Source organism: Peptoniphilus grossensis ph5, assembly GCF_000311825.1.
GTDB classification, from domain to species: domain Bacteria; phylum Bacillota; class Clostridia; order Tissierellales; family Peptoniphilaceae; genus Peptoniphilus_A; species Peptoniphilus_A hominis.
This window is the reverse complement of record NZ_HE978566.1, coordinates 318,754-363,656: the sequence shown is the minus strand read 5'-3', so window position 1 is coordinate 363,656 and position 44,903 is coordinate 318,754. Positions and strand designations below refer to the sequence as shown.

Below are 44,903 nucleotides of genomic sequence, written 5' to 3'. Positions count from 1 at the left end.
CTCCAAACTTTTCCTGTAAATCTTTACTTATACTAATATACTTATTTAGAAGCTCATAGTCAACATCAATTTTAACATCGCTAGAGTCTAAGTATTCAAAATTTATAAAGACATCAACCTTGCCTCTTTTGATCTTACTTTTTATAAAAGATTTTACAGATTCTTCAGCATACATAATAGATGATGGCATCCTAACATTTATGTCAAGGTATCTATTGTTAACTGATTTCATCTCTACCTTTATATAAAAATCCTCGCTTCTCTTTTCAAAAAGGCCGTAGCCAGTCATGCTATTCATAAAAACTCCTCATAAAGAACGAAAAGCACTATAAAGTGCTTTTCAATTTTATTTTACAACTATATTTACAATCTTATTTGGAATATAAATTTTCTTTACAACTTTCTTTCCTTCAGTGTTTTTTGCAAAAAGTTCATCCTTTTCTGCAACTTCAAAGACTTCTTCTTGTGATGCATCTCTATTAATTTTAATTGTATATCTAACCTTGCCATTAAATTGAACTGGGATTTCAATTTCATCATCAATAGTCATTTTTTCGTCGTACTTAGGCCAAACTTGTTCAGAAAGAATTCCACCCAAGTCGCAGGCTTGCCACAATTCTTCTGTTATATGTGGAGCAACTGGATTTAATAAAATTAAGAAAGTTCTAAAATCTTCTTTTGTGATTTTTCCAGCAGAACTAAATTCATTTGAAAGTGTCATAAGTTGTGCAATGGCTGTATTTGCCTTTAAGTTTCCATAATCTTCAGTGACTTTTTTAATAGTCTTGTGAATTTCAGATGCTAAATCTTCTGTGTATTCATTGCCATCAACAACTAGGCTTTGTAAATTCCAAACTCTTTCTAAGAATCTTCTACAGCCCTTAACGCCGTTTTCTGACCATGGAACTGGCTTTTCAAAGTCACCAATAAACATTTCATAGCATCTTAATGTATCGGCACCATAGTCTCTTACAATGTCATCTGGATTTACAACATTTCCTCTTGATTTAGACATTTTTTCGTTGTTGCCACCAAGGATCATACCATGAGAAGTCCTCTTTTGATAAGGTTCTTTAGTTGGAACAACTCCAATGTCATACAAGAATTTGTGCCAAAATCTTGAATATAATAAGTGAAGTGTAGTATGTTCCATTCCACCATTGTACCAGTCTACTGGAGTCCAATATTCAAGGGCTTCTTTACTTGCAAGCTCTTTATCATTGTGTGGATCAGTGTATCTCAAGAAGTACCAAGATGAACCAGCCCATTGTGGCATTGTATCAGTTTCCCTTTTTGCAGGTCCACCACACTTTGGACAAGTTGTATTAACCCAATCAGTCATCTTAGCAAGTGGTGATTCACCAGAATCTGTTGGCTCATAGTTTTCAACTTCTGGAAGTAAAAGTGGAAGTTCTTCTTCTGGAAGAGCAACATAACCACATTTTTCGCAGTGAACTATAGGTATTGGTTCTCCCCAATATCTTTGTCTTGAGAATACCCAGTCCCTTAATTTATAATTTATCTTTCTGTCGCCAAGCTTATTTTCTTCAAGATAGTCAATCATCTTAGCAATGGCATCCTTAACTTCAAGTCCATTTAAAATTCCAGAATTTATCATTTTGCCTGTGGAAGTTTCAGTGTTTGCATGTTCACTAACATCTGAACCTTCAATTACTGGAATAATTTCTAAACCAAACTTCTTTGCAAAGTCGTAGTCACGGTCGTCATGAGCAGGAACTGCCATGATTGCACCAGTTCCGTAAGTCATAAGAACATAGTCTGAGATCCAAATTGGTATTTCTTTATTTGTAAGAGGATTTATTGCCTTAATTCCCTTAATTTCTACACCAGTTTTGTCTTTTTCCAGTTCAGTTCTTTCGAATTCACTTTTCTTAGCGCATTCTTCTTTATAGGCATTTATTTCATCTAAGTTTTCAATTTTATCTGCGTGATTTTCAATTAATGGATGTTCAGGAGCAATTACCATATAAGTTGCACCGTAAATTGTATCTGGTCTAGTAGTGAAAACTTCAAGCTTTTCGTCATAATCCTTTAGTGAGAAGTTTATGCTCGCCCCTTCACTTCTTCCAATCCAATTTTTTTGTTGTGTGACAACTCTTTCGATGAAGTCTAAATCGTCAAGGTCATTAATAAGTCTATCTGCATATTCAGTGATTTTTAACATCCATTGGCTCTTAACTCTTCTTACAACTTCTTCGCCACATCTTTCACATTTGCCACCTACAACTTCTTCGTTAGAAAGTCCAACTTTACAAGATGGACACCAGTTTATTGGCATTTCTTTTTTGTAGGCAAGTCCATGTTTATATAATTGTAAGAAAATCCATTGTGTCCACTTATAATATTCTGGGTCAGTTGTGTTAATTTCCCTTGACCAGTCAAAGGAAAATCCAATTGATTTTAACTGTTCCTTAAAGTGGGCAATGTTATTTTTTGTAACTATAGCTGGGTGAATCTTATTTTTTATTGCATAGTTTTCAGTTGGAAGACCAAAGGCATCCCAACCCATTGGGAAAAGTACATTATATCCTTGCATTCTCTTCATTCTTGAAACAATATCAAGAGCAGTGTAAGGTCTTGGATGTCCTACGTGAAGTCCTTGTCCAGATGGATAAGGAAACTCTACAAGGGCGTAGAATTTTTCTTTGTCAGAATTATTTTCGCAGACAAAGGATTCATGTTCATCCCAAAAGTCTTGCCATTTTTTTTCTATTTCACTTGGTGTATATTTATTCATATTATCTCCTAAAATTCAGCATTTCCAACAGTTCTTGGGAATGGAATTACATCTCTAATATTCTTCATTCCAGTTATATACATTACAGCTCTTTCAAAGCCTAGTCCATAGCCTGAGTGGACTACAGATCCATATCTTCTAAGATCAAGATACCAGTCGTAAGTATCCATATTCATGCCAATATTTTTCATTTTTTCTTCAAGGACATCAAGTCTGTGTTCCCTTTGGCTTCCTCCAATGATTTCACCAACTCCAGGTACTAGAAGGTCCATTGCTGCTACAGTTTTTTTATCTTCATTTTCATACATATAGAAGGCTTTGATTTCCTTTGGATAATCTGTTACAAAAACTGGTTTTTTGAAAACTTCTTCTGTTATATATCTTTCGTGTTCAGTTTGAAGGTCAATCCCCCAACTTACTGGATAGTTAAATTCTCTGTCAGCTTTTTCAAGAATTTCAATAGCTTCTGTGTAAGTTATTCTTGCAAATTCATTTTCAACTACATTGTGAAGTCTTTCTAGTAGACCCTTGTCGATGAAGTTGTTAAAGAATTCCATTTCTTGTGGTGCATTTTCAAGTACATATGAAATGATGTACTTTAACATTTCTTCTGAAATGTCCATGTTTACATTTAAGTCTGCAAAGGCCATTTCTGGTTCAATCATCCAAAATTCAGCAGCGTGTCTTTGCGTATTTGAATTCTCTGCCCTAAAAGTAGGTCCAAAAGTGTAGACATTTTTGAAGGCTTCTGCAAAGGCTTCAGCTTCAAGTTGACCTGATACAGTTAGGTGAGTCATTTTGTTGAAGAAGTCCTTAGAATAGTCAACTTCTGTTGGATTTGCCTTTGCTATGCTAGCTATGTCAAGAGTTGTAACTTGGAACATTTCTCCTGCGCCTTCAGCATCAGATGTTGTAATTATTGGAGCGTGAACATAAACAAATCCCCTTTCTTGGAAAAATTTGTGAATTGCATAGGCAATTAGTGACCTAACTCTGAAAACAGCATTAAAGGTGTTTGCTCTTGGACGAAGATGGGCTATTGTCCTCAAATATTCCATTGTATGTCTCTTCTTTTGAAGAGGATAAGATGGGTCAGATGAACAAATGGCAACAATTTTATTTGCTTGTAGTTCAAAGGATTGATTTTTCCCTGGTGACTTAACAATCTTTCCAGTAACTTCCAGTGATGAAGAAATTGGATATTTTTCAATTTCATCAAAATTTGAAAGTTCCTTACCATAAACTACTTGAATTGGTTTAAAAGCTGTTCCATCTGTGAGCTCAATAAAGCCAAAATTTTTTGAAGCTCTGCTTGTCTTTATCCAACCACTTAATACTATTTCTTTATCTAAAAAATCTTCTGGATTTTTAAAAATATCTCTAATGCTAATTGACATAATTCCTCCTAATTTGTATTCCTTACATGATGTTTAAGTATATAATTAAATCCTACATTTGTCAATTTTACTCACTTCAAAGTGTCAAGGTAGGTCTTAATAATTTTTTCGTAGCCAATATCTTTTGGTTCATAATATTTTTTGCCAAGAAAATTATCTGGTATGTACTTTTGGTCTACATAAGAGCCTTCATAATTGTGGGGATATAAATATTTTTCATCAGTTTCATTTTGCGGGTTGTGCTTATCTCTAATGTTCTTTGGTATATTTATATTATTTTCATTTTTCACATCTTCCAGAGCCTTATTTATTCCAAGATAGGACGCATTTGATTTTTCTGAAGATGCAAGGTAAGTTACCATTTGTGCCAAAATTATTCTCGCTTCTGGCATTCCAACTGCATTAATGCTGTTAAAGCAAGCTGAAGCCATGACCATTGCCTGAGGATTTGCATTACCCACATCTTCTGATGCAAAAATCATGAGCCTTCTTGCTATAAATTTTATGTCTTCTCCACCTTCAAGCATCTTGGCAAGATATATTAGGGCTGCATCAGGATCAGACCCCCTCATAGACTTTATAAAGGCAGAGATTGTGTCGTAATGCTCGTTATTATCCTTGTCGTACTTTATATTTTTAATCAAAAGCGAATTTGCGATTACATTTTCGTCTACAAAAATTTTTCCACCAACTTCATCAGTGGATAAAATTGCAATTTCTAAACTGTTTAATAAATACCTTCCATCTCCATTGGAATTTTTGATGAGAATTTTTTTGGCAAGATCTGTAATCTCTACATTTTTATTGCCAAAGCCTCTTTCCTTGTCACTCAATGCCATGTCAAGCATTTTATAGAGGTCCTTATCTTCCAGTGGCAGTAAATTTATAATTTGCATCCTAGATAAGAGGGCTCTATTGACTTCAAAGTAGGGATTTTCTGTTGTGGCTCCAATTAAAGTTATGACTCCTCTTTCCACAAAGGGCAACAGGGCATCTTGCTGAGTCTTATTAAACCTGTGAATTTCGTCAATAAAAACAATAGTGGAGATGTTGTGAAACTTCATTGAGTCTTCAGCATTTTTCAAAACTTCACGAAGCTCTTTTAAGTTTGAAGTGACAGCAGAAAGTTTTATAAAATTTTTATTTGTGGTCTTTGCAATTATTTCTGCCAAAGTTGTCTTTCCAACTCCAGGCGGTCCATAAAATAAAATAGAAGAAAGTCTGTCGCTCTTTATAAGCCTTGACAAGTATTTCCCCTGACCAATTACATGGTCTTGGCCAACAAATTCATCTAAATTTCTCGGTCTCATCCTGTCGGCAAGGGGCGCCTCTCTCCTTAAATTTTTTTGCATGCTAAATTCGAATAAATCCATTTTAATTCTTCTTTTTTACAAAATTTTCAAGCTCGTCTACAAAGGATTGAAGATCTTTAAATTCCCTGTAAACTGATGCAAATCTAACATAGGAAACTTCATCTAAGTCCTTTAGCTCGTCCATTACCATTTCCCCAATTTCAAGAGAAGTTATTTCTCTTCTCATGGAGTTTTCTATTTTCTTTTCAATGTTGTTAACTGCTTCTTCAATTTCATCAGCAGACACAGGTCTTTTTTCGCAGGACTTTATCATTCCTCTAACGATCTTGTCGCGATCAAAGGCTTGCCTGTTGCCGTCTTTTTTTATAACCATAACTGGAGATTGTTCAATTTTTTCATAAGTAGTAAATCTTTTTTGGCATTTTAAACACTCACGCCTTCTTCTTATTGTATAACCTTCATCAGTAGGTCTAGTGTCTAAAACTTTTGAATCATCATATCCGCAGAAGGGACATTTCATAGTCTTCACCTCATTTAAATAAGGTCCCTTGGACCCTTTGAATTAATAATATCACTTAAAAATCTTTTAATCAATTAATCATAGAAAAGCTTTGCAATAAAAAAAACCGAACACAGGGTGCTCGGTCTAAAAAATTCATTTTTATGAAATACTTTGTGCAATATTTAAGAAAATTGTGATAAAAATTGAATTTGTAATATCAATTGCAAAAGCACCTACCATTGGTAGAATGAAGTAGGCTTTTGGTGATGGACCAAACCTTTCTGTGATTGAGTCCATGTTAGCAAGGGCGTTATAAGTTGCACCCATACCAAATCCACAAATACCACCAGAGAGTACTGCTGCGTCATAATTTTTACCCATAGCCCAATAAGTTACAAAGTAAGCAAAAAAATGCCATAAATAAAGTTTGTGCAAATAAAATTATAAGCATGTGTCCTGCAACATCTTTTAAGTCAAGTAAGTTGATGTCAATTAATGCCATTACCAAGAATACATTTAGTCCAACATCTCCGCAAATTGAATTGGCTCTTTGGTTAACCATTAAAGGTCCCTTTTTACCAATAGTGTTTACGAAAATACCTGCAATAATCATTGATGTTACATAAGCTGGTAAGTTTAATTCCTTGCCCAATATAGATACATGAGTTCTAATAAATTCTTGTAAGATAGCTCCTAGACCAACAGATACAAAAATTAATCCAAGAACTTTTATGAAGTCACCTGCTTGAAGAGGAACTACTCTTTCATAGCCTTCTCCTGCATTGTTTTCTTCAAGATGTTCTAGCACATCGTCAAGATTTGACACGTCGCTTTTATCTCCAGATAGATTGTGTTTTCTAATAAGAGTTGAACCTATAGGTCCACCAATTAGAGAACCCATAATTACACCAAATGTTGCAGCTGCAAGTGCAAAAGTCTTTCCATTTTCTAAACCTAGCTTAGCAAAAGTACCTCCCCAAGCACCTGCTGAACCATGTCCGCCTACCATTGTAACTGAACCACATACTAGTCCAAGTAATGGATTTTCTGAAAGAGCCTTAGCTAAAACAAGACCAATTGTATTTTGTCCTAAAACTAAAATTGCTGATATTAACCAGAAAATTAAGAATCCCTTTCCACCCTTTTTCAAAGTTTCAAGGTCTGCCCCAACACCTATTGCTGTAAAGAATACCATCATAAATGGGTTTTGTAGAGCTTGATCAAATTCAAAAGTTGCTATGCCACCAACTTGTAATAAAAATCTTATTATTGCAAATAAAAATCCGCCAATTACTGGTGCTGGCACACAAAACTTTTGAAAGAAACTAATCTTCTTTCTTAAAAACTTGCCTATGTAGTAAACTATTATAGCAAAGCCTACCGTTTGCATTAAATTAAATGTTATGTTCATCTTTAAAATATTCCTCCTTTTTTGCTAGCAGATTATATTATAACAAAAATTATTTAAATAAAAAGTAGTCTTGAAAATTTTTACTACTTGTTTAACTTTTATTTATTAATTTTAAAATATAAAGAAAAATTTATAATTTTTTGTATCAATTAGTAACTATTTTATCCTTCTAAATTGATGAAACAAATATTTCTCTTTCTTAATATTTTCAACAAAATTTATTTTTTATTTCTAAAAAATTTTTATAAAAACGATTTTCCTCAAGTCATTGCTGTAAACTTTTAAAGATATAAATTAAAAAAGGACATTGTCTCCAATGTCCAATTCGTTATATTATGAAATTACAAAATTATTTTCTGTTAATTCTCAAGAAAGAAGGAATTTTAAGTTCTCCATTGTCTTCTTCATCGTCTTCGCCAATTGTTCCAATAGGAGTTCCTGGCATTTCAACTTTCTTTTCTTTCTTTTCTTTCTTTTCGTCTTTATATTGATCAAATTCAGTTGCAATAACTGTGATCTTAACTTCATCCTTAAGTGATTCGTCAATTCCTGCACCAAAGATAATATTTGCATCTTCAGATACACAGTCTCTAATTAAATCAGCTGCTTCATTAACTTCAAATATACCAAGATCTGATCCTGCAGTGATATTTAATAGAACAGATTTTGCTCCTTCAATAGAAGTTTCTAGTAGAGGAGAATTAATTGCAAGTCTAGCTGCTTCTGTAGCTCTTTCATCACCTGATGCACGACCAATACCCATGTGAGCAACGCCCTTGTCATACATAATTGTCTTAACATCGGCAAAGTCAAGGTTAATTAAGTTTGGTACAGAAATTAAATCTGAAATACCTTGAATACCTTGTTTTAAAATGTCGTCTGCCATTTCAAAAGCTTGTGAGAAGCTAGTCTTCTTGTCTGAAATGCTTAGAAGTCTGTCATTTGGAATTATAACTAGAGTATCAACTTTTCCCTTTAGAGAATTTATTCCTATTTCGGCAGATTTTGCTCTTTTTCTACCTTCAAATGTAAATGGTTTTGTAACAACGCCAACTGTAAGTAGACCTAATTCTTTAGCAACATCAGCAATAACAGGAGCTGCACCAGTACCAGTACCTCCACCCATTCCTGCAGTGATAAATACCATATCGGCACCTTCAAGAGCTTCTCTAATTTCATCAATTGATTCTTCTGCTGCTTGTTCTCCTACTTCAGGATTTGCACCTGCTCCAAGACCCTTAGTAATTTTTTCACCAAGTTGAATTTTAGTTTCTGCAAGTGAATTTTTAAGTGCTTGCTTATCAGTGTTAAATACTAAAAATTCTACACCCTTTACACCAGCGCTAATCATTCTATTGACAGCATTATTTCCGCCGCCACCAACGCCAACTACTTTAATTTTGGCAAATTCGTCTTGGTCCATATCGAATTCCAACATAAACATCCTCCTCATATACTATTTGATTGTTTTTATATTCATTACTATTATTTTATAGAAATACTTGTAAATAGTCAATATATAAAGGTCATTTGCTGACTTTTATTTGCATTTTTACTAATTTTTTTCCTTTTCCCTATAACTTTTTTCCTTATTTTCAGAATTATTATCTTCTTTTTTGTTTTTATTATTATTTTTGTTTTTGCTTTCTTCGCCATCTGTTATTAAAATTGGGTTTTCACCCTTTTCCATTTGAATAATAATGGCATTTTTGTTGGTTTTCTTTATGTCATCTAAAATTAATGATAACATCCTTAACTTATAGGAAGTATTGCTATAGGAGCCAAACTCAATTTTTATTCCGCCAACTGTGGTAAAGGTAGCTATTGAGTCTAAAAGTTCAATATCTCTTATGTTTCCACGAAGAGAATATTCATCTTTTTTTAATTCAAGGAGAAGATCTCTCTTCTCTTCATCTTCTTTGTTAGTCAAAATATAATTTCCTGCCTTGGGGTCATCTACATTAAAGCCTGATAAATTAACTAAATTGTCAGATTTTTTCTTGGAATTTTTTATAATTCTAAAATCCTCATCTACAATTAGATAATCATTGGACTCAATTTGATAGTAGGGCGTTCTCTCAGTGACATTCACTTTCACATTTCCACTTATACTATAGGATATTTTGGCATCATTTATGTAAGGAATGGACTTTATTTTTTCTAGCCTATCCTTTTTTGAAATGACAAAATATTTGCCCCCCCTATTAAGACCTGAAACTTTTTTTATTGTGGCAGTAGATACATTTTTATTTCCATCAATTGTAACATTTTTTATTTTAAATAGATTAGAATTTTTTAGTGCAAAAATTAATAAAAAAATGAAGGAAAAAAATATAAAAAACCTAATAAAAATCCTAAAATATTTTCTTTTCTTATTCAGTTTTCTTTTTTTCTTTTCCAACTTTTTCATAAAATCACTTTAAAATTATATCAACTATTTTTTTAACGGCATCTGGACTTGCCAACTTCTTAGAGTTTTCTGCCATTAATTTTCTTTCCTCATCGTTATTTAATATTTTTTCTATTGCCTTTAATAGACTTTCTCCCTTTAGATTTTCTTCTTCAATAACTGAACTTGCACCCATATTGCTATAGCTCATGGCATTGTAGTATTGATGATTTCCTGCAGTGTAAGCCTTTGGTATTAGAATTGATGCTATACCAATCGCAGAAATCTCTGCCAAGGTCATGGCTGATGAAGATGCAATTACAAGGTCTGCACTAGAAAGATAGTCATAAACTTTATGGGTGTAATCTAAAATTTCTACACCTTCAGGAACTTCACCAAGTTTTTCCATAAAGTAATCATAGTGGTCTCTTCCAGTTACATGAGTGAGCTTAAAGGGAAGTTTTTCCTTTTTATTTAAAATTTCTAAAATTGCATCATTAGTGGATTCTTGTCCACCAGATCCGCCAAAGGAAAATACAAATTTCTCATCGTCACCTATCTTTAATTCATCTCTTGATTTTTTTCTGTCAAGATGAGAAAAAACATCTCTAATTGGATTTCCTGTAAAAACAATATTTTCGTTATTTAAATATTTTTTAGCTTCCATAAAATTTATAAAGACATAGTCTGCCTTTTTAGCCAAAATTTTATTAGTCTTTCCTGGATAAGCGTTTTGCTCTTGGATTGCCGTCTTAATCTTTTTTTGTTGTGCCTTAAAGACAATTGGAGCACAAACATAGCCACCAGTTCCAATTACAATATCTGGCTTAAAGTCATCTAAAATTTTTGTGCACTGTTTCAAACCCTTCATCAAATTGTAAAAAGTTATAACAGTGTCCTTATTTAGTTTTTTTCTTGGAAGTCCAGAAATATCAATTCCCTCAAAATCAAAATTATATTTCTTTGCAAGCTCTTCCTCTAGGGAATTTTTCTTGCCCACATATAAAATTTTTGCCTCTTTGTCTTGTTTTTTTATTTCTTCCCCAATGGCAAGGGCAGGATAAATGTGCCCTCCAGTTCCGCCACCAGATAAAATATATTTCATATAGTGCCTTCTTTCGAAATTTTAAGTAAAATTGCCGTAGATGCAATTGCCATTACCAGTGCAGTTCCCCCATAGGATATAAAGGGAAGCGTGATTCCCGTAACAGGAAGGAGTTTTGCACATACGCCCATGTTGAAAAATGCCTGTATGCCAATGTAGGTTGTCATGCCAATTGCTGTAAATTTATCAAAATAATTTGTCGCCTTATAGGCAATCATATAACCCCTATAAATGTAAATTATAAAAAGTAAAATAATTATAAAAGTTCCAATAAAACCAAATTCTTCTGCCATAACTGAAAAAATAAAGTCAGTGTATGCTTCAGGAAGGTTCGTGTATTTTTGACGAGACCTAAAAAGCCCAACGCCTGAATATCCTCCAAGGGCAAAGGCATAAAGTGATTGTCTAGCTTGGTATAAGTCTCTGGACTGATAATCTGTTGAGTCAGATACAAATCCCAAAATTCTCTTTATTCTAAATTCATTTTCTGGGTCCTTTAAAATTAAATATATAAAGATAATACCCAAGACCACCAGAAACAAAAACTGCTTCCTGTCTATTCCGGCAGCTAATAAGATGGCAAATAGAGACACTCCAATTACTACTGCAGTAGAAAAGTCCTTGATCATAATGGGTCCTACTGATACACCCATTATAGCAACGGCAGTGATAAAAGTCCTAGCTTCTTTAAGTGTGTAAATATTTTTGGATAGATATTTTGACAAAAATACAATTGAAGTTAATTTAAGTAGGTCTGAAGGTTGAAACTTTAAAGGAATAACTTTAAGGTCAATCCACCTAGCTTGCCCTTTTTTGGCTGAACCCAGTGGAGTCCAAAGTAATAACACTAATATAACACTTAAAATAAAAAGCCAAGTAATATTTTTATAAATTACAGACCTTGGCACCCTAATTATAAAGACCATGGCAATAATTCCCAGGATAAGGAATACTCCCTGCCTAATTAGATAGTGAAAACTATTTAAATTGTATTTTTTTGCAGTGGGAAAAGATGCTGATGTTACTGCTATTAAACCAATTACTATTAAAAGTATCATGGTAATTAAAAGCACTAAATCCACATCTTTCATGTCCCTTTTTAGTTTCATCTATACCAACTCTCTAACTAAATCCTTAAAGTGTCGTCCTCTCACTTCATAATCACTGTACATATCCCAGGATGCACATGCAGGAGATAGGAGTACATCATCTCCATCTTTTGACAATTTCTTTGCAAGTTCAACAGCCTTGTTTAAATCCTTTACAATATAAAATTCAACCTCTGATTTTTTGCAAGAATTTGAAAATTTTTCTGCAGTTTCACCAAATAAAATTACTGTTTTTAATTTATTTTTTGATTTTTCAATTAAATCATCAAAGCTTGCGCCCTTATCATAGCCACCAGCTATGAGAATTACATCCCCATCCATGGCTGCAACTGCAACTTCCGTTGAATCTGGATTAGTTCCCTTGGAGTCGTTGTAATATTTTACTCCATCTAATTCTCTTACAAATTCAATTCTGTGTTCAACGCCAGTAAAGGATATAATGCTCTTTCTTATAGTTTCTGTATCAATATTTAAAAGTTTACTTGCAATAATGGCAGCCATAATGTTTTTAATGTTATGATCTCCAGGGATTTTTATTTCCTTGACATCTAAAATTTCTTCTACCTTTTCGCCGTCATTAAAATAAATTTTTCCCTTATCAAGGAAGGCTCCTTTTTCAGAAATCTTGTGCATTGAAAAATAATATTTTTTGCCCTTTAAATTATAATTTTCAGCAAGTTCCTTATTTTCATAATTTAAAATTGCAAAGTCATCTTCATCTTGATTGGCAAAAATTTTAAATTTTGCGTCAACATAATTTTGAGTAGTCTTGTGCCAGTCTAGGTGGTCACTTGTAACATAAGTTAAAAGTGCAATATGTGGTTTAAATAATTTTGTGTGCTCCAATTGGAAGGATGAAGCTTCAATAACTACATAGTCATCACTTTTTGCTTCTTCAGTTATTTCTAAGATACCCTTACCTATATTGCCAACGACAAAGGTTTTTGACTTTCTTCTTAAAATATCGCCAATAATTGTAGTTGTTGTTGTTTTTCCATTTGTACCAGTAACTGCAACTACATTATTTGTTTTTAAATTTCTGTAGCTAAGCTCAATATCGGAAATAATTTCTATATTTTTTTCTCTAGCCTTTACTAAAAGTTCGTGGAAAGGATAAATTCCTGGACTTTTGACTATTAAATCAATTTTATCTAAATCTTCTTCCTTAAAAATTATAAAATCTTCATCCACATTTAACTTTTGAAGATCTAAATTGCTGTCGTAAATGTAAATTTTGCAAGGGAATTCCTTTAAAAATTTTAAAGTTGCCTTTCCCGTTACGCCAAAACCCATTATAAGAATATTTTTGTTTTCTAACATGTCTATCACCTAAAATAAAATTAAATATGAAATTATACAAAGTATAAATTCAACTAATGAAAATACTGCAACTACCTTTTTCTCATGCCAACCCTTTTGTTCAAAATGATGGTGAAGTGGTGACATGAGAAATACTCTCTTTCCCCTAGTCTTAAAGCTTACTACTTGGATGATTACTGAGAGAGTTTCTATAAAATATATTCCACCTGCTATAGGAAGAATTAGTGGCACATTTAAGAGAAGAGCAATTGCAGAAATTGCTCCACCCAGTGCCAGAGACCCTGTGTCTCCCATAAAAACCTTGGCTGGATACTTGTTGAAGATCAAAAATCCCATTAAGGCACCTGCAAGCGCCAAGCAGAAGGCTGCTATTTCGTATCTTTGAAACTTTATAGCAACTACATTAAAAAATAATAGACAAATTATTGTAACGCTAGTTGAAAGTCCATCTAAGCCATCAGTTAAATTTACTGAATTTACAGTTCCTACAATTACAAAAATTATAAAGGGAACATAAAAAACTCCAATAGATCTATAATCTTTTAAAAAGGGAATGTATAGGTCTGTCCCCATATTTTTAGAATTATATTGATAAATTATTAAGATCACTGCAGTAATAATTTGTAAGAGAAGTTTTTGGTAGGCACGAAGACCTAGATTTCTCTTCTTCACAACCTTTATATAATCGTCAATGAAGCCCACTGCTCCAAAGGCTAGTGTGGAGAAAAGTATCATTAAGACAGATACTTTAAAATTTCCAGTGACTAAAGTTGTGATTATTGCAGAAGCTAAAAATATAAGTCCACCAATAGTTGGTGTGCCACTTTTTTTCATGTGACTTTGGGGTCCATCTTCTCTTATACTTTGACCTGCGTGCAATCTTTTTAACATAGGAATAAAAATTCTTCCAAAAATCCGTGAGAAAATTAATCCCAACAATACATTTACTATATAATTCATATTACTTCCGTCCTAGTCCTTTTTTCTTTTTCCTTTATTTGAATTTTCATTATTATTTGATTCATTCTTTGTATCTTTATTATTTTTTAAAGATTTTTTCTTTTTACTAGAGCTTTCTTCCTTTAAGTTTTTATTATTTGTCTTGACACTATTATTAGCCTGAGAATTTTCTTCATCTAAAAGATCTTCATCCTTTATTTTTGTGTAATTAATAGTAATAGTCGCATCGCCACTAATTTTTTTGCCAGCTCTAGGACTTTGTGATATAAAGTCGCCATTTCCTCTGATATTATACTCTATATTCATAGAATTTAAAATAGATATAGCTTCTTTTCTAGTCTTTCTCGATAGGTCAGGCATGACTAATATACCGCTATCTCTATCATTAATAGCAAGATCCACTATGGAGTCTTTTAATACATAAGAAGATGGTGATGGATTTTGATTTAAGACCACAGAATAATTTTCCACTCCATGGGCATTGGTGTTAAACCTAAGTCCAGATTTAAGTAAAATTTTTCCTGCATCTTCTAAAAGTAACCCTTCTACATCGGGAACTGATACAAAGTCTTCCTTTTCATCAACTTCTTCAGTTTTTTGAATCTTCATATAATTTAAAGACTTGCTTAAAATTTCTTGAACAACTGGTGCAGCTACAGCTCCGCCTAGGATTCCCTCCTTAGGATTGTTTATAACTACAAGTACAGTTAGCCTTGGGTCATTAAGTGGTGCAACAGCCACGAAGGATGAATTGTAGGCATCTAAGTAGCCAGTAGTTGTGGCAATATTTGCAGTACCAGACTTGCCCCCTACTTGATAGCCAGGGACCTGGGCAAGCTTTCCTGTTCCATTATCCACAACTCTTTTCATCATGTATTTCATCTTGTCAGAAGTTTCTTCAGAAATTACTCTTCTTCTAAGTTCAGTTCTCTTCTTTTCAATAACATTTCCATTGGCATCAACTAATTCTTTTACTAGTGTTGGCTTATTTAAAAATCCACCATTGGAAATTGCACTTACTGCATTTATTAGTTGAAGTGGAGAAACTGCAATTGAGTGTCCATAGGACATTGTGGCAAGTTTTACCTTTCCTATGTCATCAGCAGATGCCGGTATAAGACCTAGGGACTCACCATAAAGTTCTATGCCAGTTTTTCTTCCAAAGCCAAAGGCCTTAATGTATTTTAAAAACTTTTCTGGACCTAAATCTTGACCAACTTGAATCATAGTCATATTACAGGACTCTTCTATTGCCTTGGCAAGACTTTTCATTCCCCTAGTATGACTTGTACAGGATAGTCTTCTGTCCCCTACCTTCATGACGCCTTGGCAAGAATATTGGGAATCAGGTTGAGCAGTGTTCTCTTCAATGGCAGCTGCTGCAGTTATAAGTTTAAAAGTAGAACCTGGCTCATACTGATCATTTACATTGAAGTCTCTCCAGTTGTCATACAAGTTCTCCATCTTCTCGTCATCGTCTAAATTCTTCCACTCCTTCTCCTGTTTTTCGTTAATAGGAGCTCTTGGGTCATTTAGATTATAGTCATCCTTAGTTGTCATTGCCAAAATTTCACCAGTCATAGTGTCTTGCACTATTACCGATACCTTGTCTGCCTTGTTCTCTTTCTTTGCATTTTCTGCAGCCGTTTCTGCAAACTGTTGAATATTTGAATCAATGGACAAAACTACAGAGTAGCCTTCCTTAGGTGCATAAGTTTCCTCATCAGTTAGTGGAATTTTATTTTGTGCATTGTCCTTTAAGGAAACATTTTTGCCTGAAATTCCTGCAAGTTCTTCATCGTAACTTGCTTCTATTCCATATTGTCCAATATTTTCATCATTTGTAAAGCCTATGATGTAAGAGGCGAGGTTGTTAAAGGGATAGAGCCTTCTTGTAACATCGTCAATGGAAATTGGCAACAAGTTATATTTTAAATTCCTCTTTTTGCCTTGATTTTCTTTAAGTGTTTCTGCTCTCAAATCCTTTAACTGCATGGCCTTAGTTCTGTCAATATTCGTGGCAAGTCTCACAACCTTGTCGCCATGCATAAGACCTCTTATTTCATCAAATTCTATGCCAGTTACCTCTGATATAGTCTCTGCATCTTCGTCATAAATTCTTTCTTTTCTATCTTTAAAGTCCTTATCACTTTCTTCTCTACCCTGCTTAAAATAATCCATGTTGTAAAAAACATTGCACTTAGTAATGTTTACAGCCATCTCTTTATTGTTTCTGTCATAAATTATTCCACGATTAGAGTTTATTACTTCAGTCCTAGTAAGTTGGTTTAAGGCAGCAATAGTTAATTCTTCTGATTGAACAATTTGTATGTACAAAAGCTTAGCTATTAGTACCACAAATAAAAAAGCTAGAAAGATAAAAAATATAAATATGAATCTATTGGCATGGTCAGTGTGCCTTGTAAATCCACCTTTCTTTTTCTTATCTCTAGCTTTAAATTTATTATTTTTCAATTATATCCTCCTAATCTCTTGTAAAGGATCTGAGGACTGAGACAATTGGACTTAAGAAAACATTGTAATTAATATCTCCAAGCTTCTTTTCTTCCCCGGAATCAATATAAACTATTTGGTCTTCAGAAGGATAGACCATGCCAAGTTTATACATAGCTTCTTCAGCAATTTGTGCTGAAGATTTTACAGCTTTTATCTCACCTACAAGAGTTATCTTAGTTTTATTCAATTCATCAATTTCAGCCTTTTGCTTTAAAATTTCTCTATCAAGTCCTGCTATTTGTGAATACAAAATCAAAATTGCAGCAAATATAATTATAACAATTGCCAAAGTAAAAATAAAAGGCTTATTATTTAAAAGTTGATTCTTATATCTATTATAACTTTTATTTGAAATTTTAGTTAATCTTTTTACCATTTTACACCTCTAATTTTTCGGCAATTCGCAGTTTTGCTGAGTGTGATCTATTATTTTCCTTTAATTCCTCTTCACTTGCAGTAATTGGTTTTCTCGTGATAATTTTTATTTCCCTCTTCTTATTGCAGGTGCATATTGGAGAAGTAGGTGGACATATACAGTCCTTTTCCAAATATTTAAAGGAATTTTTTACAATTCTATCTTCAAGGGAATGAAAAGTGATAATTGCAATTCTTCCACCAGGATTTAATCTGTGGACAAATTTATCAATGGAGTTCTTAAGAACATCAAGTTCCTTATTTACTTCAATCCTTAGGGCTTGGAAAGTTCTCTTGGCAGGATGAGGACCAGTTCTCCTCGCTCCAGCAGGAATAGCATTTTTTATTATTTCAACAAGCTCAAAAGTTGTATCAATTTTTTTATTTTTTCTCTCTTGGACAATAAATTTAGAAATTCTTGAAGCCCATTTTTCTTCGCCGTATTCCCTAATAATTTCTGTGATTTCATCTTCACTATATGTATTTACAATGTCCTTGGCAGAAATTTCTAGACTCTTATCCATTCTCATATCAAGTGGTGCGTCAAACCTATAGGAAAACCCTCTCTCCGGATTGTCAAATTGATAGGATGAAACCCCTATATCAAGTAGGACTCCGTCAATCTTTTCAATGCCAAGCTCATCTAATGCTTTTTCAAAGTCTATGTAATTTAAATTAAAGTATTCTACATTTTTAAATTCAGAAAGTTTCTCTCTTGCAGCCTTAAGTGCCTCTTGGTCTTGATCTATGCCAATTAAAAGTCCAGTGCCATCAAGTTTTTTTAGGATTTCGTAACTGTGGCCTGCTCCACCAAGAGTCCCGTCGAGATAAATTTTTCCCCTTCTAACATTTAATCCTTCAATTGTTTCCTTTAAAAGAACGCTTTTATGTGAAAAATCCATTATATTCCCAACTCCGACATCTTTTCAGCAAGTTCTTCATAAGAAAGTGCTTCCTCTTCATTGTATCTATTCCAATTTTCTTCAGACCAAACTTCTGCACGATTGGAAAGACCTATAATTACGCATTTATCTTCAAGATTTGCATAATCTCTTAAATTTTCTGCTATAAGCACCCTTCCCTGCTTGTCTAATACGCAATCTACTGCACCAGAGAAAAATGTTCTCACAAAGGAACGAACAGCTTTATTAGTCATTGGAAGCTCTTTTAATTTGTTTTCAATCTTCTCCCATTGGTCCTTTGGATATAAAAATAGGCAGTCGTCTAAACCCTTCGTCATTACAAATACAGAAAGGTCCTCTCTAAACTTTGATGGAATTGTAATTCTGCCCTTTGGGTCTAGGTTATGTCTAAATTCGCCTATTAACATTTTATTCTCCACTTTATTCCACTTATATGTTTTTTTATGCCACTTCGCTCCACTTAAGTTAATTCTACTACATAAAGTCGCCATTTTCTACTCTTTTAATTAGTTTTTTAAAATGAGGACTAATGGCACTAATTTTTATTTTATGTAGAAAATTGTTTTATTATAAAAACATTTTTCTTCTGCTTTAAAAATTTTTTTAGAATTTAATATTTAGAAAATAAAATAAAAATTTTCGCTTAAAATTTTATATTTTGAAAAAATTTTTCCAAAAATAATTTCTAAAATATTTTTCAAATTTTCTCTTATCCATGAAAAATAATTAAATAAAAATGACCATAAAAAAATCGACTATCTCTAGTCGATTCAAAAATTTATTTATTTTTTAACTATTTACTTCCAATAAAGTAAAAGTCTGAGCCTTCATTTATTTTTGAGTGAACGCCATACTCGTAGCCGTGAAGTTCCATTATGGTCTTCACAATATATAAGCCAAGACCTGTTCCAATCTCTGGCCTCGTGTGGTTGTTTCTCACCCTGTAAAACCTGTCCCAAATGCCCTTGATGTCCTCTTCCTCGATGCCTATTCCCCTGTCGATGCAGTGAAATTCAGTTTTTTCTTCATCGCCTCTAATTACTAGCTTGATTTCCTTATTTACTGGCGAATAATTTATGGCATTGTTAATTAAATTATAAATGACTTGATTTATTTTTGACCTGTCGCCTAAAATTCTCGTGTCACCCTGTGAATCAATTACAAAGCTGTAATCAGAATAATTTTTATTGATTTTAAACCTATCTAAGACTTCATGGACAGAATCCTCTAAGTCAAATTCTTCCTTTTTAATCTCTTCAAGATTAGATTCAATTTTTGAAAGATCCAGCAAATCATTTACCAGCGCAGTTAAATTGTCAGCCTCACTGATAATTGTCTCAAGGTGTTTGTTCCTCAAAGTTTCATTTGGACCAGATATGTCCCTAATCATTTCGCCATAGGACTTTATAACAGTAAGTGGTGTCTTTAAGTCGTGACTTACATTTGCCACTAAGTCCTTTCTCATTTCAATTGTCTTTGTAAGTTCATTTTTTGCATAGTTAAGAGTGTTGGAAAGGTCGTCGATTTCTGTGTATTCGCCCTTCCTAAACTGAACCTTATAATCTCCCTTGGCAAGTTCCTTGGCAGTGTTTGACATCCTTACAAGGGGTCTTGATAGTCTTCTTGAAACAAAATATGCAGTTATTGATGCAAAAATAAGGGCCAAGAAAGAAATAATTATTAAAATTCTTCTTATTACATCAACTGTTGCGTCCACCGGCTTTAAAACTGAATTTATGTAGAGATAATAATCTTCTCCATCAGTGTTTCCAAGGTAGCCTGCATAAATAATTGATGGGTCCTTTAAGTTTTCATACCTAACTGTATAAATTTTATAAGTCCTGTTGTCCCTTTTTAGTGAGCCAAAAAACTTGTCAAAATTTTCCCAAATCATTCTCGGTCTTTCAACAAATTCGTCAAACAACCTTAGAGGAAAAACCCAAGCGCCATTTTCGTCTAAGACTTTAATCTCAAGACCCTTTGTGTTGGCGTAATTGGAAAGTTTTGTCTCAAAATCCTCAGAATTATATTCACTTCTCAGTTCGTTGCCCACCTTTGTAACTTCACGAATTTTCATAGTTTCATAAAAGCTTGACAAGAAAACTGTTTGAAAAAGCCAAATAGAAATTAAAATTAGTCCAGCAAAAATTACAAAGGACTTCCACAACTTAAATAGGATGCTGTTTTTGTCAATTTTTACTCTCCTTATTTCTTTAATTTCTTGTATCAAATTTATATCCCACTCCTCTTACAGTAATAATAAATTTTCTGTATTCCTTAATTGAATTTCTAAGCATTTTTATGTGAGTGTCAACTGTTCTGTCTTCGCCATAAAAATCATAGCCCCAAACTTGGTTTAAAAGCTTGTCCCTTGAAAGGGCAATATTTTTATTCTTAACCATGTAGACTAAAAGGTCGTACTCCTTTGGAGTAAGCTCTACAATTTCGTCATCAACAAATACAACTCTTCCGTCTAAATCTATTTTTAGCCCTTCAAACTCCATAGTATTGTTTTCTTCAACCTTATTATTTCTATTTACAATTACATTTAACCTTGCCATGAGTTCCTTTGGAGAGAAGGGCTTAGTTACATAATCGTCAATTCCAATTTCAAAGCCAAATAATTTATCGTACTCCTCGCTTCTTGCTGAAAGCATCAAAACTGGAATGTCTTTAATCTTTTTTATTTCCTTGTAAGAAGAAAATCCGTCAAGCTTTGGCATCATAATATCCATAACTATTACATCAAAATCCTCTTCGCGAACTTTATCTATTGCTTCAAGGCCATCTCTCGCCTCGACAACTTCGTGACCTTCAAATTCAGCATAAGTTCTAATAACTTCTCTTATGCTCTTTTCATCATCAACAACTAATATCTTAAACATTTAATCACCTGCTTTATTATAATAAAAAATTGTGAATATTTAATGACAGCTTTGTTAAGGCTAATAACCACAAATTAAATTTATATTAACATGACATAATTATATCAATACTTTTAAAAATTTGTAAAAATCTTTTTATAAGTCCTGAAATTTTTAGGTAAATAAAAAAGGTGCCAAGCTGACACCTTAATCTAAATTATATAAATTATCTTTCCTTTAATTTTTTAACAAGCATTTCGTTGGCAATTTTTGGATTTGCCTTTCCTCTTGATTTTTTCATTACTTGTCCAACTAAAAAGCCAAGAGCTCTGTCCTTTCCTTCCTTGAAGTCGATGATTGACTGCTCATTTTCGTCTAGGACTTCATCAACAATTTTTTCAATTGCAGAAGTGTCTGTCATTTGAACAAGTCCAAGCTTATCAATAATTTCCTTTGCGCCCTCTCCTGTTTCAAACATTTGTCGAAGAACTTTCTTGCCAGCATTATTGCTGATTTTTTCGCTCTTAATTGAATTTAAAAGTTCAATAAATTCTTCATTGGCAAAAGGAAGTTTAAATTCTTCATCATCAGAAATTTCTACTCTTCTTAAAATTTCTGTTTGAATCCAGTTTGAAAGAAGTGTGTAGTCCTTAAAGTCACTTGCCACTGTCTCAAAGAACTTTGCAAGTTCTCTTGATGATGCAAGGACTCCTGCATCTTCTCTTGTTATGCCATAATCTTTTACAAATCTTTCAATCATTTGTCCTGGAAGCTCTGGCATTTTATCTACAATTTCTTTTATCTCTTCGTCAGTAATGTGAACTATTGGAAGATCTCCTTCAGGTGCAAATCTATAGTCGCTGGCTGTGTACTTCACTCTCATTAGGACAGTTTCATTTTTTGCATCGTCCCATCTTCTTGTAGTTCTAATTTCTTTTTCATGGTTTTCAAGAAGCTTAATGTGCCTTTCAACTTCAAAGTCTATTGCCTTCTCAACACCCCTAAAGGAGTTAAGGTTTTTAACTTCAGTTATGGCAGTTTTCTCACCTGTCTCCATGTCCTTAATGTTGACATTTACATCACATCTTAAGGATCCTTCTTCCATTTTGCAGTCAGAAATATTTAAAAATCTTAAAGTTGATTTTAATTTTTCAAGGAATACACGAGCTTCTTTGCCACTTGAGATGTCTGGTTTAGTTACAATTTCAATTAGAGGCACGCCACATCTGTTGTAGTCCATAAGAGTTTCATTATCTTCAGTGTGAAGGCTCTTGGCAGTATCTTCTTCCATTTGAATTTGGAAAAGTCCTATTTTTTTCTTTCCCTCATCAGTCTCAATTTCAAGATAACCATCAGTGCAAATTGCATTGTCATTTTGTGTTATTTGAAATCCCTTAGTTAAGTCTGGATAGAAATAATTTTTTCTGTCAAATTTTGATTTGTTGTTAATTTTGCAGTTAAAGGCAGTACCAGCCATTACTGTATAGTTTACAACATTTCTATTTAAAACTGGCATACCACCAGGTAGTGCCAAGCAAACTGGGCACACATTTGTATTTGGTTCATCTCCAAAGGAGTTCTTGCATGAACAAAAAGCCTTTGTCTCTGTGGAAAGTTCGACGTGAATTTCCAAACCTACAATTGTTTTATATTTCATTTATTTAAACTCCTTTCGAAAGCAAGTGATGCTTGAAGTAAATCTTTATCCTTAAATCTCTTGGCTGTAAATTCAATTCCAACAGAAAGACCATCTTCTCCTGCTGGCATTGGAAGTGAAATTGATGGAGAGCCAACCATGTTTGCAGGAATAGTAAATAAGTCTGCTTGATACATTTCAACTGGAGTCATGTCGTCATCAATTTTAAAAGGAAGTACTGGGAATGTTGGGCAAATCATAAAGTCATAATCCTTAAACATCCTGTCCATATCTCTCTTTATAAGTCCCCTTACCTTTAGAGCCTTGTAATAAAATTCATCAGCATTTTCCATGGAAAGAATATGAGTTCCAATCATTATTCTTCTCTTAACTTCTTCGCCAAAGCCTTCTTGTCTTGATGCACGATACATTTCTTCAATTGTGTCAAATTTTTTGTCAGTTCTGTGACCATAGCGAATGGAATCAAAACGAGCCAAATTTGATGCAATTTCACCATTTACTAAAATATTATAAGTTTCTATAGTGTGATTAAGAGAATCTATGTCGTAGGCTTCTACCTTTGCACCATTTTCTCTTAAAACTTCAATGGCTTTATCAAGTTCTTCCCTTACTCTCTTATTTAAATCCATGTCCAAATAAGTTTTTGGTATGGCAAATTTTTTGCCTTCAAGATTTTTTATAGCGTCATCAGAAAAGTCAAAGTCGTATTTAAGTCCAGGGTTTCCCACAGAAGTTGCGTCTCTTTCGTCGCGGCCTTCAATTACATTAAACATCATTGTAAGGTCTCTTACGTCCTTGGCAATGACACCAGGTTGGTCAAAGGTGTTAGCCATTGATGACATGCCAAATCTTGAAATAGAACCATAAGTTGGCTTCATGCCCACAGTTTTACAAAAACTTGAAGGTTGTCTAACAGATCCACCTGTGTCTGAACCAATAGAAATTGCTGCCATATCTGCACTGACAGAGGCAGCTGAGCCACCTGATGAACCACCAGAAACTCTTGTAGTGTCAAGTGGATTTTTTGTAACTCCAAAATAAGAAGTTCTAGTTGAAGCTCCCATGGCAAATTCGTCCATGTTTACCTTGCCAAGAATTACTCCATCATTATTTTTTATTTTTTTAACAAGAGTTGCATCATAAGGCGCTGTGTAATTTTCTAGCATCCTTGATGCACAAGTCATCTTTACATCCTTTACAGAAATATTGTCCTTAATAGAAATTGGCACGCCAGCAAGAGGAGATACTTCTTCTCTGTTGTGAAATTTTTCATCAACTTCCTTTGCTTTCTTCATAGTCATATCTTCTGTAACTGTGATGTAGGCATTAATTTCGCCATCTTTTTCTTTTATATTATCTAAAAATTCTCTAGTAACTTCTTGGCAAGAGAAATCTTTATTTCTATATCCTTGGGCGATTTCCCAGGCTCTTAAATTGCTAAAAGTCATGAGTCCCTCCTAATCTACAAACTTAATAAGTTTAAAATAACCGTATTTTTTAGTAGCGGCATTTTCAAGTGCCTCTTCTTGGGAAAGAGACTCTCCAGTTTTATCTTCACGAATATTATTTTCTGTTCCATTAACTTGAAAAACTTTTTCAACACCTTCAGTGTCAATTTCCTTAATTTTGTTTACAAGTTCAATATTTTCATCAAAGCTTGGCGCAAATTTGTCAAGTTCTTCTTCTGAAAAATCAATTTGAGCAATATCTGCAATATGCCTTATATCTTCTTTATTCATTTAAACCTCCTACTAATTTATCAAGTTCTTCTAAACTTAAGATTTTTATATCTAAGGACTGAGCCTTGTCATACTTTGAGCCAGGATTTTCGCCAGCTATTACATAGTCTGTCTTTTTGCTGACAGACCCGGTAACCTTTGCTCCAAGAGAAATTAATTTCTCTTCAAGTTCCTTTCTAGGAAGATCAAGTGTCCCAGTAATTACTATTGTCTTATCAAGAAGTGGCTTAGGCTTATCACCATCATCTTCATAAACTGGCTTTACTCCAAGTTCAAAAAGTTCATCAACAGCGCCAACAATTCTATCATCATTAAAAAATTCTACAATTTCCTTTGCTGTAATATTTCCAATGTCGCCAATTGTAATTAATTCTTCTTCCTTAGAATTTTTTAATTTATCAAAATCTTTAAAGTGATTTGCCAAATCTCTCGCCGTCTTTATTCCAACATTGGGTATGCCCAGTGCGTAAATAAAATTTGAGAGATGAGGACTCTTTGATGATTCAATTGCCCTTAAAAGATTATTAGTCCTCTTTTCCTTAAAGCCCTCAATTTTTATGATGTCATCGTACTTTAATTTATAAATGTCAGGAATTTCTTTTAAGTCAACTGTCTCCATTAATTTTTCAATTGTCTTTTCGCTAAATCCATCTATATTCATGGCATCTCTCGATGCAAAATGTGTAAGCCTTGACACAAGTTGTGGCACGCAAGAAAGTGTGTTAGGACAGAAGATGTGGACACCATCTTGATATAAATGTGACCCACAATAAGGGCAAGTCTTTGGTTTTTCAATTTCACGAGTTTTATTGTCTGATGGTAAAGTTCCAAGTATCTCTGGAATTACATCATTTGACCTTCTAATTAAAACTCTTGAACCAATTTTAACTTTTTTCCTTAAAATGTCGTCGTAATTATTTAAGGTTGCCCTCTGAACAGTTACACCGCCAATGTCCACTGGCTCAAGTATTGCAGATGGCGTTACCTTGGCAGTCCTTCCAACATTCCACACTACATCAAGAAGAGTTGTGGAAATTTCTTCTGCCTCAAATTTATAGGCAACTGCCCAGCGAGGAAATTTATTTGTGTAGCCCAAAGCTTTTCTAGTCTCAATATCATTGACCTTAATGGTAACTCCGTCAATTAAAATATCAAGCTTATTTCTATTATCTCCTATTTCGCTGATCTTATCTATGATTTCTTGGTATTTTTTTAGCTTAAAATTATATTTGGAAACTTTAAAATTATTTTCTCTCAAAAAATTTTTTATGTCCTCGTCAGTTTTAAATAAGTCCTTTTCAGTGTAGCCTACATTGTAGAAAAATGCCGTTAGATTCCTTTTCTTTGTCACCCTTGGGTCTAAATTTCTAAGAGCACCTGCTGCTGCGTTTCTAGCATTTTTTAATTTTTCTTCATTGTTTTCGTTGTACTTATTAAGCTCTGAAAGGGGCATCAAGCCTTCTCCCTGAACTTCAATTTTACCTGGATAAGAAATTCTAAGGGGCACAGAATAAATTGTCTTAACTTGCTCTAAAATCTCTTCGCCAATTATTCCATTTCCCCTTGTAGATGCCATTAGGAGATTTCCATTTTCGTAAGTTAAATTAATTGTGAGACCATCAAACTTTAATTCCACAATAAATTCTGGCTCTGGAAGTTTGTTTACATGATCTAAATTATAATCTTTCACAAACTTTTCTATTCTATTGTACCAAGCGAGAAGTGCCTCGTCTCCCTGAGCCTTATCCATGGAGTAAAGCCTAGCAAGATGAGTGTGCTTTACAAATTTATCTAAAATTGCACCGCCAACTCTTGTTGTTGGAGAATAGGGCAAAACTGTCCCCGTTTCATTTTCAAGATTTACGAGCCTGTCGTATAATTTGTCGTACTCTGCATCAGAAAGCAGTGGCTCATCTAAAGTATAGTAATGGTAATTTAATTTGTCGATTTCAGCAATTAGATTATCCATTTCTTTTATTTTATCATCCATATTTCACCAACTAATCAACTAATTCTATAGGGGCAACAGAAAGCATTAGCCTCTTTAGACCCTTTTTGTCAAAAGAAATTACAACTTCGTAGTCTCCATTTTTTTCCTTCTTTTGTACTACCATACCCTTGCCAAAAATTTTGTGCTTAACCTTGTCGCCAACATTTATATTTTTTCCATCACTTGATTTTTTACTTGTCTCAACTTTTTTGTCCATGCCAAAGAATTTTTTAGGTCTAGTGACTGAAGCCTTGCCTTCATTGTAATCGCGAATTTCAAGTAATTCTCTCTTTTTATCTTCAATTATTTCTATTTTGTCGCCCATTTCTCCAATAAACCTGCTCCTCTTTGCAGGAGTGAGCTTTCCATACATGGAACGAGTCCTTGAAGATGAAATAAATAAATTGTTGCGGGCACGGGTTACACCTACATAGCAAAGTCTTCTTTCTTCCTCAACTTCTTCATCACTTTCAAGAGCCCTACTTGTTGGGAAAAGTCCTTCCTCAAGTCCAACTAAAAATACTGTTCCAAATTCCAGTCCCTTGGCAGCGTGCATTGTCATGAGGTTTACTCCGCTGTCCTCTGAAGTTTTATCTACATCTGATAAAAGAGAAAGTGTATTTAAATATTCAGCTAGCTCTACTCCCTCTCTGTCGTATTCCATGATGTTTGAGTGGAGTTCTTCTATGTTTTCAAGTCGAGTCTTTGCTTCAATTGTATTTTGATTCTTTAAGTCAAGAGCGTAACCGCTTTCATATAAAACCTCTTCAAAGAGTTTTCCAATAGAAAGATTTCCTGCCCTTTCCTTTAAAATTTTTAGGATGCTGCCAAAATCTTTAATATTTTTTCTCGCCCTAAGATTTAAGTCTTCAAATTTGTCAATATTTGTCACTACATCATAAAGTGAAAGTCCCTTATTATCTGCATAGTCTAATAAATCAGAAAGAGACGTATCTCCAATTCCCCTCTTAGGTCTATTTATAATCCTAGAAAGGCTTACATTGTCATCAGTATTGTTTAAGACGCGAAGGTAGGCGAGAACATCCTTTACTTCCATTCTGTCGTAGAATTTTAGTCCGCCAACGATTTTATAGGGGATTCTCTCTCTCACAAGGGCTTCTTCAAAGCCTCTTGACTGAGCATTGGTCCTATAAAGTATCGCCATGTCTTTAAATTCTTCGCCCTTATAATTTAGGGCAATAATTTTATTTATAACTCCATATTCCTCTTCATTTGAGTGAGGAAACTCTCTGTAAACTACATCCTTGCCTTCATCTCTTGCTGTCCAAAGATTTTTTTCAATTCTCGTAGTGTTATATCCAATGACTTCATTTGCCACATCAAGAATTTTTTGCGTTGAACGATAGTTTTGCTCAAGCTTTACAATTTTTGCACCAGGAAAATCCTTGTGAAAGTTTAAAATATTGTTGATGTCGGCACCACGCCACTTGTAAATAGATTGGTCATTATCGCCAACTACAGTGAGGTTGGGATTTTTGCCTGCAATTAATTTTATTAGCTGGTACTGAATCTTATTGGTGTCTTGATATTCGTCAACAAAAATATACTCAAACTTGTCCCTATAAAAATCTCTAACATCTTCTTCAGACCTTAAAATATCTACAGTTTTTATTAAAAGATCGTCAAAGTCTAGGGCATTATTTTTTCTAAGTTTTTTCTCGTAGACCTCATAAATTTTGCCAAGATTTTCCTTGAAAAAATTGTCCTTGTTGGCCTCTATGTATTCAAGAGGACTTATGCCTTCGCCCTTGATGTTTGAAATATCATTTACAATTGACCTTGGCTTATACATGTCCTTATCAATAGCAAGTTCAGCAATAGCTTCTTTGACAACTGTTATCTGATCATCTCTATCGTAAATAGTAAAATTTCCATTATAGCCAATTCTTTCAATATTTCTTCTTAAAATTCTCACACAAATTGAGTGAAAAGTTCCTATCCACATTGAGGAGATGTCCCTATCAATTAGCTTTTGAACCCTGTCCTTCATTTCCTTGGCAGCCTTATTAGTAAAAGTTATTGCCAAAATCTTCCATGAAGGGACATTTAATTCTTCCATTAAGTATGCAATTTTTGAAGTTACAACCTTGGTCTTGCCAGAACCTGCCCCTGCCAAAATAAGTAGTGGACCTTCTGTTGCCAAAAGTGCTTCTCTTTGTTTATCATTTAAAGTATTTATATCCATGACTTCTCCTTACTGCTAATTATTATATGTTTTTTTCGCTATCATTTCAACTTTTTAAGATATCAGAGACCACATAGGAAGCCAAAACCATACCACAAACAGGTGGCACAAAAGAAATTGAACCGGGAGTTCTGTCTCCTGTCTTTATTGGGATTTCTTTGGAGCAAACTACCTTTAATTTTTTTATATTCATCTCTTTTAATTTTTTTCTCATAATTCTTGCCACTGGGTCATTTTTTGTCCTTTCGATGTCTAGGACTTCAAATTTTGTAGGATCAAGGCGATTGCCTGCACCCATGGCAGAAATTATTTTTATATTTTTTTCATGTGCTGCCTTTATTATTAAAAGCTTAGAAGTAATTGTGTCAATGGCATCTATAACATAATCGTAGGATTCAAAGTCAATTTCCCCTATATTTTCTTCTGTTACAAATAAATCGTATTTTTTTATTTTTACTTCAGGATTTATCTCCAAAAGTCTTTCTTGGCAGGCATCTACTTTTCTCATGCCTAGAGTCTTTGTCGTTGCAAAAATTTGTCTATTTACATTTGTAATTTCATATTCATCGCCATCCACAATGCCAACTTTTCCTATGCCAGCACGGACAAGGGCTTCAACTGAGGAGCCGCCAACGCCACCTAGGCCAAAGACTAAGACAGATTTTGAATTAATTTTTTTTATATCATCAGCTGAGAGCATCCTCTCACTTCTACTTAAAAATTCCAATTTTCCTCCAATTTGAAAGGGCCGTCATAAAACAGCCCTTCTTATTACTTTAATTTAATATTTGTCAAAGAATTTTCGCCAAAAATTCCAGAACCTTCTACAAGGTCATTTAGCTTGTGAGCCTTAAAAGTGTTGATAGTTATAATATTGCCTGGTCCAAACTTATCTGAGTCGCTTTCAGTAACCTTTACCCTAATATATTTTACATTACCGCCGTCGATTACTTCAATGACTTCACCCTTGAAGTTTACCATAGTGCCCACTTCAGCAGGTGTCAGCTCTTCTGTATTACTTTTAGATTCTTCACCATTTAAAATTGAATTAGTGTTTAGGGCATTATTAGCCTCATTATTTTTATTTTCTTCAGGAACCTTATTATCACTATTATTTACAGATAAATCTTCTCCAGCAGGTGCATTTCCACTATTTTTAACCTTATCAAGGTTGCCACTTACATAGGCAAGACCTCTTGAAGTAATAACAGCAATTTCGCTTCTTCTTATGGCAAAATTTCCATTGAAGTTGCCATCAGAACCTGTACTAGTAAAAATATTCGCACTAATAAGATTTGGAAGATACTCCATAGTTAGTGGATTAATATTGTTGATGTCCTTGTACTTTAAGTTTGACCTGTCTGCATTTTTTTCAAGCCTAAAGGCTCTGGCATAATAAACTGCAATTGTATTTCTATTTGGATAAACTTTGTTTTCCAAAAATCCCTTTTCACGCGCGCTTGTAATAGTCTTTTCAGTAATTGTGCCTTGGTAAAGATTGTAGCAAACAGCATCCTTTGCCCAGTCTACTATTCCATTGGCATTTACAAATTCAAGATAAGCAGCCCTAGCTGAATTTATTTCATCTTGGCTAGGATTTAAAACAGTCTTTAAAATTTGCATAATTTCCAAAAAGCTAACGGGGTTATTTGGTTTAAAACTTCCGTCTTCATATCCCTTTAAAATATTTTTCTTAGATAATTCCTCTACATAATCATATGCCCATCCACTTTTGCCATTTTTGCTTAAATCTTTAAAGGACTTTGCAAAAATACTTGCTGGCGCAAATAAAAGTAGGGCACTTAAAGCTATAGCTATAAATTTCTTTTTCATTTCATCACTCCGATTTGTATTATATCATAAATTTGAGCAAAAAAAATAGAAACCACTGTGGGTTTCTATTTTAGCTATTAAAATTGAGAAATGTTATTGTATCTATTATTGTAGTTTCCATTGTAATATCGATTGCTGTCCAAGAAATATGTGTAATCTTTAAAATCGCTCTTTCTAGTAGTTCTATTTGCGTAATTTAAAAACTCTCTAGGATTTCCAAGTTTTCTGTTGTTTGAATCTGAAATTATTTCTCCATCATAATTTAAATAACCATCAAAGGATAGAACATCATATAGTTCTAGCTTTTGACTAGTTTGGAAATAAAGAGTCTTTCCTGGTTTTAATTTTTCATTATCTGATTGAATAACTCTAATTCCAATCTTGTAGACATTATAATTATATCCAACATCTAGATTGCTTATAACTTGGAACATTCCACTGAATTGTAAATTTGAATCAACTATAGTAATAGTTTCAACATCTCCATAATTATCAAGAGATAAAATAACATCTTTGCCTCTTAAATAAGATTCAGTAACTTGAGTTTGCTTATATCCATTGTAAGATTTTATTTCATATCTATCTGCAAGATAATATGTTTTAGTGTATCCATCCTTTGTCCTAATATCTATATAGCGATTATATCTTCTGTTAGTAAAAGATGATTCAACACCACTATATGCAATAACTTCCCCTGTTACATTGCCATTATTATCATAATTAGATGCAAGTCCCTTTACAACTTTATAATTTACATAAAGATTTACATCATCATTTAAAGTAATTTTATTTAAATCTTTAGTTTCACTTGTAATATAGAATTCATAATCCTTATTGTCCTTTAGTCTAATCTTTAAAGAAGCCTTATCTTTATTTGAAGTGTCAAGAGAAGTAATTCTTCCCTTTACTTGAGCTTCTTTAGGGAATACTGTCATTTCAGTTATTTTGTTGTCAGCATTTGTCTTAAATTCAACAAGGTCATCAACGTTTACATCTGCAAGTTTTAAGTCCTTGCCATAAGCTTTGATCTTAACATTGGAATCAAGAGTGAAAGTCTTAGTGTCAGAAGTTGAAATTTTTGAAGTTGTTCTAAAGTCAATTGAAGTTGAATTGTCTCTATATCTAAGAGTGATTTCATTTGTTCCCTTAGAGTTTACATATCCAACCATGTCAAGCATTGCATTTGTAACAGTGATTGTCTTTGCTGTGCCTTCTCTGTCAACAGAGTTGCTCTTTATATATTCTATTTCTACCTCTTGACCAGCCCTAATGTCTTCAAGCTTGATGTCTTTGTCCTTTAATTTAAATTTTGTGTTGTTGTCAAGGTCAAAGGAATATTTTTGTTTGTCTACTTCAATGATAATTACATTTACATTGTTTAGCTTTGAAGAAAGAATTACAGTTCCCTTTTTCTTTTCAACCTTAGAGCTTACTGTGTTTCTAGCTGCGTAATCAAAGGAAGCCTTAGTGATTATTGCAGTTTCTGCACGTGTAATAGGTCTATCTCCTTCAAATTTTCCATCAGATCCAGTTGAAGTGAAAATGCCTGCTTCTATAAGGGAAGCTAAGTATCCTCTCAAGCTGTCGCTCATAGTGCTTTGATCTTTATGTCTCAAAAGTGTAGTGTTGCCATTTGCATTTAAGTTAAGTGCTCTGGCAAAGAAAATTGCAATATCGCTTCTGCTTGGATATTCTCTTCCATTGATTTTGAAGAATCCTCTTTCATAAGCTTTCTTTAATGCACTTTCATTTAAGTAACCTCTGTGAAGAGCCAAGCAAACTGCATCTTCAGCCCAAGAATTTACGCCATTGTCCTTGGCAGTTTTTGAATATTTTTCTTTAGCAGTTTTTACTTCATCAGCACTTGGATTTAGAACTTGTTTAATAAGTTGTAAAAGTTCTTCAAGTGAAACTGAATCACCTGGCTTAAATTCTCCATCTGGATGTCCACTAATAACATTCTTGTCGCTTAATACATCAATTGCATTGTAAGCCCAAGAATATTTATTGTCTTTTTTGACATCCTTAAACTCTTTTGCAAAAGTTGCGCTTGGTACTAGCATAATTGTTGCAAGACCAAGAACAGCTGCTCTCTTTAAATTATTAGATTTCATTATAAAACCTCCATTTTTCTATAGCCTGTTTAGTCTATTATAACACATAATATACCCATTATATTTTAGAAATATTAAAATTTTATTAAATTAGTAGTGAAAAGTTATAATAAATGTAATAATTTGCTTAAAAAGTCCTAATATTTGGTATAATTAAGCTAAGCTTACATATTATTGTAAATAAATTTAATTTTATAAAGGAGTGATATTATGCGTTACCTACCAGTGAGTCTTGACACCTTTGAGAAAAAGATTTTAATTTTAGGTGGAGGCTACCTTGCCCTATCTGCACTTAAATCGGTAATAGATACTGAAGCAGAAATATATATGATTGCAGACAGCTTTACTAAAGACATAGTAAAAAAATCTGAAGAGTCTGATGGCAAAATTAAGTTAAAGGAACATGAACTTGAAAAGGATTTTAAGTTTATGGGATTTGACTATGTGCTCATTGCCACAGAGGACTTCGAGCTCAATGAAGCCCTGGAAAAAAGAGCCCACGGAAGAAATATGATTTACCAAAGATTTGATATCTTTTCAAAGTCACTAATGTCCATAAATAAATCTATTGAAAGAGGACCACTTACTTTTTCACTAAATTCTTCAAGACTCAATCCAACTATTACAGATATAATTTTTGAAGATTTAAAAGAATTCTCTCAAAAATATAATTTGGAAAAATTAAATATTTTAAGCGAAATTAGGTCTGAACTTGTTCGCAAAAATTCACAAAACATTGACGAAATCATCAGCAAGCTCTATGAATCTGAAACTATAAATCTTTCAACTTTCTTAGAAGAGATGCCTGAATATAAGATTGAGGATTTAAAATCTTCTGAAGATTTACTTAATCATATTGAAAAGGGCAGCCAAATAAACCTAGAAAGAGAAAGTAGCTTAGAAGATGATCAAATCATCAAAAAGAATTTAGATGATGCAAAAAACTTTTCAAGAGACAAGGATCTTGATAGAAGTGATTTAAATTTGGAAAGTTTTCACGATTTAGATAAATTTAAGAAATGAGGTAATAAAATGATTGGTTATGTAGGAAGTATGCCTGGAAAAGTTTTTAGTGAAAAGGAATTTACTCTAGTGAAAAAAGTTTTAGCCTCTGGCGAATCTATTGACAAGCACAATCACCCTGGCTTTACTGTACTTGTAACTATTGTTAAGGGTCAAATTAAAGTTATATTAAATGATGATGAAGACAGAGAGTTTGAACCAGGTAAGGTTCTTAAATTCGACGGTGAAAATTATATTGCCATTGAAGCTATTAAGCCAAGCGAATTTTTTGTAACTCTCATAAAAAAGGATGAGTAATTTGAGAATTAAAATTACAGAGAATGCTCTTAAATTTTTATCTGATAAAAAGGCAAGAGAAATTACTGTTGACTTAATTACATCAAAGCAATGTTGTGGAAGTGGCATGCCCACTTCTGACACCTATATTGGTAGCCCAAGGAGAAGAGAAAGAGACCACCAGGTCTTTGAAGAAGAGGGTCTTAAAATAAATATTGACAAATCCCTAGAGTTTCAAGACGACTTGTGCACTATAGACTTAGTAAATCTAATCTTTACAAAATCTCTTGTGTCAAATTTTTTGGACTACAACAAATTAATTTAAATTTTATCTGCTGATTATATCAGCAGATTTTTTTATTTAGACTATGATTTAAGGCATATAAAAAAGATCCCATGTCGCCATGAGATCTTTCTTTATTTATATCTTACATTTGTCTAAGTTTCTTTAAAATAATTTTTTGTTCAACACTTGCAACAAGTCTTCTTGTGTATTCAACTGTGTCAGGGTTTACTGACATTGAAGTGATTCCACATTCAACTAAGAATTCTGCAAGTTCTGGGTATTGGCTTGGTCCTTGTCCACAAATTGAGCAAGTGATTCCCTTTTTGTTGGCTGCATCGATTATTGTTTTTAGGGCAATTTTAACTGCGTCATTTCTTTCGTCAAAGTAGCCCATATTGTTAAGAACGCCAGAGTCTCTGTCTGCACCCATTACAAGTTGTGTCAAGTCATTTGAGCCAATGGAGAATCCGTCAACTAATTCTGCAAATTCTTCTGCTTGAAGAACTACTGCTGGCACTTCTGCCATAATCCAAATCTTAAAGTTTTTAGATTGAACAAGACCTTCTTCAGCCATAATTCCCTTTACAACTCTAAGTTTTTCAGGAGTTCTTACGAAAGGAAGCATAACAATTACATTTGTAAGTCCATATTCTTCTCTAACTTTTTTAATAGCACGACATTCAAGTCTAAAGCCTTCTTCGTATTCAGGAGAAATATATCTTGAAACGCCTCTCCAACCAATCATTGGGTTAGCTTCAATTGGCTCAACTTCGTCTCCTCCCTTTAGACCTCTAAATTCATTTGTCCTAAAGTCAGAAGTTCTAACAACTAAATTCTTTGGATAAATTGCTTGAGCAACTTTGGAAATTCCTTCAGCAAGTTTATCTATCATTAAGTCGCCTTGGCCAGTTTTTACTAAATACATTGGGTGAGCACCAATCATATTTGTGAAAATAAATTCAGTTCTCATTAGTCCAATGCCGTCCATTGGCAAGTTTTTATATTTTTCAATTAATTCTGGTTCGCCAAGGTTCATATAAATCTTAGTAGCAGTTGTTGGTGCAAATAAATTTCTAAGTTCATCTAGGTTTGCAATACTTGATACATTTGGAGAGTCAGGAGATTTCTTTTCTTCTTTTTCCTTTAGAACTTCACCTTCATATACAATTCCTCTTACTGCATCAACTGTTACTGTGTCCCCTGTCTTTAGTGTTTTTGTTGCAGTTTTTGCCCCAACTATACATGGAATTTGTAATTCTCTTGAAACTATAGCTGCGTGACAAGTTCTTCCGCCTTCGTCAGTAACAACTCCAGCACATTTTCTCATTGCAGGAACCATGTCTGGGTTAGTCATGGCAGTTACAAGTACATCTCCTTCTTCAACAAGGTTGATTTCTGAAATGTCTTTTATAAGTTTAACTTTACCTCTGCCAATTCCTGGAGAAGCAGGAAGTCCCTTAACAAGTGTGATTAATTTTTCTTCCTTTTCTTCCTTGTCGCCAAGAGTTGTAATAGGTCTTGATTGTAGGAAGTAAAATTCCTTAGTGTCTCTGTCAAAGCCCCATTCAGTGTCTTGAACTGAGCCATAAAGTTTTTCTACCTTAAGTCCTCTTTCAACAAGAGTGTCTAATTCCTTAGGAGAAAGTGCTTCAGCCTTTACTGCATCAGCTCCTAAGATGTCTTTTACATTAACTACTCTAGTTCCAACACCATTTTCATTTTTAATTACCATGTATTCTTTTTCGGCAATATTTTTTTCAATTACTTTTTTAGTTTTTTTGTCGATAATATATTCATCAGGAGTTACAATTCCGGAAACAACAGCTTCTCCAAGTCCGTAACTTGCGTTAATCATCATTTCATCTTTGCTATTATTAATTGGGTTTGCTGTAAACATTACTCCAGACTTTTCAGAGTTAACCATTTTTTGAATTACAACTGAAAGAGCAACATCAAAATGATCGTAATTTTGTTTTTCTCTATAATAAATTGCCCTTGAAGTCCAAAGTGATGCAAAGCAATCTCTTATGTGATTTAAAAGTTCTTCTTCGCCAGAAATGTGTAAATAAGTATCTTGTTGTCCTGCAAAGGATGCGTCAGGCAAATCTTCTGCAGTAGCTGAAGATCTAACAGCAACTTCTGGGTCTTTAACTCCAATGTTTTCAGAAAATTCTCTGTAAGCAGATAAAATTTCTTCCTTTAGTTCTGGATCAAATTCTTTTTCCTTTATTTTCTTTTGGATTTCCTTTGAAGCATTAGTTAGTTCATCAACATTTTCAACATCTACAGCTTCCATCAAAAATTTTACAACTTCGTCAAGTTCTGCGTATTTAATAAATTTTGTGTAGCCACTTGCAGTGACACAAAATCCTGGAGGCACAGGTAGTCCAAAACTAGTTAGTTCACCTAAGTTTGCGCCCTTTCCTCCGACAATTCCTACATCTTCTTTACCAATTTCATCAAACCATTTAATATAATTATACTTAGACATAAGCTCCTCCTTATTTGCTAAAAATATTATAACACATTAATTATATATGTCACACTATTTTTTTAAAGATTTTCTAAGTTCGTCAATAGACATTGTAGATACATGGTCCCTATCTATTTTAAGTTCATCTACGAGGCTATAAATTTCTTCCATGCTTGGCGCTTCAATCTCCACATAAGGCTTTGGATAAGTGTCTTCATCCCAAGTGTCAATGTCAATGACAAGGGAATTTAAACTGTATTTTCTTCTGTTCTTGTAGCCCTTGTGAAATTTGTCGTAGCCAAGACATTTTAAAATATTTATTAAATCTTCCACACTATTTATTTCAGTAGTGTGTTCTATATTGTCCCTCACCTTTATGTCAGAGATATTTTCTTTAAAGGTAAAATATTTTTTCTCTTTACCGCCAGATTTTGCAACCCTAATTCTAAGATAGCCATGCTTCTTATAAATTTTATGGGCCGTTGAATTAACTGTAATATTAATTTGGTCTTCTTCCTTTACAAATTCAGCGCCTAGGGCTTTTATTTTTTCTTCAAAATCTTTTATGTCAATATCAAGAAGTTTAACTTCAATTTCTCTTTCCATTAGTCCTCCAAAATTTTTTTTAACTTAAAATCTAAGTAGTCGCTTGCAACAAATTCATATTCCACTCCCAAGAGTTCTCCCTCATAGGAATACTTGTGACCCTTGCCATGAAGGTGGCCGTAGATACATTTTTCCACCTTGTAGTCTGAGAGAGTCTCAGAAAATTCATTAGGCCCTAAATCTTGGTTAAAGGGTGGATAGTGAATCATGGCAATTATTTTTTTGTTTACACAGGAATCCAGAGAGTTTTTAAGTCTCTGGACTTCTCTCAAATATATTTTTTCATCATCTTCCGAAAATTCAAAAGAATCACGAGAAGCCCAACCTCTCGTTCCACAAATGGAATAATCTTTGTATTCAAAGGAGTTGTTGTGCAAAAAGTGAATGGTCTTCAAGTCTAAATTGTTCATCTTGTTTAGGGAAGACCACCAATAATCGTGATTGCCCTTGGAAATTATTTTGGTTCCAGGTAGGTCATCAATTCTCTTTAAGTCAAGGGCTGCTGTATCTAGTTTTAGTGCCCAAGAAATATCTCCTGGCAGGAGAACTAGGTCTTCATCACTTACCACTTCTTTCCAGTTTTCAATTATTTTTTCTTCGTGATTTTCCCACTTATCTCCAAAAATATCCATAGGTTTTTCTTCTGTATAATCGAAGTGAAGATCTCCTATTGCGAATATCATATACACCTCAAAGTTTAATTAAATTATATGTCAAATTGTATTTATCTAAAATTTCTCTTTCCCTATTTGAACTTGAAAAAATTAAAACTTGCTCTTCATCCTTTAAGACTTCCAGAGTGTTTTTTAGCCTTTCATCATCGTAGGAGTCAAAATGACTGTCAAGTACAAGGGGAATTTTTTTGTCAGTAATTATTTTTGAAATAGAAAGCCTAAAGGCAAGATAAATTTGGTCCATGGTGCCAAGGCTTAGCCTATCTAAAGCTACATAATCGCCAACATTTTTATCATATACCTTTATGTCAAATCTGTCATCAATTAAAATTTCGCTGTACTTAGATGAGGTCATCTTATCCAAATACTTTGAAATATTGTTTTTTAAAATAGGCAGAGTGTCCCTTCTTCTTAGATTTATAAAGTCCTCAAATTTATCAATAGAAAGCTCTAGAAGTTCTCTCCTATATTCTAATTTTTTAAGTTTATCCTCAAGCTCAAAGGATTTTTCTTCTAGGCTTCTCAGTTTTTCCAAGGATTCTTCCTGAGTTTTTAAAATTCCCTCTAAGTTTGAAATTTCTCTTGTGACTTCTTTAATTTTATCTGAAATTGATTCTAGGGACTCTTCATTATAAATTTTGCCACTTAAATTTTCTCTTTCAAGAGCTTCAATTCTATATTCGTATTCACTTGTCTTGTCCTTATTAGAGTCTTTAAGTTCATAAAATAAATTTTTTAAGTCTTTAATGTTTTTTACGCCATATTTTTCAAAAATTTTTAGGAGTTCTCCTTCAAGCTCTGAGATTTTTTCCTTGGTCTCTCTTATTTCAAGGTGATTTTTTTCCTTCCAACTTTCATTGTACTCATTTTTAGAAATATTTTTTAAGTTTTCTTCCTTTTTTTCATCTAAAATTTCTGAAAGAGCTTTTAAATCTCTTGCCTGATATTTTTCAAGAAGTTCAGCAAAATCCTTGTCAAATTCTTTCTTCTTTATGGTTTTGTCCATGGATTTTTTCTTAAAATCTATGAGCTTGTTTTTTAGGCGATATAAAAGGTCCTTGTTTTCTCTGTATTTTACAATTCTAAAGTAAGAATAAGTGAAAAATATTATAGAAAAAATTATGAGAAAATATTTTTTCAAGTAAATTGAAAGAAAGACTGTGGCTCCACCTGCAAGACATGATAAAAATATTTTTAAAAAGTATTTAAAGGCAACTTTTTCTATGTTTTTTATGTCTGCAGAAATTATTTCTATTTCTTTAGAAAAATTATTTTCATTTAAAAGTGCAATTTCTTCTTTAATTTCCTTAAATCTCTTGTAGTCAAGTTCTGCATCATCGTCAATTTCAAAAATATGACCTTCTTGGGAAAGTAAATCGTCAAGCTTGCTTGAATAAAGTCCCGTAGACCTATTTATTTCAATGGCCCTTTCAAGGTCAGAAAAATCAAAATTTTCATCCTGCCTAATCTTTTCTTCTTGGCTTTCCTTTAACTTCTTTTTTAATTCTTGGAGTTCAAAAAGCTTTCTGCCCCTCATCTTATCTTCAAGATCCTTTAATTCTTCCTCGGCATCTTTATGGGCTTGGGCAGTTTTTTCATAATTTTCCCTTAAACTTGCAAAATTTATTTTTTCAGCTGTAATTTTTTCTAGCTCTCCATAGGTCCTTCCAATTTCAGAGGTCTTTCGCCTCTTAGTTCCCAAGTCATCTAAATCTTTATTCATCTTGTCCAAAAGCTTTGTCAAATCAATATTTTCATCTTGAGAGACAGAAAAGTTGTCGATTTTATTTTTTATTTCTCCTGCAGCATCTTCTTCTACTTGAGAAAATCTTTGAGAAATAAAAAAACTAGATTTGTAGAGCTTTCTGCTCATGTCAAAAAATATGAGACCAGGCTGCGGGATTCGTGAATTTAAATAATTTCTCTCATCCTTGGAAAGATCTTCGCCATTTTCTATATTTAATATAGAAATTTCATCGGCATCAAAGTCTCGACTCACCCTATAATTTTCGCCCTGGTCACTTAAAAGCACATAGCCCCTATATAAATTGGAAGACCAGGGTCTTGATTTTTCAAAAATATCGTCGCGAACTTTTCTGGCGAGGGAATCTCTGCTAAAACCGTAAAAAATTCCGTCAATAAAATTAACGATAGTGGACTTGCCACCCTCATTTTCTCCTGAAATTAAATTGAGACCCCTGTCAAGCTCTATTATTTTATTTTCAAATTTTCCAAAATTTAAAATTCCCAGTTCCTTAAATATCATAATATTGCTCCAAAATGTACTCCCTAGAAAGGTCTCTGGCATCTCTTTCTATTTCATCATCAGAAAAAGTGTCAAGGAGATCTAAAATATACTTGTCTTTAATTTCAAGGTCACCATCAAGGGCTTGTGTCAGTTCATTATTTATTTCAAAATAAAGGGCTGAAAGATTTTCTCTCAAAAAGCTTTCAATTTCCCTTTTGTGCAGGCTCTTTCCCTTAAGAGTAATCCTATATAAATTGTCTTCTTCTATTTTGTCTTGAAGGTTTTTTAAAATTTCAGAAAAAGTCATGTCTTCACTTATTTTTACATCAAGATTTACAAACTCTCTCCTGGAAAAATCTTTGTATTCAAGGATTTTTTTCTCATCATCTAAAAATATTATCCCCCTCTTGCCCTCATCCTTAAAGGAAAGTGGAATCAGTGAGCCGCAGTAGTAGGCATTGTCAAGGACCTTGCCCCTCTTGTGGATGTGACCCAGTGCCAGATAATTAAATTCTCTCATAAAACTTTCATCAAGGGGCAAATACCTCTCGTCTTTTAGGTCAGAGTGAAAGAGACCAATATTGATAAAGTTTTTATCTAGTTTCACCTGGCTAAAATCTTTCTTGAAATTATAATTGTCATAGGATATTCCATAAATTCGCGTCTTTAAGTCGCTTAATTCATAAAAATCCAAGTCGCTTTTAAATATATATAAATTTTCTGGCAAATCTACCTTTAAAAATAAATTGTCAGAAGAAAGATAGTCGTGATTTCCAAAGACTACAAAGACCTTTGCCTTAATGGTCTTAATTATATCTAGAAATCTCTTTAAGTCCCTTAGGTTAAAAAATTCTCTCTCAAATAAGTCTCCAGCAAGTAAAAAAATATCTGCCTGGACCTCATTAGAAAAGTCAGCTAAGTCTTTAAAGGCACGCCAAGTATCCTCTAAAAGTTTATTTGAAACTTCAAGAGGAAGTCTTCCCCTGTAAAATTTTTTTAAATGTAAATCACCTGCGTGAATTATTTTCATCTTATCACCAAAGTAATTATATCACAGTGAAAACAAAAAAGAGCTCCACCTGGAAGCTCCTCGATTAAATAATTAATTTTTGTAAAGTTTTAAATTCATCTGTGCCAGCAATGCCTGCTAAATCAAATAAAACTGTCTCTGTGTTTGTAATAACTGCACCCATTTCGCCAAGTTGTGCCATGCCATTTTTCGTGTTTTTTTCTGACCTTGAGCCAAGAGCATCTTCTACTACAAAAACTTCAAAGCCAGCTTCTAAAAGTGCCCTCACTGTTTGGAAAACGCAAATATGTGTTTCCATGCCGCAGATAATAATTTGTTTTTTACCAAGTCTATCAATTTCATTTTTTATTCCTTCATCCCCATAGGAATTAAAAGTTAGCTTGGGAAATTCTTCCTTATCCTTTAAAGGATCTTTGACTTCTTCATTAGTGTAGCCAAGTCCCTTTGGATACTGAACTGTATAAATTGCTTCTGCCCCAATAATGCTTGCCACCTTTGCCATAATTGTAGAATTTTTTACAATTTCTTCCTTGTTATACATTGCCTTTAAAAGTTTATCTTGAATGTCAATAAAGGCAAAGAGCACATTATCTCTATTTAAGTGAAAATTTTTCATTTATCCTCCTCTTAAATTTCTTCAACTTCAACGCTATTCATAATCTTTTTAATAGCGCTCATTTCTATTACATCTTTTTCAACAAAATTTTCCCATACTCCACAGGATATTGCAAGTTTTATTGAAGTGATAAAATCGTAATCTCTGTCAAGAGCCATGGCAAGACCTGCAAGGGATAGTTCTGTGTCAAATTTTTCTGTCAATTCTTTTCTGCCTAATTTTTCCTTATTGACATAGGCCCTATAATTTTTATCCTCTGTGGAAATTATTGTGGCTCTCTTGCTATTGACAAGGACAATTTTAGCTCCAGCTTGAATAAATTTTTTGTTGTAGTTAATAACTTCGCCAGTGTAGTTAATATTTTTTTCCTTTTCAATGTCATCCTTGTCAAAGACCAAAATATAGGGATTAGTCTTTTCTATTGCTTGAAGATTTTTTGGATTTACGGCAACCTTTATATTGTTTTTAAAGCAAATTGTAATAAGTCGATGGTAAATCTCATCATCAATTCCAAGTAAATCAATTTTTGGAATTACTGCAATTTTTTTGTTGTAAAGGGCTCTTTCAAAGGAATTTAAAATGTCGTTCCTGTCCTCCATAGTGATTCTAGGGTCTTGAGTCTTATAATCTTTTACAAAATCTGCGCCCCTTATTATAACTTCTTCAACATTTTCATCCTTGAGGGCAGTATAATTTACATCAATGCCAAGTCGGCTGAGGCTGAGAGCAATTTCTCTACCCCTAGTGCTTCCCTTTAGCATAAAAACTTCTGAATCCACGCCAAGTTTTTTTGCAAAAAGAGACATGTAAAGCCCCTTGCCGCCGGGATAAATTTTTGAGCTTTCAATTATATTTTCTGTCTCATTATTTAATTTAAATTCTCTAACAATTTTTGGGTTAAAGTCACAAAATAGTATCATTAAATCACCTGCTTGCCTGGATTTTTTCCATTATTTCTTCTTTCATAGCCCTTATTTTTCTTTTCGCTTCCTCTTTATCTTCAGAAACTGCATAGGCATAAATTTTTAATTTTGGCTCTGTGCCTGATGGCCTTAAGGCAAACCAAGTTTCTTCGCCAAAATAAAATTTTAATAAATCTTGTGGATTTTCCTCGTCCTCTATATAGTCAACTTTTTTCTTTAGGTCGCCAATTTTTTCAAAGTCTTCAATTTTTCTAAAATCATCCATGATTTTTTTCATGATTTCTTTTCCATCTTTGCCTTCAAAATAAACTGAGTCTAAAAGTTCTTCAAAGTAACCATATTTTTTATAAATTTCATCAAGATAATCTTTTATTTTTAAATTTCTCTTTTTTAGGTAGCCTGCCATCTCTGCCACAATCATTGATGTGCCAATGGCATCCTTGTCTCTTATGTGATCGCCAATTACATAGCCAATAGACTCTTCGTAGCCAAAGATAAAATTCTTCTCGCCAGTTTCATCCCAAATATTTGGAAGCTTGCAAATATTTTTAAAGCCCGTTAAAGTTTCAAAGACTTCTACACCATAGTCTGCAGCGATTTTTTTAATCAAATCGGCTGTTACAAGAGTCTTAACAAGAGCTCCCTTTTCTATATTTTTATCCTTAATTCTTTCCAAAATAAAGTTTCCAAGGATAAAGCCCATTTGATTGCCAGTGATTCTAAAAATTTCTTCGCCCATTTCCATTACAGCGACCCTATCTGAATCAGGATCAGTAGCAATAATTATGTCGGCATTTTCTTTTTTTGCAAGTTCTATTGCCCTGTCAAAGGCCCTTGGGTCTTCTGGGTTTGGATTTGTCACATTAGTGAAGTCTCCATCGGGGTTTTCTTGGTCAGGAACTACATAAACATTTTTAAAAGCTCTAAGGGCTAAAATTTTTCTCACATACTTATTGCCGCAGCCACTTAGTGGAGTGTAGACAATTTTTATTTCCTTGTCCACATCATCAGTAAGAGTGTGTTTTAATGTATTTCTGTAAAAAGATTTAGTAACTTTATCTCCAAGGAATTTTATATTTTCATACTCGCCTAATTTTTTTAAGCTGGCAAAATCAAAATCTAAGATGTCAATTTTTTGTGATTCAGCTTCTACCTCATCAGCAATGTCTGATAAAATTTGTGAGCCCTTTTCCCAATAAAGTTTAAAGCCATTGTAATTTTTTGGATTGTGAGAGGCTGTGATCATTATGCCAGAAATAGTTTTTAAGTATCTAATTGCATAGGCAAGAAGTGGCGTTGGAACAATGCCTGGGAAGAGGTAAACCTTAATGCCCTTTTCTGCCAAAATTTTTGCCGTTAAAATTGAAAATTCGTAGGAGTAATGCCTTATGTCACGACCTATTACCACTCCTCTTTTCTTTGCATCTTCGCCAAGGCTGTCGATTAAATTAGCAAGAGCAAGAGCTGTTCTTCCTACAGTTAAATAATTCATGCGATTTGTGCCTGCACCTAAAATGCCACGAAGCCCTGCAGTTCCAAATTCTAAATCCTTATAAAACCTGTCTTCAATTTCTTCTTCATTATCTTTAATATTTAAAAGTTCTCGCTTCAAATTTTCATCTAAATTTTCACTTGCAAGCCATTTTTCATAAATATCTCTATACATACTTACTCCTTTTTAATATCAGAAAATTCTCCATCAATTGCAGAAATTAATTCCTTAGGATTGACTTTTATTTGCATGCCAACCTTTCCTCCGCTAACATAAAAGTAGTCTAAGTCCTCTGCTGATAAGTCTATAAAAGTTTTAAAAGATTTTTTCATGCCAACGGGAGAGCAACCTCCGTGAACATAACCAGTCAGTGGAAGAAGTTTTTTTTGTGGAATCATTTCAATTTTTTTGGAATCCGATGCCTTCGCTGCCTTTTTTAAATCAAGTTCACTGGAAACAGGAACGACGAAGACATAATGCTCGCCATCCTTTGCTTCTGTGACAAGAGTTTTAAAGACCCTATTTTTGTCTTCCCCCAATTTTTCTGCAACATCTACTCCGCCAATTCCGTCCTTAGTTGAGTATTCGATTATTTCAAAATTTATATTTTCCCCTTCAAGGATTCTCATTGCATTTGTTTTTTTCATAAAATCACCTTTTCATCTACTTTAATTTTACAACAAAAAAGAATTTTCTTCATCTATTTAATCTTCTTCTTTAGCAAATTAAAAAGGC

39 protein-coding genes are annotated in these 44,903 nt (G+C 33.4%); 3 read left to right on the top strand and 36 right to left on the bottom strand.

Annotated elements, in window-relative coordinates:
* The 27 genes from HGPG_RS01635 to HGPG_RS01510 form a co-directional block, all read right to left on the bottom strand.
* The coding region (locus tag HGPG_RS01635) for a YicC/YloC family endoribonuclease (protein WP_019124309.1) at window positions 1-298 on the bottom strand (298 nt) is incomplete at its 3' end.
* A gap of 48 nt (window positions 299-346) precedes the next feature.
* Window positions 347-2,758 carry a leucine--tRNA ligase gene (gene leuS / locus HGPG_RS01630; protein WP_019124308.1) on the bottom strand — a complete coding sequence of 804 codons (2,412 nt, stop codon included), beginning with the start codon at window positions 2,756-2,758 and terminating at the stop codon, window positions 347-349.
* An 8-nt stretch (window positions 2,759-2,766) separates the two neighbouring features.
* On the bottom strand, window positions 2,767-4,155 hold the full coding sequence (gene asnS, locus HGPG_RS01625; protein ID WP_019124307.1) for an asparagine--tRNA ligase: 1,389 nt from the start codon (window positions 4,153-4,155) through the stop codon (window positions 2,767-2,769).
* A gap of 71 nt (window positions 4,156-4,226) precedes the next feature.
* Entirely contained in the window at window positions 4,227-5,528 is a 1,302-nt protein-coding gene (locus tag HGPG_RS01620; RefSeq protein WP_019124306.1) for a replication-associated recombination protein A, read from the bottom strand.
* Between the two features lies 1 nt (window position 5,529).
* Complete coding sequence (gene nrdR, locus HGPG_RS01615; protein WP_019124305.1) at window positions 5,530-5,988, bottom strand: transcriptional regulator NrdR; 459 nt, start codon at window positions 5,986-5,988, stop codon at window positions 5,530-5,532.
* Window positions 5,989-6,129: 141 nt separating this feature from the next.
* Complete coding sequence (locus tag HGPG_RS10590) at window positions 6,130-6,351, bottom strand: sodium/glutamate symporter (RefSeq protein ID WP_261794311.1); 222 nt, start codon at window positions 6,349-6,351, stop codon at window positions 6,130-6,132.
* A complete protein-coding gene (locus tag HGPG_RS01610) occupies window positions 6,344-7,381 on the bottom strand; it encodes a sodium/glutamate symporter (RefSeq protein ID WP_261794310.1) in 1,038 nt (345 codons plus the stop codon). The genes HGPG_RS10590 and HGPG_RS01610 overlap by 8 nt, the downstream gene beginning before the upstream one ends.
* Window positions 7,382-7,730: 349 nt before the next feature.
* Window positions 7,731-8,819: a cell division protein FtsZ gene (ftsZ, locus tag HGPG_RS01605; RefSeq protein WP_019124304.1), complete on the bottom strand. Its 1,089-nt coding sequence runs from the start codon at window positions 8,817-8,819 to the stop codon at window positions 7,731-7,733.
* Window positions 8,820-8,936: 117 nt separating this feature from the next.
* Window positions 8,937-9,791, bottom strand: coding sequence for a cell division protein FtsQ/DivIB (locus HGPG_RS01600; RefSeq protein ID WP_019124303.1), 855 nt, complete (start codon window positions 9,789-9,791; stop codon window positions 8,937-8,939).
* 4 nt (window positions 9,792-9,795) lie between these two features.
* On the bottom strand, window positions 9,796-10,875 hold the full coding sequence (gene murG / locus HGPG_RS01595) for an undecaprenyldiphospho-muramoylpentapeptide beta-N-acetylglucosaminyltransferase (protein ID WP_019124302.1): 1,080 nt from the start codon (window positions 10,873-10,875) through the stop codon (window positions 9,796-9,798).
* Entirely contained in the window at window positions 10,872-11,984 is a 1,113-nt protein-coding gene (locus HGPG_RS01590) for an FtsW/RodA/SpoVE family cell cycle protein (RefSeq protein ID WP_019124301.1), read from the bottom strand. Before HGPG_RS01590 ends, murG begins: the two co-directional genes overlap by 4 nt.
* Window positions 11,985-13,304 (bottom strand): UDP-N-acetylmuramoyl-L-alanine--D-glutamate ligase, encoded by a 1,320-nt coding sequence (murD, locus tag HGPG_RS01585; protein ID WP_019124300.1) that lies wholly within the window; start codon window positions 13,302-13,304, stop codon window positions 11,985-11,987.
* Between the two features lie 9 nt (window positions 13,305-13,313).
* On the bottom strand, window positions 13,314-14,264 hold the full coding sequence (gene mraY, locus HGPG_RS01580; protein WP_019124299.1) for a phospho-N-acetylmuramoyl-pentapeptide-transferase: 951 nt from the start codon (window positions 14,262-14,264) through the stop codon (window positions 13,314-13,316).
* Window positions 14,265-14,276: 12 nt separating this feature from the next.
* On the bottom strand, window positions 14,277-16,739 hold the full coding sequence (locus tag HGPG_RS01575) for a penicillin-binding transpeptidase domain-containing protein (RefSeq protein ID WP_019124298.1): 2,463 nt from the start codon (window positions 16,737-16,739) through the stop codon (window positions 14,277-14,279).
* Window positions 16,740-16,749: 10 nt separating this feature from the next.
* Window positions 16,750-17,157: a septum formation initiator family protein gene (locus HGPG_RS01570; RefSeq protein ID WP_019124297.1), complete on the bottom strand. Its 408-nt coding sequence runs from the start codon at window positions 17,155-17,157 to the stop codon at window positions 16,750-16,752.
* 1 nt (window position 17,158) lies between these two features.
* The gene (gene rsmH / locus HGPG_RS01565; protein WP_019124296.1) at window positions 17,159-18,097 is read right to left on the bottom strand and encodes a 16S rRNA (cytosine(1402)-N(4))-methyltransferase RsmH; all 939 of its coding nucleotides are present in this window, start codon (window positions 18,095-18,097) and stop codon (window positions 17,159-17,161) included.
* Window positions 18,097-18,525 carry a division/cell wall cluster transcriptional repressor MraZ gene (mraZ, locus tag HGPG_RS01560; protein ID WP_019124295.1) on the bottom strand — a complete coding sequence of 143 codons (429 nt, stop codon included), beginning with the start codon at window positions 18,523-18,525 and terminating at the stop codon, window positions 18,097-18,099. Before mraZ ends, rsmH begins: the two co-directional genes overlap by 1 nt.
* Window positions 18,526-18,911: 386 nt before the next feature.
* Window positions 18,912-20,348 carry a sensor histidine kinase gene (locus HGPG_RS01555; protein WP_019124294.1) on the bottom strand — a complete coding sequence of 479 codons (1,437 nt, stop codon included), beginning with the start codon at window positions 20,346-20,348 and terminating at the stop codon, window positions 18,912-18,914.
* The gene (locus HGPG_RS01550; RefSeq protein WP_019124293.1) at window positions 20,332-21,003 is read right to left on the bottom strand and encodes a response regulator transcription factor; all 672 of its coding nucleotides are present in this window, start codon (window positions 21,001-21,003) and stop codon (window positions 20,332-20,334) included. Before HGPG_RS01550 ends, HGPG_RS01555 begins: the two co-directional genes overlap by 17 nt.
* Window positions 21,004-21,208: 205 nt before the next feature.
* Window positions 21,209-22,639 (bottom strand): Asp-tRNA(Asn)/Glu-tRNA(Gln) amidotransferase subunit GatB, encoded by a 1,431-nt coding sequence (gene gatB, locus HGPG_RS01545; RefSeq protein ID WP_019124292.1) that lies wholly within the window; start codon window positions 22,637-22,639, stop codon window positions 21,209-21,211.
* A complete protein-coding gene (gatA, locus tag HGPG_RS01540) occupies window positions 22,636-24,087 on the bottom strand; it encodes an Asp-tRNA(Asn)/Glu-tRNA(Gln) amidotransferase subunit GatA (protein WP_019124291.1) in 1,452 nt (483 codons plus the stop codon). The genes gatB and gatA overlap by 4 nt, the downstream gene beginning before the upstream one ends.
* 9 nt (window positions 24,088-24,096) lie before the next feature.
* On the bottom strand, window positions 24,097-24,378 hold the full coding sequence (gene gatC, locus HGPG_RS01535; protein WP_019124290.1) for an Asp-tRNA(Asn)/Glu-tRNA(Gln) amidotransferase subunit GatC: 282 nt from the start codon (window positions 24,376-24,378) through the stop codon (window positions 24,097-24,099).
* Window positions 24,371-26,368 carry an NAD-dependent DNA ligase LigA gene (ligA, locus tag HGPG_RS01530; RefSeq protein ID WP_019124289.1) on the bottom strand — a complete coding sequence of 666 codons (1,998 nt, stop codon included), beginning with the start codon at window positions 26,366-26,368 and terminating at the stop codon, window positions 24,371-24,373. Before ligA ends, gatC begins: the two co-directional genes overlap by 8 nt.
* 10 nt (window positions 26,369-26,378) lie before the next feature.
* Window positions 26,379-28,574 (bottom strand): ATP-dependent helicase, encoded by a 2,196-nt coding sequence (locus HGPG_RS01525; protein ID WP_019124288.1) that lies wholly within the window; start codon window positions 28,572-28,574, stop codon window positions 26,379-26,381.
* Between the two features lie 46 nt (window positions 28,575-28,620).
* Window positions 28,621-29,301, bottom strand: coding sequence for a tRNA threonylcarbamoyladenosine dehydratase (locus tag HGPG_RS01520; RefSeq protein ID WP_019124287.1), 681 nt, complete (start codon window positions 29,299-29,301; stop codon window positions 28,621-28,623).
* Window positions 29,302-29,345: 44 nt separating this feature from the next.
* Window positions 29,346-30,407: an S-layer homology domain-containing protein gene (locus tag HGPG_RS01515; RefSeq protein WP_019124286.1), complete on the bottom strand. Its 1,062-nt coding sequence runs from the start codon at window positions 30,405-30,407 to the stop codon at window positions 29,346-29,348.
* A gap of 77 nt (window positions 30,408-30,484) precedes the next feature.
* Entirely contained in the window at window positions 30,485-32,521 is a 2,037-nt protein-coding gene (locus HGPG_RS01510) for an S-layer homology domain-containing protein (RefSeq protein WP_019124285.1), read from the bottom strand.
* Between the two features lie 210 nt (window positions 32,522-32,731).
* Between HGPG_RS01510 and HGPG_RS01505 the strand changes: the two genes are divergently transcribed.
* From HGPG_RS01505 to HGPG_RS01495, 3 genes are read left to right on the top strand one after another with little or no spacing between them, the layout of a single operon-like run.
* A complete protein-coding gene (locus HGPG_RS01505; protein ID WP_019124284.1) occupies window positions 32,732-33,544 on the top strand; it encodes a precorrin-2 dehydrogenase/sirohydrochlorin ferrochelatase family protein in 813 nt (270 codons plus the stop codon).
* Window positions 33,545-33,553: 9 nt separating this feature from the next.
* Window positions 33,554-33,841, top strand: coding sequence for a Cro/Cl family transcriptional regulator (locus HGPG_RS01500; RefSeq protein ID WP_019124283.1), 288 nt, complete (start codon window positions 33,554-33,556; stop codon window positions 33,839-33,841).
* Window positions 33,834-34,145 (top strand): CC/Se motif family (seleno)protein, encoded by a 312-nt coding sequence (locus tag HGPG_RS01495; protein WP_036731186.1) that lies wholly within the window; start codon window positions 33,834-33,836, stop codon window positions 34,143-34,145. The genes HGPG_RS01500 and HGPG_RS01495 overlap by 8 nt, the downstream gene beginning before the upstream one ends.
* Before the next feature lie 103 nt (window positions 34,146-34,248).
* Here the strand turns inward: HGPG_RS01495 and ppsA are convergent, their stop codons facing one another.
* From ppsA to ybaK, 9 genes are all read right to left on the bottom strand, one after another.
* A complete protein-coding gene (gene ppsA, locus HGPG_RS01490; RefSeq protein ID WP_019124281.1) occupies window positions 34,249-36,597 on the bottom strand; it encodes a phosphoenolpyruvate synthase in 2,349 nt (782 codons plus the stop codon).
* A gap of 54 nt (window positions 36,598-36,651) precedes the next feature.
* A complete protein-coding gene (locus HGPG_RS01485) occupies window positions 36,652-37,185 on the bottom strand; it encodes a class IV adenylate cyclase (protein WP_019124280.1) in 534 nt (177 codons plus the stop codon).
* A complete protein-coding gene (locus tag HGPG_RS01480; protein WP_019124279.1) occupies window positions 37,185-37,868 on the bottom strand; it encodes a metallophosphoesterase in 684 nt (227 codons plus the stop codon). Before HGPG_RS01480 ends, HGPG_RS01485 begins: the two co-directional genes overlap by 1 nt.
* A gap of 7 nt (window positions 37,869-37,875) precedes the next feature.
* Window positions 37,876-40,125: an ATP-binding protein gene (locus HGPG_RS01475; protein WP_019124278.1), complete on the bottom strand. Its 2,250-nt coding sequence runs from the start codon at window positions 40,123-40,125 to the stop codon at window positions 37,876-37,878.
* A complete protein-coding gene (locus tag HGPG_RS01470; protein ID WP_019124277.1) occupies window positions 40,115-41,137 on the bottom strand; it encodes a metallophosphoesterase family protein in 1,023 nt (340 codons plus the stop codon). Before HGPG_RS01470 ends, HGPG_RS01475 begins: the two co-directional genes overlap by 11 nt.
* A gap of 64 nt (window positions 41,138-41,201) precedes the next feature.
* On the bottom strand, window positions 41,202-41,753 hold the full coding sequence (locus HGPG_RS01465; protein WP_019124276.1) for an isochorismatase family protein: 552 nt from the start codon (window positions 41,751-41,753) through the stop codon (window positions 41,202-41,204).
* A gap of 11 nt (window positions 41,754-41,764) precedes the next feature.
* Window positions 41,765-42,673: a PfkB family carbohydrate kinase gene (locus HGPG_RS01460; protein ID WP_019124275.1), complete on the bottom strand. Its 909-nt coding sequence runs from the start codon at window positions 42,671-42,673 to the stop codon at window positions 41,765-41,767.
* Window positions 42,674-42,677: 4 nt separating this feature from the next.
* Window positions 42,678-44,342: a phospho-sugar mutase gene (locus tag HGPG_RS01455; protein WP_019124274.1), complete on the bottom strand. Its 1,665-nt coding sequence runs from the start codon at window positions 44,340-44,342 to the stop codon at window positions 42,678-42,680.
* A 2-nt stretch (window positions 44,343-44,344) separates the two neighbouring features.
* Window positions 44,345-44,815 carry a Cys-tRNA(Pro) deacylase gene (ybaK, locus tag HGPG_RS01450; protein WP_019124273.1) on the bottom strand — a complete coding sequence of 157 codons (471 nt, stop codon included), beginning with the start codon at window positions 44,813-44,815 and terminating at the stop codon, window positions 44,345-44,347.
* Between the last annotated feature and the right edge of the window lie 88 nt (window positions 44,816-44,903).

Coding starts and splice junctions, on each gene's coding strand:
- leuS (WP_019124308.1), bottom strand. CDS start 2,758: ATGAATAAATATACACCAAGTGAAATAGAAAAAAAATGGCAAGACTTT.
- asnS (WP_019124307.1), bottom strand. CDS start 4,155: ATGTCAATTAGCATTAGAGATATTTTTAAAAATCCAGAAGATTTTTTA.
- HGPG_RS01620 (WP_019124306.1), bottom strand. CDS start 5,528: ATGGATTTATTCGAATTTAGCATGCAAAAAAATTTAAGGAGAGAGGCG.
- nrdR (WP_019124305.1), bottom strand. CDS start 5,988: ATGAAATGTCCCTTCTGCGGATATGATGATTCAAAAGTTTTAGACACT.
- HGPG_RS10590 (WP_261794311.1), bottom strand. CDS start 6,351: ATGGGTAAAAATTATGACGCAGCAGTACTCTCTGGTGGTATTTGTGGA.
- HGPG_RS01610 (WP_261794310.1), bottom strand. CDS start 7,381: ATGAACATAACATTTAATTTAATGCAAACGGTAGGCTTTGCTATAATA.
- ftsZ (WP_019124304.1), bottom strand. CDS start 8,819: ATGTTGGAATTCGATATGGACCAAGACGAATTTGCCAAAATTAAAGTA.
- HGPG_RS01600 (WP_019124303.1), bottom strand. CDS start 9,791: ATGAAAAAGTTGGAAAAGAAAAAAAGAAAACTGAATAAGAAAAGAAAA.
- murG (WP_019124302.1), bottom strand. CDS start 10,875: ATGAAATATATTTTATCTGGTGGCGGAACTGGAGGGCACATTTATCCT.
- HGPG_RS01590 (WP_019124301.1), bottom strand. CDS start 11,984: ATGAAACTAAAAAGGGACATGAAAGATGTGGATTTAGTGCTTTTAATT.
- murD (WP_019124300.1), bottom strand. CDS start 13,304: ATGTTAGAAAACAAAAATATTCTTATAATGGGTTTTGGCGTAACGGGA.
- mraY (WP_019124299.1), bottom strand. CDS start 14,264: ATGAATTATATAGTAAATGTATTGTTGGGATTAATTTTCTCACGGATT.
- HGPG_RS01570 (WP_019124297.1), bottom strand. CDS start 17,157: ATGGTAAAAAGATTAACTAAAATTTCAAATAAAAGTTATAATAGATAT.
- rsmH (WP_019124296.1), bottom strand. CDS start 18,097: ATGGATTTTTCACATAAAAGCGTTCTTTTAAAGGAAACAATTGAAGGA.
- mraZ (WP_019124295.1), bottom strand. CDS start 18,525: ATGTTAATAGGCGAATTTAGACATAACCTAGACCCAAAGGGCAGAATT.
- HGPG_RS01550 (WP_019124293.1), bottom strand. CDS start 21,003: ATGTTTAAGATATTAGTTGTTGATGATGAAAAGAGCATAAGAGAAGTT.
- gatB (WP_019124292.1), bottom strand. CDS start 22,639: ATGAAATATAAAACAATTGTAGGTTTGGAAATTCACGTCGAACTTTCC.
- gatA (WP_019124291.1), bottom strand. CDS start 24,087: ATGACTTTTAGCAATTTAAGAGCCTGGGAAATCGCCCAAGGATATAGA.
- gatC (WP_019124290.1), bottom strand. CDS start 24,378: ATGAATAAAGAAGATATAAGGCATATTGCAGATATTGCTCAAATTGAT.
- ligA (WP_019124289.1), bottom strand. CDS start 26,368: ATGGATGATAAAATAAAAGAAATGGATAATCTAATTGCTGAAATCGAC.
- HGPG_RS01525 (WP_019124288.1), bottom strand. CDS start 28,574: ATGGATATAAATACTTTAAATGATAAACAAAGAGAAGCACTTTTGGCA.
- HGPG_RS01515 (WP_019124286.1), bottom strand. CDS start 30,407: ATGAAAAAGAAATTTATAGCTATAGCTTTAAGTGCCCTACTTTTATTT.
- HGPG_RS01510 (WP_019124285.1), bottom strand. CDS start 32,521: ATGAAATCTAATAATTTAAAGAGAGCAGCTGTTCTTGGTCTTGCAACA.
- HGPG_RS01505 (WP_019124284.1), top strand. CDS start 32,732: ATGCGTTACCTACCAGTGAGTCTTGACACCTTTGAGAAAAAGATTTTA.
- HGPG_RS01500 (WP_019124283.1), top strand. CDS start 33,554: ATGATTGGTTATGTAGGAAGTATGCCTGGAAAAGTTTTTAGTGAAAAG.
- HGPG_RS01495 (WP_036731186.1), top strand. CDS start 33,834: ATGAGTAATTTGAGAATTAAAATTACAGAGAATGCTCTTAAATTTTTA.
- ppsA (WP_019124281.1), bottom strand. CDS start 36,597: ATGTCTAAGTATAATTATATTAAATGGTTTGATGAAATTGGTAAAGAA.
- HGPG_RS01485 (WP_019124280.1), bottom strand. CDS start 37,185: ATGGAAAGAGAAATTGAAGTTAAACTTCTTGATATTGACATAAAAGAT.
- HGPG_RS01480 (WP_019124279.1), bottom strand. CDS start 37,868: ATGATATTCGCAATAGGAGATCTTCACTTCGATTATACAGAAGAAAAA.
- HGPG_RS01475 (WP_019124278.1), bottom strand. CDS start 40,125: ATGATATTTAAGGAACTGGGAATTTTAAATTTTGGAAAATTTGAAAAT.
- HGPG_RS01470 (WP_019124277.1), bottom strand. CDS start 41,137: ATGAAAATAATTCACGCAGGTGATTTACATTTAAAAAAATTTTACAGG.
- HGPG_RS01465 (WP_019124276.1), bottom strand. CDS start 41,753: ATGAAAAATTTTCACTTAAATAGAGATAATGTGCTCTTTGCCTTTATT.
- HGPG_RS01460 (WP_019124275.1), bottom strand. CDS start 42,673: ATGATACTATTTTGTGACTTTAACCCAAAAATTGTTAGAGAATTTAAA.
- HGPG_RS01455 (WP_019124274.1), bottom strand. CDS start 44,342: ATGTATAGAGATATTTATGAAAAATGGCTTGCAAGTGAAAATTTAGAT.
- ybaK (WP_019124273.1), bottom strand. CDS start 44,815: ATGAAAAAAACAAATGCAATGAGAATCCTTGAAGGGGAAAATATAAAT.